The following is a 54815-nucleotide window of genomic DNA, read 5'->3' as shown; positions in this document are numbered from 1 at the left end:
GACCCGTCACGGGGCGGCCGCGCCGGGCGAACCGGGGCAGGGCTCCCGAGCCCACGGCCACCCCGGCGAAGACCAGGGCGCTGCCCGCGGCCTGCGCGGCACCGTAGGAACCGGTGCCGACGAGCGGAGCCGTGCAGGCGGCGGCGACCGGGATCAGGCCGGAGAACAGGGTGGCGCGCTCGGCCCCGATGCGCTGCATGCCCATGTACCAGCACACGAACCCGACGACGGTGACCACCGCCGCCTGCCACAGCAGCGCACCGGCCTCCACCGCGTCCGGCCGCCGCAGCCACCCGGCGCCGTCGAGCAGCACGCCGGCGACCGCGGACTCGGCGGCGGCGATCCCGCACACCACGGTGGACAGCAGTCGCGGGCCCAGGGGCCGCAGGACGGGCACGGCGAGCACCGCGAACCCGACCTCGCCGGCCAGGGCGCACACGGAGAAGGCGAGGCCCGCGCCGTCGGTGCGCCCCCAGCCCTGGACCGTGAACGCGCCGACGGCCACGAACGTCGCGCCGTACAGCACGATGCGCTGCGGCCGGCGCCCGTCCGGGAGGGGGACGAGCACGGCCACGACCACGGGCGCGCAGCCCACGAAGACACCGGGGACCGCCGGTTCGGCGGTGCGTTCGGCGGCGAGGACGGCCAGGTTGAAGCCGACCATGCCGACGGCCGCCAGCAGTGCCAGCCGCAGCCACCGGCCGGCCCCCAGCGCGCGCAGCCGGGCCACGGCCCCCGGGCCGGCGAGCGGGACGAGCAGCAGGAAGGCCAGGGCGTAGCGCAGGAACTGGCCGCCCGCGTACGGGTAGTCGCCGAGCAGGCTGTTGGCGGTGAAGGAGCCTCCGACGAGGACACAGGCGAGCGCGGCGAGCAGGGCCCCGCGCGTGGTGGTGGCGTTCATGGCCACGACGTTAGGAAGCGGGGCGGCCCGCCATGAGGTCCACTTCCCGGGCGCCATCGGGGACCAATCCGGGGAGGGCGGCCCGCACGGGGCCGGGAACACGCCCCGCCGGTCCTACGCGTCCCCCGCCGTCCCCTCCGCCGGCTCGCGGTCCGAGGCCGGCCACACGTAGGGCAGGTCGTCCGGGACCCCGGGGAACAGTCCGGCGTAGGCGTCCGGGTCCTTGCGCACCAGCGCCGAACGGTGGCTGCGGTGGAAGGCGTCGTCGCCGAGCCAGGGCGGCAGTTCCCCGGCGGCCGCCAGCTCCGGCTGCTCGCGCACCGCGGTGCCGGGGCGGGCGGCGGCGAGCCCGGCGACGAGCTGGGCGGCGCAGCCGTCCTGATGTCCCCGCTCCCGCCAGACCCGGCAGATCTCCAGGCCGTACCGGACGAGGGCCTCCTCGTAGCCGGTCCACATCCGCACCGCCGGGTGCCGGCGCCAGCCGTAGCCGGGCACGGTGAGGGCGCGCAGCACCTGGAGCGCCTCGACCCGCTGCTTGCCCAGCCGGCGGCGGTCCAGGGCGAGCGCCGACTCCCGGAACCCGGGATGGGGCAGGAAGGTCTGCACGAGGCTCCCCTCCCGTCAGCCGGGGAACAGGCCGCGGCGGCGCAGGTCCCGGCGGCGTTCGGCGTAGGCGAGGTCGTCGCGCCACAGGCGGCCGGCGGCGGCGCGCATCAGCGGGCGCAGGGCCGGTGCCAGGCGGCGGACCATGGGAAAGCCGGGCCGGTCCGAGGTGGCCAGCACCGCTTCGACGACCTCGGTCCGCGGTCTGCCGCGGTCGTCGGGGCCCAGCGGCGTGGCGTGGCTCTCCACGACGGACCCGGTGCCCTCGCCGTCGGTGATGCGCATGACCACGGTGCGCGGCCCGGGCGCGGTGAACTCGGCGCGTACGGGGACGACGAGCCGGCCGGTGAGCCGGAAGGAGACGTCCACCACGAAGCGGTCGTCGTCGCCGGTGTCGTCCGGGGCCCGTACGACGGTGAGGTCCACGAAGGAGTACGGGTGGAACCAGGCGCCGTGCCACGGGTCGAGCCGGTTGGCGACGACGTCCTCCGGCTCGCAGACGCCGGTGCCGCGCCAGACGGACGTCAGCGAGGCCGTCGGGGCCGGTCTGGCGGGCACGAGCGGGACCGGGGCCGGCGGCTCCTCCCCCACGGTGTCCAGCCGCACCCACACCAGGACGCCGTCGTCGTGGACCGGCAGGGGTTCCCAGCCCGCGGACGGGGTGCCGTCCAGGGCGAGCCCGTGCCAGTGGCACACCAGCGTGCCGCACCTGACCGGGCTGTCGGCCAGCGGGGCACCGAGGTGCGGGCAGGCGCCGGGGCCGCCGACCAGGCGCCCGCGCGCGTCCCGCCAGACGACGACCTCCACCCCGGCGACCGTCGCGGCCAGCGGGCGGGCGGGGCGTACGTCGGTGGCGGCGCCGACGACGTACCAGTTGCCCGAGGGACGCGCCAGCGCGCGCTCGAGGGCGCCGGCGATGACGGCCGGCCGTGCCTCGCGCCAGGTGGGGGTCTGCCGCTGCCAGGGAACGGGGTGGCGGCGCAGCCGCAGGGGGTACCGGCCCCGGCGAGGCGGGGGGTGCTGGGTCATCGGGCCTCCTCGGCCTCGTGGGGCACCGTCGGGGGGCGCGGCGCGGACGTGCGGCGGGCGCCGAGCCGGGCGGCCAGGACCCGGACGAGCCCGTCGGCGGCGACGGCCGCGCGCCGCCCGCGGGAGACCACGGCACGCCGGTGCAGTACCGCGTACCCGCCGTCCGCGACGGCGTCGAGGATGGCGCGGTAGAGCACGTACGCGGTGCGGATGCAGGGCCGGGCGACGGGGTCCAGCATCGCGAGCCCGGGCGCGGCGTCGCGGTAGACGGCCCGGGTGAGGTCCTCGGCGGCCCGCAGGGCGGCGGTGATGCGCCGGTCGTGGCGGCCGGTGCGCCGGCTCCAGCGCAGCAGGTCCCGGTCCACGCCGTGGGCGGCGAGCAGATCGGCGGGGAGGTAGATCCGGCCGCGGTCGAGGTCCTCGCCGACGTCCCGCAGGAAGTTGGTCAGCTGGAAGGCGACGCCCAGCGCGGCGGCGTGCGGGGCGGCCTCGGCGCGGGGGGTGACGGTGCCGAGCACCGGCAGCATCTGCAGGCCGATCACCGCGGCCGAGCCGTGCATGTAGGCGCGCAGGTCGTCGTAGGTGGCGTAGTCGGTGACGGTGAGGTCGCTGCGCATGGAGGCCAGGAAGTCGGTGAAGTGCGCCGGGTCGATGGCGTGGCGGGCGGCGGTGTCGGCGACGGCGAGGGCGACGGGCTCCTCGACGGGCCGGCCGCCGGCCAGGGCGTGCCGCAGCCGTTCCTCGAGGCGGGTCAGCGCGGCGGCGCGCTCGGCGGGTGCCGCCCCGGCCCCCATGTCGTCGACGATGTCGTCGGCCCACCGCGCGAAGCCGTACAGGGCGTGCACGGCGGGTCTGCGGTCGGCGGGCAGGAGGCGGGTCGCCAGGAAGTAGGTGCGTCCGTGGCGGGCGTTGAGCTCGCGGCAGCGGGCGTAGGCGGCGCGCAGCACGGGGTCGGTGATGCCGGCGGCGTCCAGTTCGCGGCGGGTCATCGGCGCCCGCCCCTCGGGGGCGTGCCGGTGATGCGGGCGGCGGCGAGCTTGCCCGAGATCAGGACCGTCGGCACGCCGACGCCCGGGGTGGTGCCGCAGCCGGCGAGGACCGCGTTGTCCGTGCCGCGCACGAGATTGCGGGGGCGGAAGGGCCCGGTCTGGGCGAAGGTGTGGGCGACGGAGAAGGGGGTGCCCGCGGCATGGCCCTGGGCGGACCAGTCGGCGGGCGTCACCAGGCACTCGGCCTCGACGGCGGCGGCGATCCCGGTCAGTCCCCGGTGCTCCAGGGTGGCGAGCAGCTGGTCGCGGTAGCGGGGCGCGAGGTCGCTCCAGGCCTCGGCGCCCGGTCCGATGTCGGTGTTGGGGCAGGGGGCGAGGACGTAGTGCAGGTGACGGCCGGCGGGGGCGAGGCCGGGGTCGCCGGCGGTGGGCCGGGTGATCAGCAGGGACGGGTCGGTCATCAGGGTGCCGGTGCGGGTCAGTTCGTCGAAGGTCCGCCCCCAGGCCGCGCCGAAGGACAGCGTGTGGTGGGCGAGGTGCGGCCAGGTGCGGGTGGTGCCGGCGTGCAGGACGACGGCGGACGGGGCGTGGCGCAGCCGCAGCGGGCGGCGCGGGCGATGGCCCAGCAGCCGGTGGACCACGGGCAGGTCGGGGGTGAGGACGACGGCGTCGCAGGGGATGCGCTCGTGGGCGGTGACGACCGCGGTGACGCGGCTGCCGGACCGTTCCAGGCGGGTGACGTCCCGTCCGAGGCGCAGGTCGGCCCCGGCGTCGGCGGCGGCCGCGGCCATGGCGCGGGGCAGGGCGTGCATGCCGCCGCGCGGGAAGTACACGCCGGCCACGGTGTCCATGTAGGCGATGACGGCGTAGGCGGCCAGGGCGCGGGCCGGTGCGACACCGGCGTACAGGGCCTGGAAGGAGAAGACCCGCTTGAGGCGTTCGTCGGTGAGGAAGCGGCCGATGCGCGCGTCCAGCCGGCCGAACCCGCCGAGGGCGGCGAGCCGGGCCAGGTCGGGGGTGAGCAGGCCGAGCGGCGAGTCGAAGTTGGTGTCGATGAACCGGCGCATCTGCACGGCGTACAGCCGCTGGAGCCAGGTGCGCAGCCGCCGGTACCCGGCCGCCTCGCGGGGGCCGGCGAAGCGTTCCACCTCCGCCTCCATCGCGCCGGCGTCGGTGTGGACGTCCAGCGTGCCGCCGTCGGCGAAGCACGCCCGGTAGGCGGGGTGCAGGGGCAGGAGGTCCACGCGGTCGCGCAGGCGCTCGCCGACGGCCGCGAACGCCTCGTCGGCCAGGTGGGGCATGGTGAGGACGGTCGGTCCGGTGTCGAGGTGGTAGCCGTCGAGCTCACGTCGTCCGGCACGGCCGCCGGGCAGCGGGTCGCGTTCCACGACGGTCACCCGCCGTCCGGCACCCAGCAGGTGCAGGGCGGCGGACAGGCCCGCGAGTCCGGCCCCGACGACCACCACGTGGTCGGTACGTCCGGGGACGGTGCGCGTCATGGGCGTCCCTCTCCCGTGGCCGGCGGGCTCCAGGGCCCTCGTCCGCCGTCGTCGGCCGTGCTGACGCGCATCCGGGTCCTCTCCTCGTCGGTGCGGCCGGCGAGCCCCGCCGGCGGCTCGGTGGCTCCCGGCGGGCGCGCGCCTCGGGCCGGGGCGTGACACGGCGTCATGCCTTCCCCCGCCGGGTCCGGCACGATGCCGCGTTGGTCCGTTCATGTACGGCGCTCACCCGCCCGGCGGACACCCGCACCGGGGCGCCCCGCGCGCCGCGCGTCCCCGGGCGGCGCACCGGCGCGATACTCCGCCGAAGCCGCGCCGTCGCGCCCGCCGCCGTCCCGCGCGCAGGACACGCGTGCGGCGAGCGGGCGACGGGCGGGCAGGCAGGCGGGCGGAGGAGGTGCCGTGGTCGACGCGGACATCGTCGTGGTCGGCGCCGGGGCCGCGGGCCTGTCCCTGGCGCACCGGCTCCCGGCGGGCACGCCCCGTCGTCCTGCCCTCTCCGTCGTCCTGATCGAGCCGCCCGCCGGTGCGCTGCGACCGCCGCGGCGCACCTGGTGCTTCTGGGAGACGGGCCCCGGCCGCTTCGAACCGGCGGTGACGGCGTCGTGGGAGTGGCTGCGGGTGCACGGCCGGGACGGGGCGGCCGTACGGCGGCACATCGCGCCCGCGCGCTACAAGATGATCCGCTCGGACGACTTCGAGGCGCTGGTGGACCGGGACCTGGGGGACCGGCCGGGGCTGCGGCGTCTGGAGGCCACCGTCGGCACGGTGACCGCCCTGCCGGACGGCACCGCGCGCGTGTCCGCCACGGACGCCGCCGGCCGGCGTGTCTCGCTGTGCTCCCGCTGCGTCTTCGACTCCCGCCCGCCCGGCCGCCCGGGCGCCGCCCGCACCCGTCTCCTCCAGCACTTCCGCGGCTGGTTCGTCCGCACCGAACGGCCGGTCTTCGACCCGTCGGTGGTCGACCTGATGGACTTCCGCACCCGTCAGCCGGCGCGCGGCCTGTCCTTCGGTTACGTCCTGCCGACCGGCCTGCACACCGCGCTGGTCGAGTACACGGAGTTCGGCCCCGAGCCGCTGACCCGGGAGCAGTACGACGGCGCCCTGGAGGACTACACGCGCCGCGTGCTGCGCATCGGCGCCGCGGAGGTCCTGTCGACGGAGCAGGGGGTGATCCCGATGACCGACGCGCTGTTCGAGCGGCGGGCCGGGGACTCCGGCGCCGTCTTCCGGATCGGGACGGCGGGCGGGGCGACGCGCGCCTCCACCGGCTACACGTTCGCCGCCGTGCAGCGCCAGGCGGAGGCCGTCGCCCGCGCCGTCCGCACGGGCCGCAGCCCGGTTCCGCCGGCCCCGTACCCGGCCCGGGCACGGCTGATGGACGCGGTGCTGCTGCGCGCGCTGGACACCGGCCGGGTCGACGGCCCCGACCTCTTCTTCCGGCTGTTCGACCGCGTCCCCGCCCGGCGGCTGCTGCGCTTCCTCGACGGGCGGACCCGATTCCACGAGGACCTCGCGGTCGGTGTGCGCACCCCCGTCCTGCCGATGCTGCGCACGGCGGCCGAACTGCCGTGGCTGCCCCGCCGCCACACCTTTGTCCGCTGACCCCTCGGGAGCCCTCCATGTCCCTGCTGCGCGATGCCGCGCTGGCCGCCGCCTTCGACCGGGGCGCCGGGCGCTACGACCGGCTGGTCGCGCTCAATCCCGGCTACCACGCCCAGCTGCGCCGCTCCGCCCGCCGGCTGGCCCTCGCGGACGGCGGTGCCCCGCGCCGGGTGCTCGACCTGGGCTGCGGCACGGGCGCGTCGACGGCGGCGCTGGCCGCGGTGTTCCCCGCCGCCGAGATCACCGGGGCCGACGCCTCGTCTGGCATGCTGCGCGCGGCGCGGGCCAAGCCGTGGCCGTCGCGGGTGCGCTTCGTCCACGCCCCGGCCGAGGAGCTCGGCTCCGCCGGGGTGAGCGGTCCGTTCGACGCGGTCTTCGCCGCCTACCTGTTCCGCAACCTGGCCGACCCCGACGCCGTCCTGCGGTCGGTGCGCCGGCTGCTCGTGCCGGGCGGCGCCCTGGCGGTGCACGAGTACGCGCTCGGCGGGCGCCGCGCCGACCGCCTGGTGTGGTCCGCGGTGTGCCGGGGCGTCATCGTGCCGCTGGGCACGGTCACCGGCGACCGCGCCCTGTACCGGCATCTGCGGCGCAGCGTCGCCGAGTTCGACACCGCGCCGGACTTCGCCGCCCGGCTGGCCCGGACCGGCTTCGAACGGGTCCGCGTGCTGCCGCTGCCCGGGTGGCAGACGGGCATCGCCCACACCTTCCTCGGCCGGCGTGCCGCCGAGGAGACGGGCGCCGCCCGGTGAGCCGGCGCGACGGGACGCGGATCCCGGGGCGGGACCGGCACGCCCGGCTCCTCGCGCCCCGGCCGGGGCGGGACCGGATCGCCGGTGACCCGCCGTGCGTGGCGGTGATCGGCGGCGGGATCGCGGGGCTGGCGGCGGCGGCCGTGCTCGCCGAACGGGGCGTGCGCGTGGTGCTCCACGAACGCGAACCGGTGCTCGGCGGCCGGGTCTCCGGATGGCCCGTCGCCCTGCCCGACGGCACGCCCGCGACGATGAGCCGGGGCTTCCACGCGTTCTTCCGCCAGTACTACAACCTGCGGGCCCTGCTGCGCCGGACCGATCCCGCGCTGGGCATGCTGACCGGGCTGCCCGACTATCCCCTGCTGCACAGCAGCGGTCTGCGCGACGGCTTCCGCCGCGTGCCGCGCACTCCCCCGTTCAGCGCCCTCGGCTTCGCCCTCCTCAGCCCGAGCTTCCGGCCGCGCGACCTGCTCGCCCTGCGGCCGGCCGCCGCCCTGCCCCTGCTCGACGTGCGCACCGGCCGCGTCCACGAGCGGCTGGACCACGTCAGTGCCCACGACTTCCTGGACACCCTGCGCTTCCCCGCGGCCGCGCGGCATCTGGCCTTCGAGGTGTTCTCCCGCAGCTTCTTCGCGGACCCGCGGCAGCTGTCGGCCGCCGAGATGGCCCTGATGTTCCACATCTACTTCCTCGGTTCCAGCGAGGGCCTGCTGTTCGACGTGCCCCGTGAGCCCTTCCCGCAGGCGCTGTGGGACCCGCTCGCCCGGCACCTGTCCCGGCACGGCGTCGAGGTGCGCACCGCCGCGCCCGTCGACGCCGTCCGCCCGGGCCCGTCCGGCGGGCACCTGGTCGTCGACGGCACCGGTGCCCGGGCGTACGACGCCGTGGTGCTGGCGCTGGACACCGACGGCCTGCGGGCGGTGGTGGGACGGTCGCCCGGGCTGGGGGACGCCGCCTGGCGGGCGGGGGTGGCCCGGCTGCGGACGGCACCGCCGTTCCTGGTGTCCCGGCTGTGGCTGGACCGCCCCGTCGCGGCAGGCCGGCCCGGTTTCCTCGGCACCAGCGGCTTCGGCTCGCTGGACAACGTCAGCGTGCTGTCCCGCTGGGAGGGCGAGGCGGCGCGCTGGGCGGCCCGCACGGGCGGGTCGGTGGTCGAACTCCACGCCTACGCCCTGCCGCCGACGGCGGTCCGGGACGTCGAGGAGAAACGCCTCGTGGACCAGTTGCACCGGGTCTACCCGGAGACCCGGGACGCCCGCGTCGTCGCCGCGCGCCACGAGTGGCGGGCGGACTGCCCCCTGTTCACGGTCGGGGGCCACGCGGACCGTCCGACGGTGCGCACGCCCGACCCGGCGCTCGTCGTCGCCGGGGACCTGGTCCGTACGGGCCTGCCCGTGGCCCTGATGGAGCGCGCCGCCACCTCCGGTTTCCTCGCGGCCAACGCCCTGCTGGAGCGGTGGGGGGTGCGCGGCGAGCCGCTGTGGACGGTTCCCGACCGGGGGCGGTCCGCCCTGCTGCGCGCCCTGGCACGGCGGTGCGGGCCGCGCTGACCCGTCCGGTGAGCGGTGCCGTGTACGGGCGCTACGCCCCGGGTTCCCGCGCCGTACGGTCGGCCCGTCCGCCCGCGCCGAGCGGGCCGGTGGCGTCCATGCCGCCCGTGGCCTCCAGCCCGGGCAGTTCGCGGCGGGTCACCCGCATGACCGCGGCCGGCAGGGTGGTGCGCGCCAGCTGCGCCAGGCGCAGCCATCCGGGCACGTACACGGCCGTGCGGCGGCGTTCCACGGCGCGCACCAGGCGGGCGGCGGCGACGTCGGCCGGGTGGGTGCGGCGGGCCGGGCCGGGCATGTGGGCGCGCAGCTCGCGCAGGACGGCGTACCGGTCGGCGTCGCGGATCATGTCGGTGTCGAGCCAGTTGAGGTAGGCGATACCGACGGCGATCCCGTGGTGCGCCACCTCGGCGCGCAGGGCGTGGGTGAAGGCCTCCACGCCCGCCTTGGAGGCGCAGTAGGCGCTCATCATGGGAGCGGCGCCGAACGACGCGGTCGAGGCGATCTGGAGGCTGTAGCCGGACGTCCGGAACAGATCCGGCAGGAAGGCGCGCACGGTCTGCGCACTGCCCGTCAGGTTCACGTCGATCACGCGGCGCCACTCGGCCGGGTCGGACCCGGCGAACGGCCCGCCCGCCGCGATGCCGGCGTTCGCCACCACGACCGAGGGCGGTCCGAGACGCCGGCGCACCTCGTGCGCCGCGGCGTCCAGCGCGGCGGCGTCGGTGACGTCGGCCTCCAGGGCGAGGGCCGGGCCCGGCAGGGCCGCCGCCACGGCGTCCAGCCGGGGCTTCTCGTGGCCGAGCAGCGCGAGCCGGGCGCCCCGGCGGGCGCACTCCGCGGCCAGTGCGGCGCCCAGTCCGCGCGCGGCACCGGTCACCACGACGGTGCGGTCGCGCAGCGGACTGCCGGCCACCGGTGGCCCCTCGCGCGGCCCGGGGCCGGTCATCGCCTGTCCCCGGTGCGGTCGCGGCCGGTCAGGACGCGCTGGGCCCGGGAGAGGCCGGCGAGCCGGTGCTGCCGCAGGGCGGCCCGCGCGGCGTTGGCGCCGGGCGCACCGTGCACGCCGCCTCCCGGGTGGGCTCCCGCGGAGGCGAGGTAGAGGCCGGCGACCGGTGTCTCCGGCCGCCCGGTGCCGGGCACGGGCCGGAAGAAGAGCTGCTGGTGCATGGCGGTGGTGCCGCCGTTGATGGCGCCGCCGTGGAGATTGGCGTCCATCGCCTGCAGGGTCGGCGGGGCCAGGATGCGGCGGGCCCGGATCAGGGAGCGGAAGCCGGGGGCGAAGCGCTCCACCTGGCGCTCGACCCGGTCGGCCATGAGCTCCTGCTCCTTGGTGTCCCAGCAGCCGCCGATCCCCTCGTCGCCCGCGTCGCCCCGGACGTCCTGCGGGACGTGGGTGTAGGCCCAGGCGGACTCGGTGCCGTCCGGTGAGCGGGACGGGTCGGTGGTCGTCATCTGGCCGAACAGGGCGAAGGGGCGGTCGGGGACCTGCCGCATGGCGATCTGGGCGGCGAACCGGGTCAGTTCGTCGAGGCCGTCGGCCAGATGCACGGTCCCGGCCCCCGCCGCCCGGGCGCACCGCCAGGGCACGGGGCCGTCCAGCGCCCAGTCCACCTTGAAGGTGGCGAAGTCCCACTGGAAGCGCTCGAGGTCGGAGAGGACCTGGGCGGGCAGGTCCGCCGGGTCGACGAGCGTCCCGTACAGGGCGGGCACGGACACGTCCGCGAGGACGGCGCGCCGGGCGGCGACCGTCTCCCCGCCGGCCGTGCGCACGCCCACCGCACGCCGGTCGCGGACGACGACGTGGTCGACGCGCTGCCCGCAGCGCAGGGTGGCGCCGCGCGTGCGCAGCCGGCGGACGAGGGCCTCGGTGAGGGCGCCGGAGCCGCCGGCGGGCACGGGGAAGCCGTAGGTCTGGCCGAGCATCGACATCAGCCAGCCGAAGCCGCCGCTCCCGGCGGCCTCCGGGGCCAGGTCCGCGTGCAGGGCGTTGCCCGCCAGGAGCAGCCGGCCGCCCTCACCGCGGAACTCCTCCTCGCCCAGCCGGCGCACCGGCAGCACCAGGGTGCGGGCCAGCCGCAGCCCGCCCGCGCCGCGCAGGCGCAGGGCCAGCCGGGCGGCAGCCCGCACCGGCGGGAAGGGCGTGAACACGGCGTCCAGGATGTCGGCCCGGTAGCGGTCCCAGACGTCGTGCAGGCGGTGCCAGGCGGCGCCGTCCCCGGGCGCGAAGACGTCGAGGGAGGCGGCGGTGGTGCCGACGTCGCGGTCGAGGACCGCGCACGTGCCGTCGGTCAGGGGGTGGGCGAGCACATGGGGCGCGTGGGCCCAGCGCAACCCGTGCTCCTCCAGGTGCAGGCCGGCCAGTACCGGGGAGGCCGCGGCGAGCGGGTAGAAGGAGCTGAACAGGTCGTTGACGAAGCCGGGGGCGACCTCGCCGTCGTGGCGCACGGCCCCGCCCGGCTCGGGCTGCTCCTCCAGAACCTCCACGCTCCAGCCGGCGTCCGCGAGGAGGTTCGCCGCGACCAGTCCGTTGGGTCCGGCGCCGATCACGACGGCGTCAGGCACGGCCGGCTCCCGCTCCGGGCGCCGGATCCGGGTCCGGGTCCGGCCGGCGCTGCTCGCCGGCTCCGTCCTCGCACAGCCTGGCCAGCCGGGCGAGCATGGCCCGGTGCCGCAGCTGGATCAGCGCTTCGACGCTCATGTTGTGCAGCACTCCGCCGGCGCCGCTCAGCGGGTGCTCGTCCACGATCACCAGGCACTGCTCGCCCCAGGGACGGACCTCGATGGCGATCCGCGCCGTGCCGAGCGGGCCGGCGATCGCCTCGAGTTCCAGCACGGAGCCCTCCTCGCAGCGTCTGACGACCGTCTCGTTGCGCAGGCGAAGGGGCCCGAGGCGCACCTCGTAGGTGATCGCCGCGCCGACCTGCGGCCACTGCCCCCGCTTGGGGGTGGAGGACGACGTGCCCACGACCCAGTCCGCGTACAGCCCGCCGTCCGCGAGCACGTCCCACACCGCCTGCGGAGTCGTCTTGATCAACCGATGCCGAACCGCCACGCACGCCTCCAGGTCAGAGAGCTTGGCCAGGACTCAGCACTGAGTGCCCCGTCCGCGGGGGGCCAACCAGGGCGGACGGGGCTCTCCGGAAAAAGCGGCGCATTGGCATGGACCTGATAAACCGGCGTGGCTAAGCTTGGGTCAACCCCGATGAGAGCGCTCTCAGACCGCGGTTGTTCCACCCCCACCTCGCTGGAACGACGAAGGGCACCCCCGTGAGACGCAGCAGACTCAGGAACTGCGGCCTGGCCACCCTCCTCATCCTCGGCACCTGGACGGCGGCGGGTACGCTTCCCGCCTCGGCGACCGGCTCGCCCGCCGGCTCACCCGCCGGCTCCCCCGGTCTCCTCCAGGCGATGCAGCGCGACTTCGGCCTCACCCGGGCCCAGGCCGAGGACCGGCTCGCGGCCGAGCGCCGGGCCACCGACCTCGCCCCCGCCGCGCACCGGGCCGCCGGGGACGCCTTCGGCGGCTCGTGGTTCGACGCCGACCGCGGCCGGCTGACCGTGGCCGTCACCTCGGACGCCTCCCCCGCGACGGTCCGGGCCGTCCGCTCCACCGGTGCCGACGTCCGCACCGTCACACACAGCGCGCGGCAGCTCGACGCCGCCAAGCAGCGTGTCGACCGTCTGGACGCGCCCGCGGGCGTCAGCGGCTGGCACGTCGACCCGGCCGCCAACACGGTGGTCGTCGAGGTCGTCGACACCGAACGCGCCGACAACGATGTCCGGCGCTTCGTGGCCCGGGCCCGCGCGGCAGGCCCGGTGACCGTGCGGACGGTGCCGTCCGCCCCGCGCACCTTCGCGGCGGGCACGGTCGGCGGCGACCCGTACTACACCGGCAACGTCCGCTGCTCCATCGGCTTCTCGGTGCACGGCGGATTCGTCACCGCCGGGCACTGCGGACGCGCCGGCGCCGGCGTCAGCGGCTGGGACGGGTCGTACGTCGGCACGTTCCAGGGCTCCTCGTTCCCGGACAACGACTACGCCTGGGTCGGCGTGGGCAGCGGCTGGTGGACGGTGCCGGTCGTCCTCGGCTGGGGCACCGTGCCCGACCGGCTGGTGCGCGGCTCGGCCGAGGCACCGGTGGGCGCTTCCGTGTGCCGCTCCGGTTCCACCACCCACTGGCACTGCGGCACCGTGCTGGCCAAGAACGAGACGGTCAACTACAGCCAGGGCGCCGTGCACCAGATGACGAAGACCAGCGTCTGCGCCGAGCCCGGCGACTCGGGCGGCTCCTTCATCAGCGGCGACCAGGCGCAGGGCGTCACCTCCGGTGGCTGGGGCAACTGCTCCGGCGGTGGGGAGACCTGGTTCCAGCCGGTCAACGAGATCCTGAACCGCTACGGGCTGACCCTGCACACGGCCTGAGCGAACGCAGCGGCACACCAGGGTCTCGCCGGGCGCCCGGCGAGACCCTTCCCCGCCGGGGCGAGCGCGCGTGCCGGAGACGCCGGGCTTCACGGCGCCGGACGCGCCCGCAGATCGGCAGACGTCGCGCCGTCGCCGTGGACGTACGGAATCCGCCTCCGCCGGGAGACGCCCTCCCGGCCGCCGTGCGCATCTCCGAGACGCGTCGACGCTCCGGGGACCGGCTCCCCGCGAGCCGTCGTGTCACAGGTCGCCCGGCGCCGTCGTCCCGGGCCCGGGTTCCGTCGTCAGCCGGCGGTAGGCGGCGCGGGCGTGGGCCAGCCGGGCCAGTGCCGTGCCGACGAGGGCCGCGCCGAGCAGGCACGCCAGCCAGGCCGCGTCCCGCCGTCCGGCCCAGGTGAGGGTGCCGGCGGGCGGGACGGCGAAGCCGTTGAGGGAGAGCCAGCACAGAAGGGCCGTTCCCGGCGCGGCGGTGAACCGGGCGCACAGCCCGAGCAGCGCCGCCAGGACGGAGAGCACGGCCAGCGCGAGTCCCGGACGGCCGGAACCCACGGTGCCGTTGAGGACCGCCACCAGGACGAGCGCCCCGGCGAAGGCTCCCGCCCACACCAGCGGGGCCGCGACGGGCCGGGGAACGGGTCTGGCACCGTGCCCCAGGGGCACCCACTCGATCATGCGCACGGCTCCTTCCGCTCCCGGACGGCCACGACCACGACGCCGCCCCTGCGGGCAGATTGTCCCACTGGGGTACGGGGCGGGCCGGGGGCGGGCCGGTCCTGCGGCGGAGTGGGTGCGCCGCGGCCGACTCGGGGATCCCGGCCGCGGCACACCCGCCGCGCCGGACGCGGGAGGACTGCGCGACCGGCGTGACCCGCGACTTCCCCGGCCGAACGCCGTGACACCGCCCCATGCGAGTGATCATCGGAACGCGCCCGCACCGGCAGCGCGCGCACCGTTCCGCGCCCACGCCGACCGCACCGCAGGGGCGCCCCGGCCGCGGAACGCCGTCCGCCCCGCCGCGGGATGCGGCGGGGCGGACGGCGTCGCGGACGGACCGTCAGCACGGCGTTGCTGTCATCAGCCTCTCGAACGAAGCCATGCAGTCAGGGCAGTGTCGTGCCCTTTCGCCGTCGGATGCCTCGATACGCTCGCGGAGCTTCTGTCCGCACAGGGTGGCCGCGGCCTGCTTGGCCATCACGTGCCACACCAACGCTCCGCCCGTCTTTTCCGGGCCCACGCACATTTCGTACATGACCGGCCTCCCAGCCTGGACGCCGCTGACACACTCCAGGAGACACCGGATCGGCCGTCCCCAATAGCGTGCGGGGGCCATTCGGGTGACGGCCCGTACGCTTCCGCGGACCCGTGAGGCACCCGGACGGATAGAAACGATCAGCCAATCGGCCGTACATCGGTGGGTGCCTGACGTGGCATCGACGCAGCCGGGAAGGCGTGCGGTGCCCTGGTCCGATGGCCACTCAGACCGAACCGACCGCTCCGGCCCCGGCGGCACGGCGCCGCCGCAGAGGCCGGGTGATCGTCTCCTGGCTGACCACGACCGACCACAAGCGCATCGGGCACCTGTACCTCATCACGTCGTTCGGGTTCTTCCTCGCCGCCGGCGTGATGGCGATGCTCGTCCGGGCCGAACTGGCCCGGCCCGGCCTGCAGTTGCTCTCCCACGAGCAGTACAACCAGGCCTTCACGATGCACGGCACGATCATGCTGCTGCTCTTCGCCACCCCGACCTTCGCCGGCTTCGCCAACGCCGTCATGCCGTTGCAGATCGGCTCCCCCGACGTCGCCTTCCCGCGGCTGAACATGCTCTCGTACTGGCTGTTCCTCTTCGGCGGGCTCATCGTGCTCAGCAGCTTCCTCACACCGCAGGGCGCCGCCGACTTCGGCTGGACCGCCTACGCCCCGCTCAGCGGCGGCGAGCGCGCCCCCTACCTCGGCGGTGACCTGTGGATCATGGGGCTGGCACTGTCCGGCTTCGGCACCATCCTCGGGGCGGTCAACTTCATCACGACGATCATCTGCATGCGCGCCCCCGGCATGACGATCTTCCGTCTGCCGATCTTCGTGTGGAACGTGCTGCTGACCTCGGTCCTGGTGCTGCTGGCCTTCCCGGTGCTGGCGGCGTCCCTGCTGGTGCTGGAGGCGGACCGGCACTTCGGTGCGCACGTCTTCGACGCCCAGTACGGCGGAGCGCTCCTGTGGCAGCACCTGTTCTGGTTCTTCGGCCACCCCGAGGTGTACATCCTCGCCCTGCCGTTCTTCGGCGTGGTCACGGAGATCATCCCCGTCTTCGCGCGCAAGCCCGTCTTCGGCTACGTGGGTCTGGTCGGCGCCACCATCGCCATCGCCGGGCTGTCGGCCACCGTGTGGGCGCACCACATGTTCGCCACCGGCGCCGTCCTGCTGCCGTTCTTCTCGTTCCTGACGTATCTCATCGCCGTGCCCACCGGGGTGAAGTTCTTCAACTGGGTCGGCACGATGTGGAGGGCGTCGCTGTCCTTCGAGCCGCCGATGCTGTGGGCGGCCGGCTTCCTGGTCACCTTCCTCTTCGGCGGCCTGACCGGGGTGATCCTCGGCTCGCCGCCGCTGGACTGGCACGTCACCGACTCGTACTTCGTCGTCGCCCACTTCCACTACGTGCTGTTCGGCACGATCGTGTTCGCGATGTTCGGTGGTTTCAGCTTCTGGTGGCCGAAGATGACGGGCCGCATGCTCGACCACCGGCTGGAGAAGGTGCACTTCTGGACGCTGTTCGCCGGCTTCCACACCACGTTCCTGGTGCAGCACTGGCTCGGCGTCGAGGGCATGCCGCGGCGGTACGCCGACTACCTGGCCGCCGACGGCTTCACGGCCCTCAACACGGTCTCCAGCATCGGCGCCTTCCTGCTGGGCCTGTCCACGCTGCCGTTCCTGTACAACGTGTGGAAGACCGCCAGGTACGGCACGCCGGTCGGGGTCGACGATCCCTGGGGCTACGGCCGTTCCCTGGAGTGGGCCACGTCCTGCCCCCCGCCGCGCCACAACTTCCACGCACTGCCGCGCGTGCGCTCGGAGTCGCCCGCCTTCGACCTCCACCACCCCGGAATCTCCCGGCACGACCACGCGGAGCACACCGGGCGGCGTGACGCCGTCGAGCCCGGTGGATGACAGGCCGTCAGGTGGCGCGTACGCCGGTGATGACGACGCCGTCGCGCGGCCGGGTGGGGATGCGGCGCAGGGAGATGGAGAGGTCCTGTTCCGGGACGGTGTACTCCAGGGCGGCCAGCCTCGTCGCCAGGGACTCCAGCAGGCCCACGGTGACGCGCTCCCCGGGGCAGCGGTGGTTGGCCGCCGGGTCGCCGCCGCCCTGCGGGATCAGTTCGTCGCGTGCGGGGGGCCGCTCCAGGAACCGCTCGGGCCGGAAGGCGTACGGGTCGCCCCACAGCTTCTCGTCGTGGTTCTGGCCGTAGACGTCGAGCAACAGGATGCCCCCGGCGGGGACGGTCTCGCCGTGCCAGGTGAGGTCCCTGACGGTCCGGCCGCCGAGGAACGGGGCGAACGGGTAGAAACGGCGGACCTCGTGCGCGAACGCCGTCGCGAACGCGCTGTCCCCCGCGCGCAGCCGCTCCCGGTTCGCCGGCCACCGGTGCAGGGCGTGGGCGCTGAAGGCGACGAACCAGCTCACGGCGGCCGTGGGGCGCAGGACGTTCAGCAGTTCCACCGCCGCCGTCCGCGCGTCCAGCGCCTCTCCCGACACGTCGCGGTGCCGGGACACCGCCTCGAGCACCGAGTCCGCGGGGGCGGTCACCGCTTCGGAGCGCACGTCCTCGATCAGGCCGGCCAGCCGGGTCTCCTGGCGGGTGCGGGCGCGCCGGGCCCGCAGGTGACGGGGCCCCGGGCCGCCGAACCCGTCGACCATGGCGATCAGGTCCCGGGACAGGGTCCGGGCGTCGACGCCGCCGGGCGGCAGTCCGGCCCAGCGGCACACGCCGCGGGTCAGCACCACGGCCGCCTCGTCGAACAGCACGACGCGGTCGCGTCCGGACCAGGCCCGGACGGCGTCGTCCCAGGCTTCGGTGACGTGTTCGGTGACGCCGGCGACCCGGTCGGGGTCGAGCAGCGGCAGGAAGAGTTCCTTGCGGGTGCGGTGGGCGGCGCCGTCGAGGGTGTGGACCGCGCCCTGTCCGAACAGGGTGTCCAGCACGGGCCCGGGGAGGGCGCCGTGCCGGCGGACGTGGCTCTCGTCGTAGAAGAAGCGCACGGCCTCCGGGCCGCGTACGGCGAGCGCGGGCCGGCCCATGAGCCGGGTGCGCACCACGGAGTCGGCGCTCTCGCGCATGCGGTTGGGGAGCCACGCGTACCCCTCGGTCAGCAGGGGCAGGGTGCGGTCGAGCAGCGGGCGGCGGTGTACGTCCATGGCGGGCGGGTGCCCCGGCCCGCGGCGCGGACACCTCCGGACCCGCCCGGGGGTGCCGGGTGAACGCCGGCGCGAGGGGTACTCCGTGCTTCCACGAGGATCCGGACGGGCCGGGTCCGGCGAGCGCTTCCGGACAGGAGCACGCTGATGTCCCCGTCCCCCGACGACAGTCTGCGGATCCACTTCATCGGCAACGCCACCGTGCTGCTCCGGTACCGCGGGCTGAGCCTGCTGACCGATCCGAACTTCCTCCACCGCGGGCAGCGCGCCTACCTCGGTCACGGCCTGACGAGCCGTCGCCTGACCGAACCCGCCCTCGACCCCCGCGATCTGCCGGACCTGGACGCCGTACTGCTGTCCCATCTGCACGGCGACCACTGGGACCGGGTGACCCGGCGGCGGCTGTCCCGGTCGGTGCCGATCGTCACCACCCCGCACGCCTCCCGCCGGCTGCAGGGCGTGCACGGATTCCACCGGGCTGTGGGACTGCGCACCTGGCAGCAGGAGACCGTGCGGCACGGGGACGCCCGGGCACGCGTCACGGCGCTGCCCGGACGCCACGCCGGCCACCCGGCGCTGCGACGTCTGCTGCCGCCGGTGATGGGCAGCCTGCTGGAGTTCGGGCCCGCCGACGGGCCGCCGCTGCACCGGCTGTACGTGTCCGGGGACACGTTGCTCTTCGACGGCCTCGACGAGATCGCCCGCCGCTTCCCCGACCTGGACCTGGCGGTGCTGCACCTGGGCGGCACCACGCTGCCGGGCGGCTTCGTGGTGACCATGGACGGGCGCCAGGGCGCGGAGCTCGCGCGGCGTCTGGCCCCCCGGCGGATCCTGCCGGTGCATTACGACGACTACACGGTCTTCCGCTCGCCGCTCGACGCCTTCCTCGCCGAGGCCGACCGCAAGGGGCTCGCGGACCGGATCGTGCACTGCCGGCACGGCCAACGGGCGACCTTCCGCCCGGGCGGGGGCCCGCCCGTCGTGACGTAGCGCGGGCGCCTCCCGATCCGGCGGTGCCCTGACACTTGTCAGGGACCCCCGCGCGCCCGGTCTCCCTACAGTGCCGAGTGCACGCCGGATGCCGTCCGACGGCACACCGCCTCAGGACGGCGCCTCGAAACAGGGGGAATCACCCGTGACCGTTCGCCCGTTCACCAGGGCCGCGCTCGTCGGGGCGGGTGCGCTCGCGCTGCTCGGCCCGCTCGACGACGTCCGGGTGGAGCTCGTCGAGGGCCGTGTGAGCGCCGTTCACCTCAAGGGCGACCGGTACGGGGCCTGCCGGCCTCCGCGACCCGCTGACCGGCACGGCCCGCCACCGGGCCGAGCCTCCACCACCGACGACCACGATCGCATGGGGGATCGACATCATGGAGGACACACACATGAAGCGGCTGCTGCGCCGCTCCGTCACCGTGCTGGCGGCGACGGCGTTCACCGCCGGGGCGGTCGTCGCCACGGCCGGGGCCGCCCCGACCACGGCGAGCGGCGGTGACCCGGCGCTCACCGACGTCTACATCTGGGCCACCGACGTCCGCCTGCGCCAGCGGCCGACCACCGACTCCGGCGTGCTGGCGGTCCGCTCGCGCTACTGGGTGGACGCCGTCTGCCAGAAGCAGAGTCAGTACGTCCACGACCCGGCCGTCGGCGGCAACAGCTGGTGGACGGCGGTGCAGGAGCTCTCGGGCAGTGACATCGCCTGGGTGAACAACCTGTATCTGCGGGGCGGCGAGAAGATCGCCGGCGTGCCGGACTGCTGACCGGGCTCCGGAGCACACCGTGGGGGCCGGCCGACCGGCCCACCCCCACGCGGGTCGGTACAGCTTGTCCACGGCCGTGACGGTGGTGGACTCGAAGCCGGCCACCTGCGCGTGCTCGAAGCCCCTCATGCGTCCCCACCGCACGACGGCCACGGTGGTGCCGTCCCGGCCCACCGGGAAGAGGCCCGGACGCCGCCGCCGGGAAACAGTGGCCGCGGCGCCGGTTCAGCCGGCCGCGTTGTCGGTGCGCAGCCGCACCTGTTCCTCCAGGCGCCGCAGGCTGGTGTCGAGGGCGTCGGCCACCGCCTGCCCGCCCGGGTCGTGGCTGTCGTCGAAGAACGACAGGTGCACGGTGACCTCGCTGGCCCCGGCGTCGAGGCCGGCGACCTGGAGCCAGCCGGCGTAACTGCCCTGGTCGCGCGTGCCCCATTCGAGCCGCATCTGCTCGGGCCGGGCGCTCAGCAGCGCGGAGGTGTCCTGGTCGCCGCGGTCCTCGTGGACGGTTACGGCGGGCGGGTCCCCGACCTCCACGTGCAGCTCCCGCGGGAGCCACGTGTCCATCTGACCGACGTTCGCGGCCTGGTCGAAGACCTGCTCGGGCTGTGCGGGCATGGTGCGGGAACGCTCGTACTCGGTCATGGGGCACCACTCCTCGGCGCTCGGGTTCGTCCGACGGACCGCGTGCCCGGCCTGCGGCGGCCGAAGCGTCCCGGGGACGATCCGCTCGGCGCGCGCACCCGGGGGCGTGGTGCCAGACTGCTGCGCAGTGCGCCCGACCCGGCGGTCATGCGACGAGGGGAGACGAGGTGTCGACGTCAGAGGCGAGCGACGCGCTGCTGGACTTCCTCGCCGACCCGGAGCACCTGACGCTGGACCTGGCCACCGCCGCGGCCCGCTGTTCCAGGACACTCGGGCTGCAGCGCGCCGTGGTCTACCTCGTCGACCTCCAGCAGCGGCTCCTCGTCCCGCAGACCGACGTGGCCTCGGCGCTGCCCGTCGACGGATCGCTGGCGGGCTGGGCGTACCGCACGCAGTCGCTGCGGGTGGAGGAGTCGGACTCGGGCGACGTCATCGCCTGGTACCCGCTGCTGGACGGTGCGGAGCGGCTCGGTGTACTGGCCGTGAGCCAGACGGCGCTCACGTCGGTCTCCCTGACCCGCGGCAGGGCGCTCGCCTCGCTGCTGGCCATGATGATCACCTCGAAGCGGGCCTACGAGGACTCGTACGTGCGGCGCACCCGCACCGAGCGGATGCGTCTGCCCTCCGAGATGGTGCGCGCCTTCCTGCCGCCCCGCACCATCGGTGACGGACAGGTGGTGTCGACGGCCGTCCTGGAGCCCGCCTACGAGCTCGGGGGCGACGCCTTCGACCATTCGCTCACCGAGACGACGCTGCACGTCACGGTCCTGGACGCGATGGGGCACGACCTCGCCTCCGGGCTCACCAGCGCGGTCACGCTGGCGGCCTGCCGCAACGCCCGGCGCAACGGTGCTGACCTGGCCGAGCTGGTGGCGTCCGTGGACGACGTGCTCGCCCGCTGGCTGCCGGACAAGTTCTGCACGGCGTTCATCGCCCAGCTGGATCTGGCCACCGGCGTGCTGCGGTGGTGCAACTGCGGTCACCCGGCGCCCATCCTCATCCGCGCCCACCGGCTGATCACCGACGCCATGGAGCGGGACGCCGATCCGCCCCTGGGCATGCCGGCCCTGCTCGCCACCGGGCCGCGCCGGGCGCACGAGCTCCGTCTGGAGCCCGGGGACCGGGTGCTCGTCTACACGGACGGGGTCACCGAGGCCCGCACCCGGGAAAAGAAGCTGCTGGGTCTCGAACGGTTCGCCGACTACGTCATCCGGGCCACGGCGGGCGGGGAGCTGGCGCCGGAGTCGATGCGCCATCTGATCCACTCGATCCTGGACTCGCAGGAGGGCCGGCTGCAGGACGACGCGACGCTCCTGATGTTCGAGTGGCAGCCCCAGAACAGATGACGCCCGGTCCGGCTCCCGCCGGGCGCGTCACACCGCGTGCCCGTGGGCCCGCAGCCAGCCGTGCACGGCGTCCTTGTCCGACGGGCTGATGCGCACGGGCCCTTCGACGTACGGCCCCTCGTCCTCGGTGAAGCCGGTGTCCGTGATCCGCGCGGTGACCCAGGTGGCCAGGTCCTGCGCGGCCCCCTCCGGCAGGGCTCCCCGTTCCCAGCCGGCGCGGGCCCGCCGGGCCGCGGCGGGGTCGTGCCGCCCGGTCTCCTCCAGCCACGCCGCCACCAGCCGCTCGACGGTCCGGCGGGCCGCGTCGTCCTGCTGCCGCTCGTGCTTGTCGTTCATGCCGTCCGGGTGCCCGGAACCGGCCGGGAACGCACCGGGCGACCGAGCGGTACGGGCCTCGTGTCGGCGGTGCCCCGCCGGGTACCCGAACCGGGGCGACGACCGGTCCGGTCCGCAAAGGACCACGACCAGGAGACCAGGAGAGGGGACAACGATGACGCAGCCCGCCGACGATCAGGCTCTCGACCGACGCGCCGGCGTGTCCGAGCTTCGTCCGGCGGCGGGGGACGCCCGGCCCGCCGCCTATGACGACGTACTCCGTGAGGAACTCCCGGTCGACCGCAACCAGGCCATCCTCCAGGCCGCCAAGCAGGTGGGCGCGATCCTGAAGAAGGAGGGGCACCCGTTCGCCCTCGCGGGCAGTGTCGCCGTGTACGCGCACGGTGGTACTCAGAACCTCCAGCACGACGTCGACTTCTGCATCCGGCCCGACGACGCGGAGGCCGTCGCCCGTACGCTGCGCGAAGCGGGCATCGAGGTCTACACGCCGCCCGAGGACTGGCTGCTGAAGGCCAGCTGCATGGGACAGCAGGTCGACCTCATCTTCGAGCTGGCGCACCGGCCGGTCACCGCGGACCTGCTGGACCGGGCGCAGGAACTCTCCGTCGACTCGGTGCTGATGCCGGTCCTGTCGCCGACCGACCTGCTGCGCGGTCTGCTGGCCGCCTTCTCGGAGCACCACTGCGACTTCGGGGCGGTGCTGCCCATCGCCCGCACGCTGCGGGAGAAGATCGACTGGGACGGGCTGCGCCGCGACTGCGGCGACGCCCCGATGCCCGCCGCGTTCTTCTTCATCCTCGAACGGCTGGAGATCATCTCCCCGGCCTCCCCCGCGAAGGAGGGGCACCGATGAGCGACCCCGTCGGACATCAGGGACCGGCCGCGAGCGGCCCCGTGCCGGCCGCCGAGAACGTCGAGTACCGCGTGGCCCACCTGCAGGACCGGCTCGCCGCGGAGGAGCTCGCCGAGCTCGGGGTGCGGACCGAGATGCGGGCCGGGGCCGTCGTGGTCACCGGCACGGTGCCTTCCGCCCAGTGCCGCGAGATCCTGCTGCGGGTCGTGCGCGAGGAGCTGGCGGGGCTCACCGTGCACAGCGACATCGTGGTGGCCGACGCCACCCGTCCCGACCATGCGGAGGAGTTGTGATGATCCGCGTCGCCGCCGTGGGAGACATCCACATGGGCCTCGACAGCCAGGGGCTGCTGCGGCCCGCGTTCGAGACCCTGCCCGAGTGCGCGGACCTGCTGCTGCTCGCCGGGGACCTCACCCGGCACGGCACCCCGGAGGAGGCCCGGGTGGTGGCCCAGGAGGTGCGCGGTCTGGCGGTGCCGGTGGTGGCCGTCCTCGGCAACCACGACCACCACGACGAACAGCCCGAGAAGGTCACCGCCCTCCTGCAGGACGCCGGTGTGACGGTGCTGGAGGGCGAGGCGGCGGTCGTGGAGTGCGCCGGGACCCGCGTCGGGATCGCCGGGACCAAAGGGTTCGGCGGCGGCTTCGTGGGCCGCAGCGCCGGGGAGTTCGGCGAGCCGGTCATGAAGGAGTTCGTCCGTACGACCCGCCGCTCCGCCGACAGCCTGTACGCCGCGCTCAAGGAGCTGGACGACCGGGACTGCGCGGCGCGCGTCGCCCTGACGCACTACTCGCCCGTGGCCGACACCCTCGCCGGTGAGCCGCCGGAGATCCATCCGTTCCTCGGCAGCTATCTGCTGGCCGAGGCGATCGACACGGTCGGCGCGGACCTGGCGGTCCACGGCCACGCGCACCTGGGCACGGAGCACGGCATGACGGCGGGCGGGGTGCGGGTGCGCAACGTGGCCCAGCCGGTGATCCGCCGGGCCTTCGGCGTCTACCGGCTGGGCACGGCCTGAACGCCCGCCCCGGCGGGTCAGGGACGGTCGGCGTGGTCCTCGGTCGTGCGCCCCAGGCAGGTGACGTCCGCGGGGTCCAGGCCGACCGCCCGGATCTCGTGGAAGCCCAGCCGGTCGTAGAAGGCCCGGGCGGGGGTGTTGGCCGTCGCCATGACCAGGTGGACGGACGGCACCCCGCGCTCGCGCAGCGCCCGCCAGAACGCGCGCATGAGCTCCCGTCCGTGTCCGCGGCCCTGCCATTCGGGCAGCAGGTCGATGTGCAGATGGGCGGGGTAGGCGGCCAGCTCGGGCACGATCATGCGCTCGGGGTCGTGCAGCAGGGTGGCCATGAGCTCGTCCGGGGTGCCGGGCGGCCCGTCCGGCGCCGGGTAGCGGTCGGCGACCCGCGGCAGCCACTTGGCGCGGAACTCCTCGGCGAAGCGCGGGGTGTCCGCCGTCCCGAGGATGTAGCCGACGGCCCGGCCCCGCCCGTCGTCCAGCACGAAGCACAGATCCGGGTCCAGGTGGACGTAGGGGGCGGCGAAGATCGCGGGCAGGACGGTGGGATCGGCGTACACGGGCCGGCTGTCGCGGCCGTTGTGGGCCGTGCGGATGCAGATGTCGTCGAGGGCCGGGGCGTCGGCGGGGCGGTAGGGGCGTACGGCGGCGGTCGAGGTCACCGCAGCATCCTGCCGGACTGGGACCGCTCCCACAAGGTCCCGTGCGTCGGCCGGCGGCGAGTGGGTACCCGGCGCCCGCCAAGGGGACGGCGACGTGGCTGGAGGCCGGCATGGAGGAGTCCGCGGACCGGATCGCGCCCCCTGGGCGGCCGGACGCCCCCGGCCGGGCCGCGCAGCTCTCCGACGCCGCCCCGGACGGGGGGGTGGTGGTCTCCGTCCGGGACGCAGACCGGCTCGGCCCCGGCGGGGGAGACCTCGCCCAGGCGGCCCGGGCGCCGGGGAACGGCGGGCTGCCGGCCCTCGCCGCCCGCAGACGCTGCGCCAAATGCGCTGGACCAACACCATGATCACGAATCTGCCACCGCAGCTCCTCACCAGCCTGTGACCTGCGGAAAGCCCGTACGGCCGGGTGCCCGCGGCCACCGGGTCCGCGCCCGGCGCCGAATGGCGCCGCCCCGCCGGGGCACCTGATGATCCCGGTAGACACCACACCCTCGGCAACCCAGGAGAGAGCGTCATGAGTCTTTTGCGTCTGGCCGGCCGTCCGATGCTCGCCTCGATGTTCGTCGCAGGCGGCCTGCACTCCGTGCGCCGTCCCCAGGACGTGGCGCCGGTGGCCGAATCCGTCGTCCGGCCCGTGACAGACCGCGTGGCCGTGCTGCCGGACAGCACCGAACAACTCGTACGGCTCAACGGCGCCGTACAGGTGGTGGGCGGCGTCATGCTCGGACTCGGCCGGTTCCCCCGGCTGGCCGCCCTGGCCATCGCCGCGACCCTGGTGCCCACCACGCTGGCCGGACACCGCTTCTGGGAGGCCGAGGACCCGGCCGAGCGGGCCCAGCAGCGCATCCACTTCCTGAAGAACCTGTCCATGCTGGGCGGCCTGCTGATCGCCGCGGACGACACCGGGGGCGCGCCCTCGCTGATGTGGCGGGGCCGGCACGCCGCCAAGGGACTGCGGCACGAGGCCCACACGGTGCAGCGCTCGGTCCGGGCCGCGGCGCGCCCCGCGGCGGCGGCCGGCGGCATCCGGTCCAGGCTGGGCTGCTGAACCCGCGTCAGTACAGCACCCGCGGGGGGACCCGACGCCCGTGACGGCCGGTACCCCGGCCGTCACGATACGACTGGAGGTGGAACATGGGACACGGCGGAAACGTCATCGACGAGCTGACCACCGATCACCGCGAGGTCGAGGAGCTCTTCGGAAAGATCGAGGCACTGCCGGCCGGTCACAAGGACCGCAAGCTGTACGCCGACCAGGCCACGATCGAACTGGTCCGGCACTCGGTGGCGGAGGAGGCGTACCTGTACCCGGCCGTGCGCGAGCACGTGCCGAACGGGGGCGCTCTCGCCGACAAGGAGCTCGAGGACCACGCCGAGGCCGAGCAGATCATGAAGGACCTGGAGGGCTGCGGGGCGGACGACCCCGAGTTCGACCGGTTGATCGGCAGGCTGATGAGCGAGATCCGCGCGCATGTCGCCGACGAGGAGGGCAACCTCTTCCCCAGGCTCCGCGAGGCGTGCCCGCCCGAGGCCCTGGACCAGTTGGGCGACAAGGTCCGGCAGGCGAAGAAGACGGCGCCGACGCGGCCGCATCCGTCCGCCCCGGACAAGCCCCCGATGAACAAGCTCCTGGCACCGGGTGCGGGCATGGTCGACCGGGTGCGGGACGCGCTGACGGGCCGGGGCAAGCACAGCTGACGCACGCGAGTGGTGGGGGGGGCCGGGGGGGGGGGCCCCCCCCCCCGGCGGGGGGGGGGCGCCCGGCCCGCCCCCCCCCCCCCCCCCCCCCCCCCGGGCCCCCCCCCCCCCCCCCCCCCCCCCCCCCACTCCCCCGCCCGCTCCCTCGTCGCCGTCGGCACCCGCTCGGGCCGGTCCCGGAACGCGGCGACGGTGCGCTCCAGGCCGTCCTGCCAGCGCACACCCGGCAGCCAGCCGAAGATCTCGCGGGCGAAGCCGGTGACCGGGCGGGGCGGCACGGGCAGGTCGCCCGGCGGATCGACGAAGACGAGCGGCGCCTCGGAGCCGGTCAGCTCGATCACGCACCGGGCGATCTCCAGGGCCGTCGGCGCCTCGTCGCCGCCGATGTCCACGGGCCGTACCGAGCGGCCGGCCGCGACCAGCAGGACGCCGTCGACCATGTCGTCGACGTAGCACAGGGGGTACGTGAGGCTGCCGTTCCCGGCGACGGTGACCGGCTCCCCGGCGAGCGCCTGTTCGATGCAGGCGGCCGGTACCGCGCCGTCGTCGGTCCGCATGCCGGGCCCGTAGCCGGTGAACAGCCGCACGATCCCGGCGTCCGAGCCGTGGGCGCCCGCGTGCGCGGTGACCAGGGCCTCGGCGAACCGGACGGCCTCGGCCCAGGCGCTGTGCGGGCCGACCGGGTCGGTGCCGGGTCCGGGGTCCGCGTGACGCGGGCCCGACGCCGGGCCGGCCGGGAGGTACGGCGGTGAGGAGGCGAGCAGGAAGCGCGCGCCGTCCCGTGCCGCGACGCCCAGCGCGGCCCGGGTGCCGAGGCTGCCGGTGTCGAGCAGCTCGACGGGCCGGTCCGGCCAGGCGGCGGGCGACGCGGGGCCGGCCAGATGCAGGACCAGGTCGTACGGGCCGGTGAGGGCCTCCGTACAGCCGGGCTCGGAGATGTCCCGCTCCAGGAAGCGGAACCCGGGGCGGCCGGCCAGATGGGCCACCTTCTCGGCCCGTCCCGTGGAGAGGTTGTCCACACAGTCGACTTCGACACCCGAATCGAGCAGGCGGGTGCAGAGGCGGGAGCCCAGGAAGCCCGCGCCACCGGTCACCAGCGCCCGGGCCCACGGTGCGCGGGCCCTGTCGTACGGGGTGAACGCCGCCATCGGCATCATGAGGAGACCGTCCTTCCTCCGCGCTGCGCCGGCGGAACGCGTGACGAGCGTGCCCCCGGGTGCCCCACCGAGTCGCTTTCATGCTCTGACGCCTGCCGTGCTCCCGCGGTGCGCCGCCGTCGGACGCGCGGCGCCGGACGGCGGACGCGGTGGACGTGTCGGCCGTCACGCGGGCCGGGGCGGTCGCTCCGCACGGTCCGGCCCCTGTGATCAACCACACTCGCGGCCCCAAGTGGGCGATACCGTCGGGGGTTTGGCCTCCGGCGGGGCGGCGCCGCACGGTTGTCCGGAATCGACTCGCCCGTCCCTTCTGCCACGATGGTCGGCGCCGTCTCCCGGCTCATCGGAGTGGCCGCGCAGCGCAGCCGGCGTCCTCACTCCCGTGTTTCTGTCCTTCCGGGTCTCACGACTCGCCTTCGAGTGGCGCACTGTGTCTTCTTCTTCCGCCCCAGCTCCGCCGGCCCCCGCGCCGGCCCCGTCCGAGGCCGCGTCCCGCTCGCCGTGGCGTTCCCTGCGGTACCGCAGCATGCGCTGGTGGTCCGTCGCGAACTTCGTGTCGAACGCCGGTACGTGGATGCAGCTCACGGTGCAGAACCTGCTGGTCCTGCAGATCACCGGGTCCGCCGCCGCGACGGGCCTGTCCATGTCCGTGCAGGCCGCGCCCGCGCTGCTGATCAGTGTGTTCGGCGGCGCGGCCGTCGACCGCTGGCCGCGGAAACTGACCGCCGCGGTCAGTCAGGCGCTGCTCGGCGCGGTGGCGTTCACGACGGCGCTCCTGGTGGCGCTGGACCGCCTCGACATCACCTCCTTGATGGTGCTGGCCGCCGTCACGGGCGTCATCGCCACCGTCGACGGCCCGGCGTGCTCCCTGCTGGGCAACGACCTGGTCCCGCCCGAGGACGTCCCGTCCGCCATCGGGGTGGGGGCGCTGGTGCACCAGGCGGGCCGCCTGACGGGCGCCGCACTCGCCGGCGTGACGGTCGGCTTCCTCGGCACGGCCGCCGCCTACGCCGCGAACGGGCTGTCGTTCCTGTTCGTGGCGTCGGTCGTCCCCTTCCTCCGCCCCGCCCGCGGGGCGGTCCGGACGGCCGGTGCGCCGGTGCGCGCCGCACGCGGCCGGCGTGACGCGGACGACGGCATGAGCGTGCGGGAGGGCCTGGCCTTCTTCGCGCGCCGCCCCCGGCTGCTCGCGCTGGCCGGCGTGACCGCCGTCAGCGCCGTCTTCGGGCGCAACTACCAGCTCACGCTGGCCGTGCTCGTCACCGGACCGCTCGCGGGCGGTGCCGGTTCGTTCGGCACGGTCTCCACCGTCCTGGCGGTCGGCGGCATCATCGGCGCGGTCCTGGGCGCCCGGCTGCGCCGGCCCTCGGTGCGCGTCGTGGGCGCGCTGGCGGCGGCGGGCGGTCTGCTGCAGGTGGTGGCGGGGCTGTCGCCGTCGCTGGCCGTCCTGCTGGTGATGGTGCTGCCGATGGCGGTGGTGGAGTCCGTCTCCGACACCGCGGGCACGGCGGTCCTGCAGACCGACCCGCCCGCGCACCTGCGGGGCCGGGTGCTCGGCGTGTGGGGCAGCATCGGCACGGTGTGGAGCCTCGGCGGGCCGCCGGTGCTCGGCCTGCTGATGGAACTGGCCGGGGCGCGCGGCGCGCTGATGGCGGGCGGCCTGATCATCGCCGGCGCCATCGGCGCGGGCCACCTCCTGCACGGCCGCCGGACCACGGCACCCGTGGTGGTACGGACCGGCGACGGGGACGTACCGGAGCGAGCGGCCCTGGGAACGGCCGCCTGAGCCCCGCCGGGGAGCAGGGGGACAACGGGGCGGCCCCGGACACGCGAGCGTGTCCGGGGCCGCCCCGTTCGCCGTACGTCCGCCGCCCGGCGTCGCCCGTCGCTCAGGCGGCCAGGGCCCGGCCCGGGTTCAGCCGGTCGATGAGCTGGTCCTGGTGCAGTTCCACCACGGACGCGAGCAGGTCGGGGTGGCGCAGCAGGGCCGCCGCCCGGCGGTCGCGCTCGTCGGGTGCGAGCAGGCGGCGGAACTCGACCGGCGTCCCGGCGGCGGGGCCGGCCTCGGCGAGCGCCGCCACGGCCAGGCCGGCCAGTTCCGGGTCGGTCAGCAGACAGGCGGCCCAGCTCGTCAGCACCTCGTCCACCCAGGTCCGCCAGGCGTGCTCGTCCAGGTCGGCGGCCGGCGTGCCGTCCGCGCCGGTGATCCAGTCGAGGCGGGCGGAGCCGCCCGGGCCCGACATGGCCATCAGCGCGGCGTCCATCGGGGTGGGGTAGCGCAGCCGGGCCGCGACGGTCACGGCCTGCCGCGCCTGCGCCTCGCACAGGGCGGAGGCCAGCGCGCCGCCGGACGCCGGATAGGCGCAGGTGAGCCACTGGGTGGTCGCCGCGATCACGGGGGAGAGATCTGCTTGCACTGCCGGACCGTCCGAACTGCTCGTCGTGGGGACAGGGAGCCCGGCCGCCGTGAGGACACGGGGTCCTGGGACGGGCAACCCGCGGAAACGGTAGCCCGCGGCGCACCGCGCGGGACAGGGCCCGGGTCTCGTCCACGGCGTGGTCTCGGACACATCCGCCCCGGACCGTCCGGTCGGCGTGACCTGCCCTCGCCCGGGGGTGTCATCCTTGGATGCTGCCGGTCACCGGGTGTCCGCCCGGCCTGTGGTGTGGAGGAGAACCCCCTGAGTACCGCCCTCGTCCCCGAGGTCCTCTCGGTCGCCCTGCTGCTCGCCGTCCTGGCCTTCGCCGTGCTGCGCCCCCGGGGGCTGCCGGAGGCCGCGGCGGCCGTGCCCGCCGCCGTGCTGGCCGTGGTGCTGGGCACGGTCACGCCGCACGAGGCCTGGGACCGGACGCGTACGCTGCTGCCGGTCGTCGGCTTCCTCGCCCTGGTGCTGATGCTGGCGTACCTGTGCGCGAAGGAGGGCCTGTTCGAGGCCGTCGGCGCGGCGGTGGCCCGCCGGTGCGGTGACAGTCCGCGGCGGCTGCTGACGGGCGTGTTCGCGGTGGCCGCCGTGGTCACGGCCGTGCTCAGTCTGGACGCCACCGTCGTGCTGCTCACCCCCGTGGTCCTCGCCACCGCGGCCCGGTCGGGCGCCCGGGCCCGCCCGCACGTGTACGCCACGGCGCACCTGGCGAACTCGGCGTCCCTGCTGCTGCCGGTCTCGAACCTGACCAACCTGCTGGCGTTCACGGCCAGCGGGCTGAGCTTCACCCGGTTCGCCGCGTTGATGTCGCTGCCCTGGCTGGCCGCGATCGCCGTCGAGTACGTCGTGTTCCGTCGCTTCTTCCGCACCGACCTGGCCGTGCCCGCGGCCCTCCCCGTCCCGGTCCCCGCGCCCGCCGCCGGGCCGGGAACCGGGTCCGGTGCCGGCGACGGGCCGCACGCTCCGGCCCCGGAGCCCGCCGTCCCCCGGTTCACCCTCGTCGTCCTGGTCCTGACCCTGGCCGGGTTCGCCGTGGCCTCGCCGGCCGGGCTGGACCCCGCGTGGGCGGCGCTGGCCGGGGTCCTGGTGCTCGGTGTGCGGGCGCTGTCCCGGCGCCACGTCACGCCCCGGGAACTGGTGGGCGCCGCCGCCCCGTTGTTCTGCCTGTTCGTGCTGGCCCTCGGCGTCGTGGTGCAGGGCGTGGTGGCGGGCGGCCTGGCCACGGGGCTCGGGCACCTGCTGCCCCGGGGACACTCGCTGACGGCGCTGCTGGGCGTGGCGGCGGTGGCCGCGGTGCTGGCCAACCTCATCAACAACCTGCCGGCCGTCCTGGCGCTGCTCCCCCTGACCGCGCCCGCCGGTCCGGGGCCCGTCCTCGCCGTGCTGATCGGCGTGAACCTGGGCCCCAACCTGACCTACGTCGGCTCGCTCGCCACCCTGCTGTGGCGGCGCGTCCTGCACCGGCACGGCGTCGAGGCGGACCTCGGCCGGTTCACCCGCCTCGGCCTCCTCACCGTCCCGGCCACGCTGGCCGTCTCGACCGTGGCGCTGTGGGGGATGCTGCGCCTCGTCGGAGCGTGACGCCGGCCCGGAACGCCCACGCGCCGGATCGCGCCCGCTCTACCAGGCCCCGCCGGTGAGGGTGGGACGCCGTACGGCCTCGACGGCGTCCCGCAGGTGCAGGGCCACGGAGATCAGGGCGCGCAGGGCGGAGGGGCGCAGGCTCTGGGCGCTCTCGGCGGCCAGCACCAGCAGGCAGCCGGCGGCCTGCTCGACCACCGGGACGGAGAACGCGAAGTCGTCGCCGTCGGCACCGCGGAACGCGCGCCAGGGGGTCGCGGCGCCGTCGATGGCCTTCTGGACCGCGTGTTCGAGATGCCGTGCGGCCTGTTCGCACACGGGGGCCGGCAGGACGATGGTGCGGTGGAACGCTGAACTGGTCATAGTCCCACTGCTCCCCCGCCCCCGGGGGGTTCGATCGACGCGGTGGGCGTTTTTCACCGGGACGGCGGCACCCCGGACGTAGGCTGACCGCCATGTCATCCGCACCCTCGCCGTCGGCGGCCGCGGCCCGGCTCACCGGCCGGGCGGTCACCGGTGAGCGCCGGCTGTCCGGGACGCTCGCCGAAGTCGTCCTCGACGACGGACGCACGGTGGTGGTCAAGCGCGGGGAGGGCGCCGGGGCGGCGCGGGCCGAGGCCGCGGGGCTGCGCTGGCTGGCCGGCGCGGGCGGCGTCCGGGTCCCGGCGGTGCACGGCGACGACGCGCACTGGCTGGTCACCGATCGGGTCGCGCAGGGACCGCCGAGCGAGGAGGCGGCGGCCGGGTTCGGCCGGGAGCTGGCGGCCCTGCACGCCGCCGGGGCGCCCGCGTTCGGGTCCCCGCCGCCCGGCGGGCCCGTGGACGCGTACATCGGGCGCGCTCCGATGCGCAACGTGACGGGGGACGCCTGGCCGCGGTGGTACGCCGAGCACCGGGTGCTGCCGTATCTGCGCCGCGCGGTCGACGCGGGCGCCGTGCGGCCCGCCGAGGCGGCCGACGTGGAGCGGGTGTGCGAGCGGCTGCCCGAGCTGGCCGGGCCCGCCGAGCCGCCCGCGCGCCTGCACGGCGACCTGTGGAACGGCAACGTGCTGTGGGGCGCCGACGGGCACGTCCGGCTGATCGACCCGGCCGCGCACGGCGGGCACCGCGAGACCGATCTGGCGATGCTGCGCCTGTTCGGCTGCCCGCACCTGGAGCGGATCATGGACGCCTACCGGCAGGCGGCGCCGCTCGCCGACGGCTGGGCCGGCCGCGTCGGCGTGCACCAGCTCTTCCCGCTGCTGGTGCACGCCGTGCTGTTCGGACGCGGTTACGCCGAGCAGGCCGTGGCCGCGGCACGGGCCGCCCTGGCCGGGTGAGCGGCGGGGCGGCCCGTGCCGCGGCGGGCGTCGCCGTCAGCGGGTCACGACGTGCCGTTCGTTCGGGACGCAGTGGGTCATCGTCAGGCCCTCCACGTCGCGCGGCGGGTTCTTGCCGAGGTTGGCCAGACGCTCGCGGTCCTCGTCGGTGAGGTCCTGGCTCGCCAGCGGCTCCAGGTGCGAGACGTCCTGCGGGCTGATGCCGATGCCCTCGCCGACCCGCAGGCCGAGGTCGTTCTCGACCAGCAGGAGGTGCCACACCATGCGCTCCTGCACCGGCCGGTCGCACTGGGACAGCTGGTCGACGAAGTTCGCCACCAGGTCGTCGCGCTCCCACTGTTCCATGAGCAGATAGCGCTGCCCGGCCTGGAGGTAGTCGTTGGCGCGCGGGATGCGCTTGCGGGTGAGCCGGCCGCGGACCTCCGGCCCCTGCTCGTCGTGCGTGGGGTACTGGGCCTCGCGCAGGCCGCCGGTGATCGACGGCTCGTAGTTGACGATCGGGTTCTCGCCGCCGCCGTCCACGTGGTACGTCATCTGGCCGTCGCGCTGGTTGGTGCGGACCTGCGCGTTCTTGGCCTGGTTCACGGGCAGCTGAAGATAGTTGGGGCCGACCCGGTAGCGCTGGGTGTCGCTGTAGGAGAAGGTGCGGCCGACGAGCATCTTGTCGTCGGAGAAGTCCAGGCCGTCGACGAGGACGCCGGTGCCGAAGGAGATCTGCTCGTTCTCGGCGAAGAAGTTCTCCGGCATCCGGTCGAGCACCATCCGGCCGACGGGCTTCGGCGGGAACTCCTGCTCGGGCCAGACCTTGGTGTCGTCCAGCGGGTCGAAGTCGAGCTCCGGGTGGTCGTGGTCCTCCATCATCTGGACCCGCAGCTCCCACTCGGGAAAGTCCCCGCGCGTGACCGCGTCGTAGAGGTCCTTGGTGGCGTGGCCGAGGGACTGGGCCTGGACGTTGGCCGCGTCCTCCCCGGTCATGCTGCGGACGCCCGCCTTGGGGATCCAGTGGTACTTGACGAGGACGGTGTCGCCCTCGGCGTTGACCCACTTGTAGGTGTTGACGCCGAACCCCTGCATGTGGCGGTAGTCCGACGGGATGCCGCGCGGACTGAACACGTTGACCAGCATGTGCATCGACTCGGGGGTCTGCGACATGAAGTCGAAGATGCGCCGCGGCTGCTGTTCGAAGGTCACCGGGTCCGGCTTGAGGGCGTGGATGACGTCCGGGAACTTGATCGCGTCCCGGATGAAGAAGACGCCCAGGTTGTTGCCGACGAGGTCCCAGTTGCCGTCCTCGGTGTAGAACTTCACGGCGAAGCCGCGCGGGTCGCGGGCCGTCTCGGAGGAGTCGCGTCCGCCGATGACGGTGGAGAACCGGACGGCCACGTCGGTGCGCTTGCCGCGCTCCTGGAACAGCTTGGCCCGGGTGAAGCGGCCGATGGGCTCGTCGCCCCAGGCGCCGTACGCCTCGAAGTACCCGTACGCGGTCACGCCGCGGGCGTGCACGACGCGCTCGGGGATGCGCTCCCGGTCGAAGTGGCTGATCTTCTCCAGGAACTGGTAGTTCTCCAGCGTGGCGGGGCCGCGGGCACCGACCGTGCGCTGGTTCTGGTTGTCGTGGACGGGGTGTCCCTGTCGGTTGGTGAGCACCTTCCGGTCGTCGCCCGGGCCGGGTCCCTGGCTCGATACGTCCGTCATGGTCGTGGGCTCCTTCGACTCGTGGCCGCCGTCGGACGCGGCCCTGAGCTGCGAGGCGGCCGTGGGCCGCGCACATGGGCGGCCCGGGTACCCGGGCGCGCGGTGTCCGTCACACCCCAGTCTGCGCAGCTTCGGTGCCGGTGTCGTGCGGGCCGGTGCGACAGAGCGAGGCGCCACCACGTCCGCGGCACGCCGGGCCACGCGTCCGCGGCATGCCGAAGGCCCGGCCACCGAGTCGTGACGGTGCCGGGCCCGGGAGACGGCGGGGCGTCGTCAGCCGCCGTTCAGGCGGGCGCGCAGCAGCCCCTTGCCCAGTTCGGCTCCCTTGCGGCTGTCCGCCTGCGCCTTGCGGAACAGGTCCGCGACCTCGGTGTCCTTGTTGCGTTCGGCGTCCTGGATGTACGTCTCCAGGCGCAGCGCGTTGCTCAGGCACGACTCGACGTACCAGATGAGGTTGTAGTCCTTGTCCTGCGTGCCGGTCACGCCGCCGGTCTCCGTACCGCTGGTCATACGGTCCTCCTCTTCGAGATGTTCGTTCCGGGGACCGGGGCCGGGTACCCGGGCCGCGCCGGGACACACGACGTCGCCGGGCATCGTGCCGCCGCCTGGTGGACGGCGCCTACACCGCTGTCTGATCCCGATCCGCGCGCAGGGGGAACACGGGGGGACTAAGGAGTCCGGCCATGAAGGCACTGCAATACCGCACCATCGGGGCCCCGCCCGAGGTGGTCACCGTCCCCGACCCCGAGCCCGGCCCCGGCCAGGTGCTGCTGAAGGTCACCGCCGCCGGGGTGTGCCACTCCGACATCGCGGTGATGGGCCGGCCCGCCGAGGGCTTCCCGTACGAGCTTCCCCTCACCCTCGGTCACGAGGGCGTCGGCACGGTCGCCGCGCTGGGCGCCGGGGTGACGGGCCTCGTGGAGGGCGACGCGGTCGCCGTGTACGGCCCCTGGGGCTGCGGCACCTGCGCCAAGTGCGCGGAGGGCAAGGAGAACTACTGCCCGCGCGCCGGCGAACTGGGCATCCACCCGCCGGGACTGGGCCGGCCCGGCTCGATGGCCGAGTACCTGCTCGTCGACGACCCGCGGCACCTGATTCCGCTGAACGGGCTCGACCCGGTCGCGGCGGTCCCGCTGACGGACGCCGGGCTGACGCCGTACCACGCGATCAAGCGGTCGCTGCCCAAGCTGGTCCCCGGCTCGACGGCGGTGGTCATCGGCGCCGGCGGCCTCGGCCACGTCGCCGTCCAGTTGCTGCGCGCCCTGACGTCCGCCCGGGTCGTCGCCCTCGACGTCAGCGAGGACAAGCTGCGCCTCGCCCGTGAGGTCGGCGCGCACGAGGCGGTGCTGTCCGACGCGAAGGCGGTGGACGCGGTGCGCGAGATGACCGGCGGTCTCGGCGCCGAGGCCGTGTTCGACTTCGTCGGTGTGGCACCGACCGTGCGGACCGCCGGCGCGGTCGCGGCCGTGGAGGGCGATGTCACGCTGGTCGGCATCGGCGGCGGCTCGCTTCCCGTCGGATTCGGCCTGCTGCCCTTCGAGGTGTCGGTCAACGCCCCTTACTGGGGCAGCCGCAGCGAGCTGATCGAAGTGCTGAACCTGGCCCGTTCGGGTGCCGTGTCGGTGCACACCGAGACATACTCCCTGGACGACGCCCCGCTCGCCTACGAGCGGCTCCACTCGGGCCGGGTCGCCGGGCGCGCGGTGATCCTGCCGCACGGCTGACCGGGAACCCGTCGTCCGGATCACGCCGGCATCGGGGGCACGTGGCCGTGAGGGGGCGCGACCGGTCCCCCGTTCCGGTCGTGCCCCTCACGGCCCGTCGAACCTATGTGTACGGCCGGCCGGTTGTGAACCGTCTCGATGCCCGCTGCCGGGTCATCCGGACTCACCCGTGCACGGGTGAGTCCGGATGACCCGGTTTCGTCCCGGGCAGGCGCGGCTGATCGAGGTCGCCCACCGCGAGGTGGGCCAGCACCACCTCGTACAGGTCGCCGCCGCCGGCGAGCAGCCGGCGCTCCAGGGCGGGCTCCACGCTGCGGACGTGCTCCCGCACGGTCTGCGCGTGGACGCCGAGCCTTCGGGCGGCCCGCTCGGCGTTGCCGCCGGCGGCGATCCAGGCGCGCAGCGTGCGCCGCAGGTTCCGGGCGTCCGGCTCCAGCCGGCCCAGCAGGTGACCGGCCCAGGTGCGCAGCGCGGGCCCGGCCAGCAGGTCGGTGAGGCAGGCCCGGCCCGGTCCGGCCGCGTCGTCACCGGGGTGCGCCTGGAAGGCGGCCTGGGCGTTGAGGGCGAGGTGGACGGCGGCCCGGACGGTCAGGTCGGTGAAGTCGGTGCGCAGCAGGCCCTCGACGCGGTCCATGCGGGCGCGGACCGTGTTGCGGCTGACGCCGAGGACCTTGGCCGTGTTGACGGCGGTGAACTCCAGGCCGAGCCGGGTGGTGGCGAGCAGCTCGGCGCGGGTGTGGTGCGGCAGGCCGTCGAGCGGGCGCAGCAGGCGGGCCGTCCAGCCCCGCAGGACGGCCGGGTCCATCAGCCGCTCGGGGCGGGTCCGCTCGGCGTACACGGCCGCCTTCCCGGGCCGGAACCGGGCCACGGCCAGGGCGCTCACGGCCTGTCCGTACGCGGTGGCGGTACGGGCGAGGCTCTGCCGGGCGCTGCCGCCGAGGAAGACGCCGGGGGTGCGGCCGACGAGCGACCGCAGCGCCTCGCCGGCCGTGTCGCGGGGCGCCAGGACGATGACATGCTCGTCCATGGCCGGGCAGCGCACCACCAGGGCCCGGTCCGCCGTCACCGACAGGCACTCCTCGGCGAGGCGGTCGCGTTCCTCGGGGACGCTCTCCACGACGTAGACGCACGCCGTGTCGGTGTCGAGGAGTCCGGGCCACAGTCCCGCGGCCACGCGGCGCGCGGAGACGGTGTCCTCGACCATCAGCAGTTGCAGGATGGCCAGCCGCAGATCGGAGGTCGCCCGCCGCAGCCGCCGTCCGGCGGCGGTGGACTCGTGTTCCGCCAGCAGGAGTTCCACCACCTGGGCCGTGTGGGTCACGATGTCGGCGGCCCGCCGGTCGAACGGGGCGTCACGGACCACCGCGAGGACGGCGGACGGTGCCGGGTGGGCCCGCTCCACCCGGACCAGGCGCAGGTGGCGGCCCCCGTCCTCGAGGGCGGCGGAGGCGATCCGGCCGGCGGTGATGTCCGCGACCAGGTGTTCGTCCAGCGGTGTGCGGGTCCCGGCCAGGAGGCCGCCGGTGCCGTCCCGCAGCGTCACGGCCGCGTCCACGGCTCCCGCGAGCCAGGTCACGACCCTGCGTACGTCACGCCCGGCCGGCCGCAGGTGGTCGAGCAGTTCCTCCGCCCATCCCGCGTGCCCGCCGGCCCTCGCGTCCTGCTGCCGTGTCCCGTCCCCGCGGCCCGCCACGTCGGCCTTCTCCTCGCCCTCGCCTCACTTTCGGCCAGGTCGGGGACGTTACCGCATGCCCGCCCATGCCGCGGAGCACGCAGGCGGCGGCCCACGTGTGGGAGGGGCGGCCGAGCCCAGCAGGCCGGGCCGGTACGCGCGCCGGCGTCGTGGCGTCGACCGGGTCTGCCCGGTCCGGGCGCGCGGGCGGCATAAGCTCGGTGGATGGCGAAGTACTTCGACGTGCACCCCGACAACCCCCAGCCGCGCAGCATCGCCCAGGTCGCCGACAGCGTCCGCGCGGGCGCGCTGATCGCGTACCCGACGGACTCCTGTTACGCGCTGGGCTGTCGGCTGGGCAGCCGCGACGGGACCGACCGCATCCGGTCGATCCGGCACCTGGACAACCGGCACCACTTCACTCTGGTGTGCCAGGACTTCGCGCAGCTCGGCCGGTTCGTGCAGATCGACAACGACGTGTTCCGGGCGATCAAGGCGTCGACCCCGGGCAGTTACACGTTCATCCTGCCCGCGACGAGGGAGGTGCCGCGCATGCTCCAGCACCCGAAGAAGAAGACCGTCGGCGTACGCATCCCCGACCACGTCGTCACCCAGGCGCTGCTGGCCGAACTCGGTGAACCGCTGCTGTCCAGCACGCTCCTGCTGCCCGACGAGGAGGAGCCGATGACACAGGGCTGGGAGATCAAGGACCGGCTCGACCACGTGGTGGACGCGGTGATCGACTCCGGGGAGTGCGGCACCGAACCGACCACGGTCGTCGACTTCTCCGGCGGGGAGGCGGAGATCGTACGCCGGGGTGCCGGCGACACCACGCGGTTCGAGTAGCGGGCCGGCCGCCGGCCACGGGGGCGCGCACCGCACCCCATGGCCGGCGTGCCACGATGGCCGTGATCCGCCGGCCGCCGGGCTGACCGGACGCCGAGACCCGACCGAGAGAGGGCAGCCCCGCCATGACCGCCGTAGAGGGCAACGTCGTCGACATCCCCACCGACGACGGGACCGCAGACGCCTACCTCGCGCACCCCGGTGACGGGAACGCGTACCCGGGGGTCCTGTTCTACATGGACGCCTTCGGGCTGCGCCCGCAGCTGAGGGCGATGGCCGACCGGCTGGCCGGCGCCGGATACACCGTGCTGGTGCCGAACGTCTTCCACCGGCACGGTCGGGCACCGGTCGTCGAACTGCCCGGGTTCATCGACGCGCAGGCGCGTCCGGAGCTCTTCCGGCACCTCGGTCCGATCATGCGGTCCCTGACGCCGGAGCGGGCGATGCGGGACGCGGGCGCCTATCTGCGGTGGCTCGGAAACTGCGCCGCGGTCGCCGACGGTCCGGTCGGGGTGACCGGCTACTGCATGGGCGCCGCGCTCGCCCTGCGCACCGCGGGCGCGTACCCGGACCGGGTCGCCGCCGCGGCCGGCTTCCACGGCGGGAACCTGGCGACCGAGGAGCCGCAGAGCCCGCACCTGGTGGCCGGGCAGGTCACCGCCGAGGTGTACTTCGGCCACGCCGACCGGGACCCTGGCATGCCTCCCGAGCAGCAGGAGCGCCTGGCGGCGGCCCTGGCCGGGGCGGGCGTCCGCCACCGCTGCGAGGTCTACGCGGGGGCCCACCACGGTTACACGCAGGCCGACACCTCCGCGTACGACCCGGAGGCGACCGAGCGGCACTGGGAGGAGCTGCTCGGCCTGCTGAAGCGGACCCTCTGACCGTCCCCGGCCCGGCGGTCCCGGTACGCCGACGGCGCCCCGGACGCCACCGCGCGGGTCACCAGCGTCCCGGCTCGCTGCCCACGAGCGGCGTCGACGCGGTGCCGTCCACGCCGACGGGCACCTCGCCGGCGAGCATCACGCGGTGCATGGTCCTCGGGTGGCCGAGGTGGGCGTGGTCGCCGGGGGCGAGGTGGATGGTGGCCCGGTTGTCCCAGAAGGCGACGCTGCCCGGCTCCCAGCGGAAGCGGACCGTGTACTCGGGCCGCGTCGCCTGCTCCAGCAGCGTCTCCAGGACCGCCGCGCTCTCGGGGCGGGAGAGCCCGGCGATCTGCTCGACGTAGTAGCCGTTGACGAACAGCACGCGCTCCCCCGTCTCCGGATGGACGCGGACCAGCGGATGCACGGTCGCGGTCTGGTGGTCCACCAGATGACGGACGTAGGCGTCGTCGCCCGGCCGGGACTGGTAGCCGACGCCGAGGCGGTGTTCGGCCCGCAGTCCGTCGACGAACGCGCGCACCGGGGGGACAGTCCGGCGTAGGCGGCGGCCAGGTTCGACCAGGTGGTGTCGCCGCCGTACGGCGGGACGGTCTCGGCGCGCAGGATCGTGGCGGCGGGCGGGTCGACGCGGGCGCCGTGGTCGCAGTGCCAGCCGCGCAGCAGCGTGTGGCGCCGGCGGCGCAGCCACTCGTCGTGCTCCATGCCGAACCGTCCGCCCAGCTCCAGCCGGTCGGCGGTCGTCTCGATCTCCGGGTGGTCCGGGGGTGACGCCTTCCCGCGCCGGGGCAGGACGACCGGTTCGCCGAAGCGGCGCGCGAACGCGACGTGCCCGGCGTGGTCGAGGCGCTGGTTCCGGAAGAACACCACCTTCCACCGCAGCACCGCCGCGCGGACCGCGGCGACCTGCGCCTCGTCGAAGCCGCCGGCCAGATCGACGCCGCCGATCTCGGCGCCGATGTGCCCGGCGACCGGTTCCACCTCGATCCCCGCGGCCCGCGCCGCCGTACGTTCCGCCGTGGCCCTGTCCGTCGTCATGCGCACTCCGTCGGTCGGTCGTCCGATCAGTCGTCCGATCGGCTCCAGCAGAGATCGTGGCAGTCTTCGACCGGCGTGGCGACAGGGTCCCGGGGCGCTCTCGGACGGTGAACTCCCGTATCACCGTGTTCCGGAACACCGCCCTGCCGTCGACCGTGAACAGGGCGAGACCGCGGTCGATCAGGTAGGGGAAGACCGCCGTGGAGTGCGTGTACCGTCCGTCGTCCACGAACATCTCCACGGACGTGCGGTCCTCGAGAACGCGCGGCCGTACGGTCCGGGCGGACGGGTCGAAGGGTGTGCGGCTCTCCTGCCACCGCCCGGAGACGTCGGGGTTCACCGCGCCGCGGCGGTTGACGAAGGCGTAGTCCGCGTGGACGCCGGCGTCGATGTGCCGGCCGCCGGCGCCGGAGCGGCGCAGCTGCACGCCGGCGCCGGTCAGCCGGTCAGCCGGTCCCAGGTGATCTCGCGGCTCAGCTCGTAGGCGGTGCCCGTGCAGTCCGGCACGCGGGTGCCGTCGACGGCGAGGTCGCCCAGCCGAACGGTGCGTGGGACGTGGGCGTCGAGGGCGGTCACCGGCCGCGAGGCGAGGTAGCAGGTGCCGGCCGGGTCACGCTTCAGGCGGATCTCGCGGACGATCGAGTCGGTGCCGTTGAAGCCGCCGGTGTCGACCGTGGGGGTGGTGTTCGCGTAGTCCCCGTCCCCGTTGTTCAGCCGGCCGATGGCGTGGCGCACGCCCGACGCTCGCCCGGTTCGCCCCCGGAGGGGCGGGGGACGCAGGAGGCCGGAGGAGGGACGACTCACCCTTCGGGTTCCTCGGGCAGAGGCTGTTCGGCCCAGATCGTCTTGCCGTCGCCGGTCTGGCGGCTGCCCCAGCGCTGGGTGAGCTGGGCGACCAGCAGCAGCCCCCGGCCGCCCTCGTCGTACGCATGGGCCCGGCGCAGGTGCGGCGAGGTGGAGCTGCCGTCGGAGACCTCGCAGATCAGGGTGCGGTCGCGGATGAGACGGAGCTGGACGGGCGGCGCGCCGTACCGGATCGCGTTGGTGACGAGCTCGCTGACGACGAGTTCGGTGACGAACGCCATCTCGTCCAGGCCCCACTCCGTCAGCTGTTCGGTGGCGGACTGCCGGGTGGCGGCCACGTGCGCGGGGTCCGGCAGGACGTCCCAGGTGGCGACCTGGTCGCCGCCCAGCGCCCGGGTACGGGCCAGCAGCAGGGCCACGTCGTCACCGGGCTGCTCGGGCATCACCGCCTTGAGCACACAGTCGCACAGGGCGTCGAGCGAGTGCGCGGGGGTGGTCAGCGCGCGGCGCAGTTCGGCGGTGGCGGGGCCCGTGTCGCCGTCGCTGTCCCGGACCAGGCCGTCGGTGTACAGCGCGACGACCGAGCCCTCGGGCAGGACCGTCTCGGTCGCCTCGAACGGCAGTCCGCCGACACCGAGCGGCGGTCCGGCGCTGACGGGGACGAGGCGGGTGGTGCCGTCGGGGAGCACGACGGCGGGCGCGGGGTGGCCGGCGGAGGCGAGGGTGAGACGGCTGGTGACGGGGTCGTAGACCGCGTAGAGGCAGGTGGCGCCCAGTTCGCCCACTTCGTCGCCGCCGTCCGCCGTGAGGTGGACGACGAGGTCGTCGAGATGGGTGAGGAGTTCGTCGGGCGGCAGGTCGACGTCGGCGAGGGTGCGTACGGCCGTGCACAGGCGGCCCATGGTGGCGGAGGACGGGATGCCGTGGCCGACGACGTCGCCGACGACCAGGGCGACCCGGCTGCCGGAGAGCGGGATCACGTCGAACCAGTCGCCGCCGAGGCCGGCCGCCGACCCGGAGGGCAGATAGCGGTGGGCCACCTCGACGGCCGACTGGCCCGGCATGCCCCTGGGCAGCAGGCTGTGCTGGAGGGCGAGCGCGGTGGAGCGCTCGCGGGCGAAGCGGCGGGCGTTGTCGACACAGACCGCGGCCCGGCTGGCCAGTTCCTCGGCCAGGGCGATGTCGTCGGGGGCGAACGGTCCCCGGGGAGTGATGCGCATGGCCGTCGCGACGCCCAGGGTGGTGCCGCGGGCCCGCAGCGGAACCGCCAGGGTGGAGCTGACGCGGTCCCGGAACGGGCGGTCGGCGGGAACCTTCTCGTCGCTCAGCCTCATCCACCGGTCGAAGTCCGGGTCGCCCGGGCCGACCAGTACCGGCCGTCCCTCCCGGAGCGCCCGCGCGGGTGCCGAGAAGGGCGGGTACACGTCGGTGTCGCCCGGGCGCACGGACACCTTCGGAAGCCCTTCGGCGGCGGATTCGTGGGCGACCCGGCGCAGCATGATGTTCTCGGCCGGTCCCGCAAGCGGCTCGTTCGCGCCGAGGACCCAGTCGAGCAGGTCGACGCCGGCGAAGTCGGTGAACCGCGGCACGAGGATGCCGACCAGTTCCTCGGCGGTGCGCACCACGTCCAGACTGGTGCCGATCGCGGTCGCGGCCTCGTTCAGCAGGGCCAGCCGCTCCCGGGCCCGGTGCTGGTCCGTGCTCTCGAACCCCGCCACGGACACGGCGACCACGTCCCCGGACGGGTCGCGCACCGGCCACATCTCGATGGTCCAGGCGTACTCGCCGAGCCGGGAGGAGGCGGGCGTGAAGGTCTCGTAGCGCTGGGGCCGGCCGGTGTCGGTGACCTGCCGCAGAAGACGCAGGAATCCGGACGCGTCGGCGTCGATCTCCGCCATGACCTCCGGCAGCGGCCGTCCGATCAGCTCCTCCTCCGACATCCCCAGCATGCGCCGCGCCGTGTCGTTGATCCGCAGATAACGGTGCCGGGTGTCGTGGACGGACATGGACAGGGACGCCTGCTGGAAGCTCTCCCCGGTCAGCGTCAGCGCCGGCTCGTCCCGCGGACGGGCGGTCACCGCGTACCCGCACGGCCTGCCGTCCGCCCCGAGCAGGGGGCAGCCGCGCAGGGTCAGTTCCACGGCGGAACCGTCCCGGTGGCGGACCAGGGCCACGCCCGACAGCGCGGACACGGTCCCGGGCGGCGCCTCCTGGGCGAGCAGTTCCCGCGCGGCCCGGCCCACGGCCTCCTCGGCCGGGTAACCGGTCAGCCGCCGGGCGCCCTCGCTCCATCCCGTCACCGTGCCGTGGGCGTCGACGATCGCCGCAGCGGAGGCATGCTCCATGTCGTCCAGGATCAGCCCTTCACCGCCCGGTCTCAACCGGGACGGGCGAGGGGCCGGCTCAGCCGGAGGCGGTGGGTCCGGCAGCCGCGCGGACGTCACGCGCCGGTACGAACAGCGTCGGGGGAAGCCGCCGCACGGCCGTCCTGATCCCATGACCGCGCGTCCTCGACGAGGTCTTGACCCCGCCGCGACCCACCCAGCACTCTTGCCGTAGAGACCGGTTTCCATCCGAGCCCGGACGCTGCGACGAAGAGGCGACGAGACTCATGCACCAGCTGGTGAACGGCACGCAGTTCTCCGACACCGACGGCGATCCTCTCCACACCCACGGCGGCGGGATCCTCGAAGCCGACGGCTTCTTCTACTGGTTCGGCGAGGACCGGCATCCCGACGACACCTTCCGGGGCGTCGCCGCGTACCGCTCCACGGATCTCGTGAACTGGGAGTTCCGGGGGCACGTGCTCTCACAGGCGTCCCACCCCGAGCTGGCGTCGGCCAACATCGAGCGCCCCAAGGTGCTCCACAATCCCGCCGACGGCACGTTCGTGATGTGGATGCACAAAGAGGCTGCCGGCCATTACGAGGAGGCCCGGGCAGCCGTCGCCGTGTGTGACGCGCCGGACGGGGCGTACGAGTACCGCGGCAGCCTGCGTCCGCTCGGGCACATGTCCCGCGACCTGACCCTCTTCCGTGATGACGACGGCACCGGTTACCTCGTCTCCGCGGCCAACGAGAACGAGGATCTGCACGTCTACCGGCTGAGCGCGGATCACCTGGCGGCCGAGGAACTGGTCGCCAGGCTCTGGGTGGGCAGGTCCCGTGAGGCGCCCGCCGTGTTCAAGCGGGACGGCGTCTACTTCATGCTCACGTCGGGCTGCACCGGCTGGGCGCCCAACCAGCAGCAGTACGCCACCGCCGACGCCCTGACCGGTCCCTGGAGCGGACTGCGCGACGTGGGTGACGCCACGGCGTACGGCTCGCAGACCGCGTACGCCCTCGCGGTGCACGGCGCCCACGACTCCTCCTACCTCTACCTCGGCGACCGGTGGGCGGCCAACTGGGGTGCCCCGGTCAACGACTCCCGCCATGTCTGGCTGCCGCTGTCCTTCCCCGACCGGCGCACACTCGTCATGGAATGGTGCGACCGGCTGGCGGTGGACGCCGAGGCCGGCACGATCGTCGCCGTGAAGCACCGGAGCGCCGAGGAGCAGACGGCCCGGCTTCCCCGCGCCGCGGCTCCACTACAGTGAGCGTCACCGCAGGTGCCGGCGCACGCGGCGCGGGGGCGAGGGGAAGAGACAGTGAGCAGGAGCAGGGGAGCCGCCTCCGTCGGGGACGCCTCGACGGTCCGGGACGTCGCCCGGCTGGCCGGTGTCTCCCCGGCGACCGTCTCGCGCGTCATCGGCGGCACCTACCCCGTGGCCGAGGCGACCCGGGCCAAGGTCCTCGAGGCGATGCGGGAGCTGGACTTCGTCGTCAACGCCCATGCCCGGGCGCTCGGCGGGGCCACCAACAACACCGTGGCCTTCGTCGTCGACGACGTGACCGGCCCGTTCTACGCCCACATCGCGCGCGGCGTCGAGGAACAGGCCGCCGCGGAGGGCAGGCTGTGCATGCTGTGCACGACGCACGGTGACCCGCAGCGGGTGCTCGACGTCGTCGAGGCCATGCGGGAGCAGCGGGCGGACGCCGTGATCGTGGTGGGCGGCGCCTGGGACGAACGGTCCTACCAGGACCGGATGACCCACTTCGCGCACGCGCTGGACCGGGCCGGCTCGCGGCTCGTCCTGGTGGGCAGGCCGCCTCTGGGGCCGGGGGTGCCGGCGACGGTCGTGGAGTACGACAACGAGGGCGGCGCGTGCGCGATGACGATGCACCTGCTGAGTTCGGGGCACCGGCGCATCGCGTACGTCGGCGCCGTGCCGGGCCTGTCCACCAGCGCGGAGCGTCTGGCCGGTTTCCGGCGCGCGCACGAAGCCCTGGGGGTCGAGCCCGATCCGGACCTGGTCGTGCCGGGCGAGTTCACGCGGTCCTTCGGCTACCGTGCGGCCCAGAGCCTGCTCGCCTCGAAGAAGGACTTCACGGCTGTCTTCGCGGGGACGGACATGGTCGCCGCGGGGGTGGTCCAGGCGTTCCGCCAGGCGGGCGTGCGTGTGCCGGAGGACGTGTCCGTCGCCGGCTACGACGACATTCCTCTAGCCATCGACGTCCATCCGGCGCTGACGACGGTCGCGGTCCCGCTCGAGGAGATGGGACGCGACGCCGTGCGCCTGGCCCTGCGCCGGAAGGACATGGCCGAGCGCCAGCACAAGGTCTTCGGTACCCATGTGGTCATCCGCGACTCGGTGCGCGCTCCGGGCGCGGCCCGGGTCTGACCTCCCGCGGGCCCCGGCGGGCCGGGAAGACCCGTCGACGCTCTCCGTCGACACCCGATCGTGGGGACGGAGACCGATTTCTATGTGCTCGGTGCACACCCGACGCCGTGCGCGTCCGGTCTTTCTCCCCCGCCCCTCTTTCTGCACGAGGAGCCTGTGGGGGTCTTCAGCGCCGCAGAACGCCGTCGTGGCCTCCGCCGTCACCCTGCCCGCCTCGTCCTCGCCGGCTGCGGAGCCGGCGAGGACGAGGCGGGCAGGTCCTCCGGACCCGTCATCGTCGGGTGGCGGAGCCGGGACGCTCGTACATCCGCGACCAGGTCATGAAAGCGACCGGTTCCGGGCTCGGCCGCTCCCTGCTCGCCGCCGGTCTCGTGAGGCGCCCTCCGGCCCGGTGGTGACGGCGTTCGCGCCGGTCTCCGCGAAGGTGTCCAAGGCCAAGGGCCCGAGGGCGACCTTGATGATCGGCGCTCTGATCGTGACGGTCGGTCACGGGCCGGCTGTCGTGCCGATGTCCGAGATCCGGCACCTGGTGCCGGTCTCGTGCGTCCTCGCTGCGGGCATCGGCTTCACCTACTGCTCCGTGCCGGCCCTGATCATGGGCGCGGTACCGGCGAGCGGGGCGGCCGCGCTGCTACGGGCCGCCGCGACGGACGTGTGTGCGACAGGCCGAGTGCGTACGGCTCCGGCAGCGCCCACTGCGGCCTGGAGGGCGGCGGCCTCGTCTCCCGCCCGGCGGCGGCCGGGTCCTTCGGCCCCCGCCTCCGGCCGCGCGAGCGCCGGTCGGACGGATCGTGCGCCCTCCTCGCCCCCGAGGGCACTATCGTGTCCGCATGTCCGCCCCCGAACTGATCCGTATCGTCTCCCGCGACTCTCCCATGGCCCTCGCTCAGGTCGAGCGCGTGCGGGCCGAGTTGGCGGCCCTCCACCCCGGCGTGCGCACCGAGGTCGTGCCGGTGAGGACCACCGGTGACAAGTGGCTCGGCGACCTGTCGCAGGTGGAGGGCAAGGGCGCCTTCACCAAGGAGGTCGACGCCGCACTGCTGTCGGGTGAGGCCGACCTCGCGGTGCACTGCGTCAAGGACGTGCCCGCCGACCGGCCGCTTCCGGCGGGCACGGTGTTCGCCGCGTTCCTGAAGCGGGACGACATCCGGGACGCCCTCGTCCACCCGGGCGGGCTCACCCTGGACGAGCTTCCGGCCGGGACCCGCGTCGGCACCTCCTCGGTGCGCCGTGTCGCCCAGCTGGCCGCCACCCACCCGCATCTGACGTGCGTGCCGTTCCGCGGCAACGCCAACCGGCGGCTCGCGAAGCTGGCCGCCGGCGAGGCGGACGCCCTGCTGCTCGCGGTCTCCGGCCTGGAGCGCATCGGCCGCGGCGACGTGATCAGTGAGGTCCTGTCCACCGAGACGATGATGCCGCCGATCGGCGCGGGCGTCCTCGCCCTCCAGTGCCGCGAGGACGACGCCGAGCTGATCGACGCGGTCAGCGGCCTCGGCGACCCGGACACCCATCGGGAGGTCACGGCGGAACGCATGTTCCTGCACGTGCTCCAGGGGCACTGCAACAGCCCGATCGCCGGGTACGCCCGCGTGGACCGGAGTGGGGAACTCGCCCTGCGGGGCTGCGTGTTCACTCCCGACGGCAAGGTGCGGCTGAACGCCCACGAGTGGGCGGGCCGGCTCGACCCGGCCACCCTCGGCACGTCGGTCGCCGTGGCCCTGCTGCGTCAGGGCGCCCGGGAGATCATCGACGGCATCGCGCACTGAGGCGCCGTCCACCGGCGGATCAGGCGGTGCCCTCCTCCGCCTGGTCCCGCAGAAAGGCGCTCACCTGGTGCGCCAGGCCGTCGTCCCGCACCGTGCCCGGCAGGGCGCCGACGGCCGGCTCGTGCAGCCCGAGTCCGCCGGTCCACAGGCGGCGGCCGGCCCACTCCTCGTCCACCCGCAGCTGCACCTGGACGTCCACCTGGCCGAGGCTCGCCTCCGGGCCGGCCGCGTAGAGGACGGCGGTGGCCCGGCGCAGTGGGTGCACGTCGAAGCCCTCGATGAACTGAGAGTTGCGCCAGTCGAGGAACGCGCCCTCACCGTCGGGGCCGGTCCGCACGTCGATCTGCCCGTCCTCCAGGTGGATGCCGAAGGGCCGGCCGCCCCGGTTCTCGACGGTCACCCGGACACTGAAGTACGTCAGGCCCTCGGCGGCGTCGTCGCGGCCACGCGGCGGCTCGGCCGCCTCCAGACGGTGGACGCGGACCCGCAGACCGGCGTGTTCGTCGTACTCCTGCCAGTCCCCGACCACGTTCGGCTCGTACACAGCGCACCTCTCGACTTCCCGAAGCTGCTTCCTATCCGTGTGCTCAGTGCACTGTCAAATGAGCGGAATGCGCTGTGGCCAGGGGATTCGCCCCCTTTGATCGACGATCAAGCGTTGCGCAGGAACTATCCGCCGCACGCCCCCCGGACGATCACGGCGAGCGTGCCGCACATCACGTTGCGCACCGGCGCCCGCCCGGGACCGCCGGCGCGGCCGTTCGGACGAGCGCTCCGCACCCACAAGGCTTAATGTCCCTATATATGAAGACTTGTTTTGACATCGGAACGGCAGGGAAAACCCCTGTCAGCGCTTCGGACAGGAGGCACGTCCGCAGGAACCGGCACGTCCGGTACCCCGGTGTTCTGTCCATCCGGCACCCCTGCTGAGGGAGGTGCGCACCCATGCGTATCGCCAGCAGAACCAAGCCTCACCCGCACGACGACGCTCCCGACACGGCCGCCGCGTTCGAACGGCTCGCCCGGCTGTCCGACGGCCCGGAGCGCAAGGCACTGCGGGACGAACTGATCCAGGTCTGGCTCCCCATGGCCGAGCGCATCGCCGTCCGCTTCCGCGGGCGCGGCGAGAGCCTGGACGACCTCTATCAGGTGGCGGCCCTCGGACTGGTCAAGGCCGTCGACCACTACGACCCCGAACGCGGCCACGCCTTCGAGGCGTACGCCGTGCCGACCGTCACCGGCGAGATCAAGCGGCACTTCCGCGACCACATGTGGACGCTGCACGTGCCGCGCCGGATCCAGGACCTGCGCAACCGGGTGCGCCGCGCCACGAAGGAGCTGGCGCAGACCACGCCGGGACGCGCCCCCACGGTCGAGGAGATCGCCGAGCACGCTCATCTGACCACGGACGAGGTCCGCACCGGGATGGAGGCGCTGGAGTGCTTCTCCGCCCTCTCGCTGGAGGCGGAGATGCCGGGCACCGACGGGTACGCCCTCGGGGACGCGCTCGGCGGTCCGGATCCGGCCTTCGACACGGTCGTCGACCGGGTGGCCGTCCGACCCTGTCTGGAGGCCCTGCCCGAGCGCGAGCGCACCATCCTCTACCTGCGCTTCTTCGGCGGGATGACGCAGAGCCGCATCGCGCAGCAGCTCGGCATCTCCCAGATGCACGTCTCACGGCTGCTCAGCGGCTGCTTCGACCGGATCCGCGAGGAGATCCTCGCGGAGGCCCGCTGACCCGGCGCACGCCGCGGCGCGGTCTCACCGCCTCGGCCCCACCGCACTGCTCTCACCGCTGCGGCGGGGCGCCGGGGATCTGTGTCGGGCCGTGACGGTCCAGGGCCTCCTCCAGGGCGATCCGGATCTCCGCCGGCATCACTCCTGTGCGCCCCCAGATGAGTATCAGTTCCGCCACGTTGCGCAGTTTGATGTTCGTATGCTGGGAAACCTCCTTCAGAACGGCCCATCCCTCGTCCGGCGCCACCCGGCCGAGCACGACGATCATGCCGATGGCCTGGTCGACGACGGCGTGCGAGACGACCGCCTCCTTCAGCTGCCGGACCTGTTCCTGCAGCAGGAATATCTGGTCCGCGCCCCCGTCCGTGGGCATGGTCACCTCCGGATCCGGCGGGTCACCGCCGCTCGTGCCACGCGGTGCACCGCGCGGTACCGCTCCGACGCCTCCATCGTCGTCACATGCGCCACCCCGCGCCACCGGGCCGTGCGGGGCACGCCCGCCACCGTTTCGGCGGCGCCGCCGGGGTACTCGGCAGGCGCCCCCCGCCGTTCCGGCCGGACACTGGTGTGGAACCGGTGACTGCCGGTGGACGAGACCAGGACGCGACTGCCATGAACCACGACATGACCTCCCCCGCCGGTACGGACAGCCTCCTGACCACCCGCTCCGTGTACGGGGCCCCGTGCTGGGTGAGCCTGACCAGCCGCGATCTCAAGGCCACCGAGGAGTTCTACTCCGCCGTGCTCGGCTGGCAGTGGCGGCCCGCAAAGCTGGGCGAGCCCTTCCGGATCGCCCTGGCCGACGGGGTACCGGTCGCCGGTATCGCCGCGGTCGCCGGGATGTGGCAGATGGCGGTGGCGTGGACGCCGTACTTCGCCGTGCGCAGTGCGGACGAGGCCGTGTCGCGGGCGGCCGAACGCGGCGGCACGGCCGCGGTCGGGCCGATCTCCCTGCCGCCCGGCCGGGCGGCGCTGCTCGCCGACCGGGACGGCGCGACCTTCGGGATCTGGGAGGGTGAGCTGTTCTCGGACTGGGACACCTGGCGCACCTCGCGGCCCGCCTTCATCCGGCTGCACACACGCGACGCGTTCGACGCCGCCATCTTCTACGGCGAGGTCTTCGACTGGGCGTCGGGATCGAGCGGCTGCTGCGAGGTCGTGTACGAGGGCGACGAGGTGGTGCTGCGCCATCAGGGCGACGTCGTGGCGCGCATCGAGTCGGGTGCCCTGGGCGCGGCCCCCGACCCCGCCATCCGGCCGCACTGGCAGGTGCACTTCGTGGTCGACGACGTCGCGGCCTGCGCCCGCACCGCCGAGCGGCACGGCGGCAGTGTGCTGGCGCCGGGTGACGACGAGGCCGTGCTGCGCGATGCCGACGGCGCGCAGTTCACGGTGACCGCGCGCCCTCTCGGTCACTGATCCCACCGGCTCACCGACCGGTGCGGGACGGCCGCGAGAGCAGCACCAGGCTGCGTGACTCGACGGTCAGTCGAGTGCCCGCCTTGTGCTCCGCCTCGTCGGGGGTGCCCTCCGGTTCGGCGGTGTCGATCAGGGTCGTCCAGCGCTCGCCGTAGGTGGCGTCGGGCAGCCGGAAGCCGGTGGGCTCCCAGTGGCTGTTGAACAGCAGCAGGAAGGAGTCGTCGACGACGGGCCGGCCGCACGGGTCGGGTTCGGCGATGGCGTCGCCGTTGAGGAAGACGGCGACCGCGTGGGCGTCGGCGCGCTGCCAGTCGTCGTCGGACATCTCCCGCGCGTCCGGCCGCAGCCACACCAGGTCGGGCAACGGCTGGTCCGCGTTCGTCACCGTCTCGCCGCGGAAGTAGCGGCGCCGGCGCAGGACGGGATGGGCGGCGCGCAGGGCGATGAGGCGCCGGGTGAAGTCCAGCAGACCGCGCTGCTCCTCGTTCAACCGCCAGTCGATCCAGGAGATCTCGTTGTCCTGGCAGTAGGCGTTGTTGTTGCCCCGCTGGGTGCGGCCCAGCTCGTCGCCGTGGCAGAGCATGGGGATGCCCTGCGAGAGCAGGAGCGTGGCCAGGAGGTTGCGCTGCTGGCGGCCGCGCAGCTCCAGTACGGCCGGGTCCTTCGTCGGCCCCTCCGCTCCGCAGTTCCAGGACCGGTTGTGGCTCTCGCCGTCCTGGTTGTCCTCGCCGTTGGCCTCGTTGTGCTTGTCGTTGTACGAGACGAGGTCGCGCAGGGTGAACCCGTCGTGCGCGGTGACGAAGTTGACGCTGGCTCGGGGGCGGCGCCGGCTGTGCTGGTACAGGTCGGAGGAACCGGTCAGCCGGGACGCGAACTCACCGAGCGTGTGGTCCTCGCCGCGCCAGAAGTCCCGTACGGCGTCCCGGTACATGCCGTTCCACTCCGACCACAGCTGCGGGAAGTTGCCCACCTGGTAGCCGCCCTCGCCGAGGTCCCAGGGCTCGGCGATCAGTTTGACGCGGCTGATCACCGGGTCCTGCTGGATGAGGTCGAAGAACGCCGAGAGCCGGTCGACCTCGTGGAACTGCCGGGCGAGCGTGGCCGCGAGGTCGAAGCGGAAGCCGTCGACGTGCATCTCGGTGACCCAGTACCGCAGCGAGTCCATGATCAGCTGGAGTACGTAGGGGTGCCGCATCAGCAGGCTGTTGCCGGTGCCGGTGGTGTCGTAGTAGTGCTGCCAGTCGCCGTCCACCAACCGGTAGTACGAGGCGTTGTCGATGCCCCGGAAGGAGAGGGTGGGGCCCTTCTCGTTGCCCTCGGCGGTGTGGTTGTAGACCACGTCGAGGATCACTTCGAGGCCGGCCGCGTGCAAGGTCTTGACCATCGACTTGAACTCGGTGACCTGCTGGCCGCGGGTGCCGAGGGCGGCGTAGCCGTTGTGGGGCGCGAAGAAGCCGATGGTGTTGTAGCCCCAGTAGTTGGCGAGGCCCCGGTCCGTCAGGACGCCGTCGTGCACGAACTGGTGCACCGGCATGAGCTCGACGGCGGTCACGCCGAGGGAGGTCAGGTGGTCCACGACCGCCGGGTGCGCCAGCCCGGCGTAGGTGCCGCGCAGTTCGTCGGGCACGTCGGGGTGGGTGCGGCTGATGCCGCGCACGTGGGCCTCGTAGATCACGGTCTCCGAGTAGGGGTGCCGCGGCGGACGGTCGTCTCCCCAGTCGAAGAACGGGTCGGTGACCACGCCGAGCATGGTGTGCCCGGCGCTGTCGCCCGGGTCGGGTCTGCCCTGGGCGCGTTCGAAGAGGGAGGGGTGGTTGTCCGCCATCCCGTCCACGGCCCGCGTGTACGGGTCGATGAGCAGCTTCGCCGGGTTGCAGCGGTGGCCGACGGCCGGGGCCCACGGACCGTGGACGCGGTAGCCGTAGCGCTGCCCCGGGCCGACGCCGGGCAGGTAGCAGTGCCAGACGAAGCCGTCGACGTCGGGCAGCGGGACGGTGCTGTGGGTGCCGTCGTCGTCGACGAGGACGAGGTCGACGCGTTCGGCGACCTCGCTGAACAGCGCGAAGTTGGTGCCCTGTCCGTCGTACGCGGCCCCCAGCGGGTAGGGGTGCCCGCTCCACACGGGCGACCCCTTCCAGTTCGGCCTGGCGCGGGTCACCGGGCCTCCTCCAGCACTCCGTGGGTGGTGCTGCCCGGACCGGCCACCCGGCCCACCGGCGTGATCTCTCGCGGCACTTCCAGCCCCTCCTGGGTGATGGGCGCCGGCGCCGTCGGCACCAGCGGTACGCGTTCGCCGGCGCGGGCCCGCTGCGAGAACCAGATGACCTTGGCCCCGGTGTCGGTGGCGCAGCAGCCCCAGCCGTCGCTGTTGGCGGCGAGGTGTTGCAGACAGGTGCGCAGGTCCTGGTCGGGACGGAGCGCGTGGTCGTTGCCCCCTACCGCCGTGATGAGGTGGTGGCGGTTCCACCACATCTCGATCGACGTGTTCTTGTCGCTCGCGTGCTCGTCGATCGCCCGCAGCAGCATCTCGGCGCCCGAACAGACGGGTTCGACGAGGTTCTCCAGGTCCCAGAACCTGAGGTGAGCGGCCAGGATGCGCCTGACCTGTCCGACCCGTTCCGGGCTGACTTCCACGTCGAGGTGGTAGTAGCAGGGCACTGCGGTCTTCATCGTCGTGGCTCCTCACCGCGAAAGCTCTCGCTTCTCCGCGTCCCTCGAGGGACGGGCACCCCGTACACGAAGCGTGAGCACTGGTCGCTTCTGAGTGACTCCAGAGTGGGAGCGGTAGTCCATTCGTGCAACACGAGCGGCGGGCGCCCGGCACCGGCCGGAAAATCAGTTGAAGATCCAACAAGACGGCACGTCACCGTCCGTGCACCATGTGTGAAGAACTGGATCGTCCGTACCGGACCGTCACGGAAGGTGACCGGCCATGCTGCTTCCCGCGAAGACAGAAGTCGCCCGGCAGCTGCGGCGTTACCGCGCCTGGGAACGGATGATGCTCGCGTCTCCCGCGGACGTGCGCGTCCGGGCCACCTTCGAGGATTCCGGCTACACCCTCTGCGTGCTCATGGGGAAGCGGTGCGCGCGCGAGGCGGCCGACGCCGCCGAACGGTACCTGCGGACGAACCTGGTCACCTATTTGCAGGAGCAGAACGAGCGGCCCCGTACCGCGCGAGCGGCCCGGCGCGGTCCGCCGGCGGCGGACCGGCTCTCCTCGTCGGGGCGGAAGACCCCCTCCGGCGCGGCTTGACCCATTCGGCCGGGCCCCGGGCCCGGCCTCGAGCACGGCGGAGGTGAGAACGGATGAGCGCGACCGTGACGATCGGGCGTATCCCGGTGCGGGACGTCCACCCGGTGGTGGATCGCGGCAGGCGCCCGGCGAAGGCGGTGGCGGGAGAGACGTTCGAGGTCACCGCGACCGTGTTCCGCGAGGGACACGACGCGGTGGCCGCCAACGTCGTGCTGAAGGATCCCGAGGGCCGGTCCGGTCCGTGGACGCCGATGCGGGAACTGGCCCCGGGCAGCGACCGCTGGGGCGCAGAGGTCACTCCGGGCGCACCGGGCCGGTGGACCTACCGGGTGGAGGCCTGGAGCGACCCGGTCGCCACCTGGAAGCACCAGGCGCGGATCAAGGTCCCGGCGGGCATCGACACCGGTCTCGTCCTGGAGGAGGGGGCCGAGCTGTACCGGCGGGCCGCGGCCGGGGTCCCGAAGGAGTCCGGCCGGGACGTGGTGCTGGCGGCCGCGGCGGTGCTGGGCGACGACACGCTGCCGGTGGCCACGCGGCTGGCGGGGGCGTTGACGCCGGAGGTGGAGGCGGTGCTGGCCCGGCACCCGCTGCGGGAGCTGGTCACCTCCTCCGACCCGCTGCCCCTGCTGGTCGAGCGCGAACGCGCCCTGTACGGCTCCTGGTACGAGTTCTTCCCCCGCTCCGAGGGCACCCCCCAGCAGCCCCACGGCACC

At 74.4% G+C, this 54815-nt stretch carries 51 protein-coding genes and 5 pseudogenes (2 of these 56 only partly in view); 29 read left to right on the top strand and 27 right to left on the bottom strand.

What is annotated here, in order from left to right:
- Nucleotides 1–2, top strand: partial view of an MFS transporter gene (locus ACIRFH_RS30060; protein ID WP_403527580.1) — a 2-nt sliver only. 1486 nt of this gene lie to the left of the window's left edge; just 2 of its 1488 coding nucleotides fall inside the window; its start codon lies off the left edge, out of view; only part of the stop codon is in view: it crosses the left edge, with 2 bases visible at nt 1–2.
- On the opposite strand, the gene ACIRFH_RS30055 is transcribed toward ACIRFH_RS30060, so the two are convergent.
- The 5 genes from ACIRFH_RS30055 to crtI form a co-directional block, all read right to left on the bottom strand.
- A protein-coding gene (locus ACIRFH_RS30055; protein ID WP_403527550.1) for a DMT family transporter crosses the window boundary here: on the bottom strand, nt 1–901 show its 5' portion. The gene continues 35 nt to the left of window position 1, outside the view; 901 of the gene's 936 nt are visible here — the first part of the coding sequence; the start codon lies at nt 899–901; its stop codon lies off the left edge, out of view. The two genes, ACIRFH_RS30060 and ACIRFH_RS30055, sit on opposite strands and share 37 nt — an antisense overlap.
- A gap of 114 nt (nt 902–1015) precedes the next feature.
- Entirely contained in the window at nt 1016–1507 is a 492-nt protein-coding gene (locus ACIRFH_RS30050) for an MSMEG_6728 family protein (protein WP_403527547.1), read from the bottom strand.
- Between the two features lie 15 nt (nt 1508–1522).
- Entirely contained in the window at nt 1523–2533 is a 1011-nt protein-coding gene (locus tag ACIRFH_RS30045) for a DUF5914 domain-containing protein (protein WP_403527544.1), read from the bottom strand.
- Nucleotides 2530–3522 (bottom strand): phytoene/squalene synthase family protein, encoded by a 993-nt coding sequence (locus ACIRFH_RS30040; RefSeq protein WP_403527541.1) that lies wholly within the window; start codon nt 3520–3522, stop codon nt 2530–2532. Before ACIRFH_RS30040 ends, ACIRFH_RS30045 begins: the two co-directional genes overlap by 4 nt.
- Entirely contained in the window at nt 3519–5021 is a 1503-nt protein-coding gene (gene crtI, locus ACIRFH_RS30035; RefSeq protein ID WP_403527538.1) for a phytoene desaturase family protein, read from the bottom strand. Before crtI ends, ACIRFH_RS30040 begins: the two co-directional genes overlap by 4 nt.
- 402 nt (nt 5022–5423) lie before the next feature.
- Here crtI and ACIRFH_RS30030 point away from each other — a divergent pair, with 402 nt between their 5' ends.
- Genes ACIRFH_RS30030 through ACIRFH_RS30020 form a run of 3 tightly spaced genes read left to right on the top strand, consistent with a single transcriptional unit; the run spans nt 5424 to nt 8925 of the window.
- Nucleotides 5424–6626, top strand: coding sequence for a lycopene cyclase family protein (locus ACIRFH_RS30030; protein ID WP_403527535.1), 1203 nt, complete (start codon nt 5424–5426; stop codon nt 6624–6626).
- Between the two features lie 17 nt (nt 6627–6643).
- Nucleotides 6644–7375 carry a methyltransferase domain-containing protein gene (locus tag ACIRFH_RS30025; RefSeq protein ID WP_403527532.1) on the top strand — a complete coding sequence of 244 codons (732 nt, stop codon included), beginning with the start codon at nt 6644–6646 and terminating at the stop codon, nt 7373–7375.
- Complete coding sequence (locus tag ACIRFH_RS30020; protein ID WP_403527529.1) at nt 7372–8925, top strand: FAD-dependent oxidoreductase; 1554 nt, start codon at nt 7372–7374, stop codon at nt 8923–8925. Before ACIRFH_RS30025 ends, ACIRFH_RS30020 begins: the two co-directional genes overlap by 4 nt.
- 31 nt (nt 8926–8956) lie before the next feature.
- Here ACIRFH_RS30020 and ACIRFH_RS30015 read toward each other — a convergent pair whose 3' ends face one another.
- From ACIRFH_RS30015 to ACIRFH_RS30005, 3 genes are read right to left on the bottom strand one after another with little or no spacing between them, the layout of a single operon-like run.
- Nucleotides 8957–9838 carry an SDR family oxidoreductase gene (locus tag ACIRFH_RS30015; protein ID WP_403527526.1) on the bottom strand — a complete coding sequence of 294 codons (882 nt, stop codon included), beginning with the start codon at nt 9836–9838 and terminating at the stop codon, nt 8957–8959.
- A gap of 29 nt (nt 9839–9867) precedes the next feature.
- Nucleotides 9868–11487, bottom strand: a complete 1620-nt coding sequence (locus tag ACIRFH_RS30010) for a phytoene desaturase family protein (RefSeq protein ID WP_403527523.1) — start codon at nt 11485–11487, stop codon at nt 9868–9870.
- Nucleotides 11480–11977, bottom strand: coding sequence for an SRPBCC family protein (locus ACIRFH_RS30005; RefSeq protein WP_403527520.1), 498 nt, complete (start codon nt 11975–11977; stop codon nt 11480–11482). Before ACIRFH_RS30005 ends, ACIRFH_RS30010 begins: the two co-directional genes overlap by 8 nt.
- Nucleotides 11978–12192: 215 nt before the next feature.
- Here ACIRFH_RS30005 and ACIRFH_RS30000 point away from each other — a divergent pair, with 215 nt between their 5' ends.
- A complete protein-coding gene (locus ACIRFH_RS30000; protein WP_403527518.1) occupies nt 12193–13347 on the top strand; it encodes a S1 family peptidase in 1155 nt (384 codons plus the stop codon).
- Nucleotides 13348–13590: 243 nt separating this feature from the next.
- Here the strand turns inward: ACIRFH_RS30000 and ACIRFH_RS29995 are convergent, their stop codons facing one another.
- Entirely contained in the window at nt 13591–14022 is a 432-nt protein-coding gene (locus ACIRFH_RS29995) for a hypothetical protein (RefSeq protein WP_403527515.1), read from the bottom strand.
- 795 nt (nt 14023–14817) lie between these two features.
- On the opposite strand from ACIRFH_RS29995, the gene ctaD reads away from it, so the two are divergent.
- The gene (gene ctaD, locus ACIRFH_RS29990; RefSeq protein WP_403527513.1) at nt 14818–16512 is read left to right on the top strand and encodes a cytochrome c oxidase subunit I; all 1695 of its coding nucleotides are present in this window, start codon (nt 14818–14820) and stop codon (nt 16510–16512) included.
- A gap of 7 nt (nt 16513–16519) precedes the next feature.
- Here ctaD and ACIRFH_RS29985 read toward each other — a convergent pair whose 3' ends face one another.
- Nucleotides 16520–17761 (bottom strand): cytochrome P450, encoded by a 1242-nt coding sequence (locus ACIRFH_RS29985; protein ID WP_403527510.1) that lies wholly within the window; start codon nt 17759–17761, stop codon nt 16520–16522.
- Between the two features lie 147 nt (nt 17762–17908).
- Between ACIRFH_RS29985 and ACIRFH_RS29980 the strand changes: the two genes are divergently transcribed.
- The gene (locus tag ACIRFH_RS29980; protein WP_403527507.1) at nt 17909–18751 is read left to right on the top strand and encodes an MBL fold metallo-hydrolase; all 843 of its coding nucleotides are present in this window, start codon (nt 17909–17911) and stop codon (nt 18749–18751) included.
- 139 nt (nt 18752–18890) lie between these two features.
- On the opposite strand, the gene ACIRFH_RS29975 is transcribed toward ACIRFH_RS29980, so the two are convergent.
- A complete protein-coding gene (locus tag ACIRFH_RS29975; RefSeq protein WP_403527504.1) occupies nt 18891–19013 on the bottom strand; it encodes a hypothetical protein in 123 nt (40 codons plus the stop codon).
- 115 nt (nt 19014–19128) lie between these two features.
- Here ACIRFH_RS29975 and ACIRFH_RS29970 point away from each other — a divergent pair, with 115 nt between their 5' ends.
- Nucleotides 19129–19518, top strand: a complete 390-nt coding sequence (locus ACIRFH_RS29970; protein WP_403527500.1) for a peptidase M23 — start codon at nt 19129–19131, stop codon at nt 19516–19518.
- Between the two features lie 225 nt (nt 19519–19743).
- Here ACIRFH_RS29970 and ACIRFH_RS29965 read toward each other — a convergent pair whose 3' ends face one another.
- The gene (locus ACIRFH_RS29965) at nt 19744–20157 is read right to left on the bottom strand and encodes an SRPBCC family protein (protein WP_403527497.1); all 414 of its coding nucleotides are present in this window, start codon (nt 20155–20157) and stop codon (nt 19744–19746) included.
- A gap of 167 nt (nt 20158–20324) precedes the next feature.
- Between ACIRFH_RS29965 and ACIRFH_RS29960 the strand changes: the two genes are divergently transcribed.
- Nucleotides 20325–21503, top strand: a complete 1179-nt coding sequence (locus ACIRFH_RS29960; protein WP_403527494.1) for a PP2C family protein-serine/threonine phosphatase — start codon at nt 20325–20327, stop codon at nt 21501–21503.
- A gap of 27 nt (nt 21504–21530) precedes the next feature.
- On the opposite strand, the gene ACIRFH_RS29955 is transcribed toward ACIRFH_RS29960, so the two are convergent.
- On the bottom strand, nt 21531–21839 hold the full coding sequence (locus ACIRFH_RS29955; protein ID WP_403527491.1) for a hypothetical protein: 309 nt from the start codon (nt 21837–21839) through the stop codon (nt 21531–21533).
- Between the two features lie 154 nt (nt 21840–21993).
- Here ACIRFH_RS29955 and ACIRFH_RS29950 point away from each other — a divergent pair, with 154 nt between their 5' ends.
- From ACIRFH_RS29950 to ACIRFH_RS29940, 3 genes are read left to right on the top strand one after another with little or no spacing between them, the layout of a single operon-like run.
- A complete protein-coding gene (locus ACIRFH_RS29950) occupies nt 21994–22692 on the top strand; it encodes a nucleotidyltransferase family protein (RefSeq protein WP_403527488.1) in 699 nt (232 codons plus the stop codon).
- Nucleotides 22689–22985 (top strand): BON domain-containing protein, encoded by a 297-nt coding sequence (locus ACIRFH_RS29945; protein ID WP_403527485.1) that lies wholly within the window; start codon nt 22689–22691, stop codon nt 22983–22985. The genes ACIRFH_RS29950 and ACIRFH_RS29945 overlap by 4 nt, the downstream gene beginning before the upstream one ends.
- Nucleotides 22985–23710 carry a metallophosphoesterase gene (locus ACIRFH_RS29940; protein WP_403527480.1) on the top strand — a complete coding sequence of 242 codons (726 nt, stop codon included), beginning with the start codon at nt 22985–22987 and terminating at the stop codon, nt 23708–23710. The genes ACIRFH_RS29945 and ACIRFH_RS29940 overlap by 1 nt, the downstream gene beginning before the upstream one ends.
- Before the next feature lie 17 nt (nt 23711–23727).
- Here ACIRFH_RS29940 and ACIRFH_RS29935 read toward each other — a convergent pair whose 3' ends face one another.
- Nucleotides 23728–24369, bottom strand: a complete 642-nt coding sequence (locus ACIRFH_RS29935) for a GNAT family N-acetyltransferase (protein WP_403527477.1) — start codon at nt 24367–24369, stop codon at nt 23728–23730.
- A gap of 110 nt (nt 24370–24479) precedes the next feature.
- Here ACIRFH_RS29935 and ACIRFH_RS29930 point away from each other — a divergent pair, with 110 nt between their 5' ends.
- From ACIRFH_RS29930 to ACIRFH_RS29920, 3 genes are all read left to right on the top strand, one after another.
- Entirely contained in the window at nt 24480–24716 is a 237-nt protein-coding gene (locus ACIRFH_RS29930) for a hypothetical protein (protein WP_403527583.1), read from the top strand.
- 170 nt (nt 24717–24886) lie between these two features.
- Entirely contained in the window at nt 24887–25420 is a 534-nt protein-coding gene (locus ACIRFH_RS29925; protein WP_403527474.1) for a DoxX family protein, read from the top strand.
- 86 nt (nt 25421–25506) lie between these two features.
- The gene (locus ACIRFH_RS29920; protein WP_403527471.1) at nt 25507–26070 is read left to right on the top strand and encodes a hemerythrin domain-containing protein; all 564 of its coding nucleotides are present in this window, start codon (nt 25507–25509) and stop codon (nt 26068–26070) included.
- A gap of 113 nt (nt 26071–26183) precedes the next feature.
- On the opposite strand, the pseudogene ACIRFH_RS29915 reads toward ACIRFH_RS29920, so the two are convergent.
- A pseudogene (locus ACIRFH_RS29915) lies at nt 26184–27227 on the bottom strand (NAD-dependent epimerase/dehydratase family protein); the annotation flags it as partial.
- Between the two features lie 526 nt (nt 27228–27753).
- On the opposite strand from ACIRFH_RS29915, the gene ACIRFH_RS29910 reads away from it, so the two are divergent.
- Nucleotides 27754–29013 (top strand): MFS transporter, encoded by a 1260-nt coding sequence (locus ACIRFH_RS29910; RefSeq protein ID WP_403527467.1) that lies wholly within the window; start codon nt 27754–27756, stop codon nt 29011–29013.
- 103 nt (nt 29014–29116) lie between these two features.
- Here the strand turns inward: ACIRFH_RS29910 and ACIRFH_RS29905 are convergent, their stop codons facing one another.
- Nucleotides 29117–29644 carry a hypothetical protein gene (locus tag ACIRFH_RS29905; RefSeq protein WP_403527464.1) on the bottom strand — a complete coding sequence of 176 codons (528 nt, stop codon included), beginning with the start codon at nt 29642–29644 and terminating at the stop codon, nt 29117–29119.
- Between the two features lie 249 nt (nt 29645–29893).
- Here ACIRFH_RS29905 and ACIRFH_RS29900 point away from each other — a divergent pair, with 249 nt between their 5' ends.
- The gene (locus tag ACIRFH_RS29900; protein WP_403527461.1) at nt 29894–31231 is read left to right on the top strand and encodes an SLC13 family permease; all 1338 of its coding nucleotides are present in this window, start codon (nt 29894–29896) and stop codon (nt 31229–31231) included.
- Between the two features lie 39 nt (nt 31232–31270).
- On the opposite strand, the gene ACIRFH_RS29895 is transcribed toward ACIRFH_RS29900, so the two are convergent.
- Entirely contained in the window at nt 31271–31594 is a 324-nt protein-coding gene (locus ACIRFH_RS29895; RefSeq protein WP_403527458.1) for a hypothetical protein, read from the bottom strand.
- A 92-nt stretch (nt 31595–31686) separates the two neighbouring features.
- Between ACIRFH_RS29895 and ACIRFH_RS29890 the strand changes: the two genes are divergently transcribed.
- Nucleotides 31687–32550, top strand: coding sequence for a fructosamine kinase family protein (locus tag ACIRFH_RS29890; RefSeq protein WP_403527456.1), 864 nt, complete (start codon nt 31687–31689; stop codon nt 32548–32550).
- 36 nt (nt 32551–32586) lie between these two features.
- Here ACIRFH_RS29890 and ACIRFH_RS29885 read toward each other — a convergent pair whose 3' ends face one another.
- On the bottom strand, nt 32587–34245 hold the full coding sequence (locus ACIRFH_RS29885) for a catalase (protein WP_403527453.1): 1659 nt from the start codon (nt 34243–34245) through the stop codon (nt 32587–32589).
- A 273-nt stretch (nt 34246–34518) separates the two neighbouring features.
- Nucleotides 34519–34755 (bottom strand): hypothetical protein, encoded by a 237-nt coding sequence (locus ACIRFH_RS29880; protein WP_403527450.1) that lies wholly within the window; start codon nt 34753–34755, stop codon nt 34519–34521.
- 173 nt (nt 34756–34928) lie between these two features.
- On the opposite strand from ACIRFH_RS29880, the gene ACIRFH_RS29875 reads away from it, so the two are divergent.
- Nucleotides 34929–35969 carry an NAD(P)-dependent alcohol dehydrogenase gene (locus ACIRFH_RS29875; RefSeq protein WP_403527447.1) on the top strand — a complete coding sequence of 347 codons (1041 nt, stop codon included), beginning with the start codon at nt 34929–34931 and terminating at the stop codon, nt 35967–35969.
- A 163-nt stretch (nt 35970–36132) separates the two neighbouring features.
- Here ACIRFH_RS29875 and ACIRFH_RS29870 read toward each other — a convergent pair whose 3' ends face one another.
- On the bottom strand, nt 36133–37662 hold the full coding sequence (locus ACIRFH_RS29870) for a helix-turn-helix domain-containing protein (RefSeq protein WP_403527444.1): 1530 nt from the start codon (nt 37660–37662) through the stop codon (nt 36133–36135).
- Nucleotides 37663–37866: 204 nt separating this feature from the next.
- On the opposite strand from ACIRFH_RS29870, the gene ACIRFH_RS29865 reads away from it, so the two are divergent.
- Entirely contained in the window at nt 37867–38487 is a 621-nt protein-coding gene (locus tag ACIRFH_RS29865) for an L-threonylcarbamoyladenylate synthase (RefSeq protein WP_403527441.1), read from the top strand.
- A gap of 125 nt (nt 38488–38612) precedes the next feature.
- A complete protein-coding gene (locus tag ACIRFH_RS29860) occupies nt 38613–39368 on the top strand; it encodes a dienelactone hydrolase family protein (RefSeq protein WP_403527438.1) in 756 nt (251 codons plus the stop codon).
- A gap of 58 nt (nt 39369–39426) precedes the next feature.
- Here ACIRFH_RS29860 and ACIRFH_RS29855 read toward each other — a convergent pair.
- The 3 genes and pseudogenes from ACIRFH_RS29855 to ACIRFH_RS29845 all read right to left on the bottom strand — a co-directional run bounded on the left by ACIRFH_RS29855 (nt 39427) and on the right by ACIRFH_RS29845 (nt 43552).
- Nucleotides 39427–40403 (bottom strand): annotated as a pseudogene (locus tag ACIRFH_RS29855) (TauD/TfdA dioxygenase family protein).
- A gap of 103 nt (nt 40404–40506) precedes the next feature.
- Nucleotides 40507–41138, bottom strand: a pseudogene (locus ACIRFH_RS29850) (GH32 C-terminal domain-containing protein); the annotation flags it as partial.
- Nucleotides 41139–41203: 65 nt separating this feature from the next.
- Nucleotides 41204–43552, bottom strand: coding sequence for a SpoIIE family protein phosphatase (locus ACIRFH_RS29845; RefSeq protein ID WP_403527435.1), 2349 nt, complete (start codon nt 43550–43552; stop codon nt 41204–41206).
- 281 nt (nt 43553–43833) lie between these two features.
- On the opposite strand from ACIRFH_RS29845, the pseudogene ACIRFH_RS29840 reads away from it, so the two are divergent.
- From ACIRFH_RS29840 to hemC, 4 genes and pseudogenes are all read left to right on the top strand, one after another.
- Nucleotides 43834–44730: pseudogene (locus ACIRFH_RS29840) on the top strand (family 43 glycosylhydrolase); the annotation flags it as partial.
- A 123-nt stretch (nt 44731–44853) separates the two neighbouring features.
- Nucleotides 44854–45927, top strand: coding sequence for a LacI family DNA-binding transcriptional regulator (locus ACIRFH_RS29835; protein WP_403527432.1), 1074 nt, complete (start codon nt 44854–44856; stop codon nt 45925–45927).
- 314 nt (nt 45928–46241) lie between these two features.
- Nucleotides 46242–46588: pseudogene (locus ACIRFH_RS29830) on the top strand (MFS transporter); the annotation flags it as partial.
- 169 nt (nt 46589–46757) lie between these two features.
- On the top strand, nt 46758–47693 hold the full coding sequence (hemC, locus tag ACIRFH_RS29825; protein WP_403527429.1) for a hydroxymethylbilane synthase: 936 nt from the start codon (nt 46758–46760) through the stop codon (nt 47691–47693).
- A 19-nt stretch (nt 47694–47712) separates the two neighbouring features.
- On the opposite strand, the gene ACIRFH_RS29820 is transcribed toward hemC, so the two are convergent.
- Complete coding sequence (locus ACIRFH_RS29820) at nt 47713–48237, bottom strand: hypothetical protein (protein ID WP_403527427.1); 525 nt, start codon at nt 48235–48237, stop codon at nt 47713–47715.
- A gap of 401 nt (nt 48238–48638) precedes the next feature.
- Between ACIRFH_RS29820 and ACIRFH_RS29815 the strand changes: the two genes are divergently transcribed.
- Entirely contained in the window at nt 48639–49430 is a 792-nt protein-coding gene (locus ACIRFH_RS29815) for an RNA polymerase sigma factor SigF (protein WP_403527424.1), read from the top strand.
- 52 nt (nt 49431–49482) lie between these two features.
- On the opposite strand, the gene ACIRFH_RS29810 is transcribed toward ACIRFH_RS29815, so the two are convergent.
- Entirely contained in the window at nt 49483–49803 is a 321-nt protein-coding gene (locus ACIRFH_RS29810) for an ANTAR domain-containing protein (protein ID WP_403527421.1), read from the bottom strand.
- Nucleotides 49804–50042: 239 nt separating this feature from the next.
- Here ACIRFH_RS29810 and ACIRFH_RS29805 point away from each other — a divergent pair, with 239 nt between their 5' ends.
- Nucleotides 50043–50849 (top strand): VOC family protein, encoded by an 807-nt coding sequence (locus tag ACIRFH_RS29805; RefSeq protein WP_403527418.1) that lies wholly within the window; start codon nt 50043–50045, stop codon nt 50847–50849.
- 10 nt (nt 50850–50859) lie between these two features.
- Here the strand turns inward: ACIRFH_RS29805 and glgX are convergent, their stop codons facing one another.
- On the bottom strand, nt 50860–53007 hold the full coding sequence (glgX, locus tag ACIRFH_RS29800) for a glycogen debranching protein GlgX (RefSeq protein ID WP_403527415.1): 2148 nt from the start codon (nt 53005–53007) through the stop codon (nt 50860–50862).
- Nucleotides 53004–53519, bottom strand: a complete 516-nt coding sequence (locus tag ACIRFH_RS29795; RefSeq protein ID WP_403527412.1) for a pep a2 — start codon at nt 53517–53519, stop codon at nt 53004–53006. The genes glgX and ACIRFH_RS29795 overlap by 4 nt, the downstream gene beginning before the upstream one ends.
- A gap of 262 nt (nt 53520–53781) precedes the next feature.
- Between ACIRFH_RS29795 and ACIRFH_RS29790 the strand changes: the two genes are divergently transcribed.
- Nucleotides 53782–54102, top strand: coding sequence for a DUF5133 domain-containing protein (locus ACIRFH_RS29790; RefSeq protein WP_403527408.1), 321 nt, complete (start codon nt 53782–53784; stop codon nt 54100–54102).
- Between the two features lie 53 nt (nt 54103–54155).
- Nucleotides 54156–54815: maltotransferase domain-containing protein (locus tag ACIRFH_RS29785; protein ID WP_403527405.1), on the top strand; the 660-nt coding region annotated here is incomplete at its 3' end.

Source organism: Streptomyces sp. NPDC093586 (assembly GCF_044764905.1).
Classification (GTDB): Bacteria; Actinomycetota; Actinomycetes; order Streptomycetales; family Streptomycetaceae; genus Streptomyces.
Note: the sequence above shows the minus strand (reverse complement) of the source record. Positions and strands in the feature narration are given on the sequence as shown.

Excerpts from the sequence above, each read along its gene's own strand:
- ACIRFH_RS29875 (WP_403527447.1), top strand. The coding sequence starts at position 34,929 with ATGAAGGCACTGCAATACCGCACCATCGGGGCCCCGCCCGAGGTGGTC.
- ACIRFH_RS29910 (WP_403527467.1), top strand. The coding sequence starts at position 27,754 with ATGCGCTGGTGGTCCGTCGCGAACTTCGTGTCGAACGCCGGTACGTGG.
- ACIRFH_RS29965 (WP_403527497.1), bottom strand. The coding sequence starts at position 20,157 with ATGACCGAGTACGAGCGTTCCCGCACCATGCCCGCACAGCCCGAGCAG.
- ACIRFH_RS29930 (WP_403527583.1), top strand. The coding sequence starts at position 24,480 with ATGGAGGAGTCCGCGGACCGGATCGCGCCCCCTGGGCGGCCGGACGCC.
- ACIRFH_RS29895 (WP_403527458.1), bottom strand. The coding sequence starts at position 31,594 with ATGACCAGTTCAGCGTTCCACCGCACCATCGTCCTGCCGGCCCCCGTG.
- ACIRFH_RS29805 (WP_403527418.1), top strand. The coding sequence starts at position 50,043 with ATGAACCACGACATGACCTCCCCCGCCGGTACGGACAGCCTCCTGACC.
- ACIRFH_RS29945 (WP_403527485.1), top strand. The coding sequence starts at position 22,689 with ATGAGCGACCCCGTCGGACATCAGGGACCGGCCGCGAGCGGCCCCGTG.
- ACIRFH_RS29955 (WP_403527491.1), bottom strand. The coding sequence starts at position 21,839 with ATGAACGACAAGCACGAGCGGCAGCAGGACGACGCGGCCCGCCGGACC.
- ctaD (WP_403527513.1), top strand. The coding sequence starts at position 14,818 with ATGGCCACTCAGACCGAACCGACCGCTCCGGCCCCGGCGGCACGGCGC.
- ACIRFH_RS29795 (WP_403527412.1), bottom strand. The coding sequence starts at position 53,519 with ATGAAGACCGCAGTGCCCTGCTACTACCACCTCGACGTGGAAGTCAGC.
- ACIRFH_RS30045 (WP_403527544.1), bottom strand. The coding sequence starts at position 2,533 with ATGACCCAGCACCCCCCGCCTCGCCGGGGCCGGTACCCCCTGCGGCTG.
- ACIRFH_RS29790 (WP_403527408.1), top strand. The coding sequence starts at position 53,782 with ATGCTGCTTCCCGCGAAGACAGAAGTCGCCCGGCAGCTGCGGCGTTAC.
- ACIRFH_RS29970 (WP_403527500.1), top strand. The coding sequence starts at position 19,129 with ATGGAGGACACACACATGAAGCGGCTGCTGCGCCGCTCCGTCACCGTG.
- hemC (WP_403527429.1), top strand. The coding sequence starts at position 46,758 with ATGTCCGCCCCCGAACTGATCCGTATCGTCTCCCGCGACTCTCCCATG.
- ACIRFH_RS29885 (WP_403527453.1), bottom strand. The coding sequence starts at position 34,245 with ATGACGGACGTATCGAGCCAGGGACCCGGCCCGGGCGACGACCGGAAG.
- ACIRFH_RS29865 (WP_403527441.1), top strand. The coding sequence starts at position 37,867 with ATGGCGAAGTACTTCGACGTGCACCCCGACAACCCCCAGCCGCGCAGC.
- crtI (WP_403527538.1), bottom strand. The coding sequence starts at position 5,021 with ATGACGCGCACCGTCCCCGGACGTACCGACCACGTGGTGGTCGTCGGG.
- ACIRFH_RS29980 (WP_403527507.1), top strand. The coding sequence starts at position 17,909 with ATGTCCCCGTCCCCCGACGACAGTCTGCGGATCCACTTCATCGGCAAC.
- ACIRFH_RS29985 (WP_403527510.1), bottom strand. The coding sequence starts at position 17,761 with ATGGACGTACACCGCCGCCCGCTGCTCGACCGCACCCTGCCCCTGCTG.
- ACIRFH_RS29890 (WP_403527456.1), top strand. The coding sequence starts at position 31,687 with ATGTCATCCGCACCCTCGCCGTCGGCGGCCGCGGCCCGGCTCACCGGC.
- ACIRFH_RS29995 (WP_403527515.1), bottom strand. The coding sequence starts at position 14,022 with ATGATCGAGTGGGTGCCCCTGGGGCACGGTGCCAGACCCGTTCCCCGG.
- ACIRFH_RS30040 (WP_403527541.1), bottom strand. The coding sequence starts at position 3,522 with ATGACCCGCCGCGAACTGGACGCCGCCGGCATCACCGACCCCGTGCTG.
- ACIRFH_RS29940 (WP_403527480.1), top strand. The coding sequence starts at position 22,985 with ATGATCCGCGTCGCCGCCGTGGGAGACATCCACATGGGCCTCGACAGC.
- ACIRFH_RS29950 (WP_403527488.1), top strand. The coding sequence starts at position 21,994 with ATGACGCAGCCCGCCGACGATCAGGCTCTCGACCGACGCGCCGGCGTG.
- ACIRFH_RS29845 (WP_403527435.1), bottom strand. The coding sequence starts at position 43,552 with ATGGAGCATGCCTCCGCTGCGGCGATCGTCGACGCCCACGGCACGGTG.
- ACIRFH_RS29880 (WP_403527450.1), bottom strand. The coding sequence starts at position 34,755 with ATGACCAGCGGTACGGAGACCGGCGGCGTGACCGGCACGCAGGACAAG.
- ACIRFH_RS29860 (WP_403527438.1), top strand. The coding sequence starts at position 38,613 with ATGACCGCCGTAGAGGGCAACGTCGTCGACATCCCCACCGACGACGGG.
- ACIRFH_RS30025 (WP_403527532.1), top strand. The coding sequence starts at position 6,644 with ATGTCCCTGCTGCGCGATGCCGCGCTGGCCGCCGCCTTCGACCGGGGC.
- ACIRFH_RS29815 (WP_403527424.1), top strand. The coding sequence starts at position 48,639 with ATGCGTATCGCCAGCAGAACCAAGCCTCACCCGCACGACGACGCTCCC.
- ACIRFH_RS29810 (WP_403527421.1), bottom strand. The coding sequence starts at position 49,803 with ATGCCCACGGACGGGGGCGCGGACCAGATATTCCTGCTGCAGGAACAG.
- ACIRFH_RS29925 (WP_403527474.1), top strand. The coding sequence starts at position 24,887 with ATGAGTCTTTTGCGTCTGGCCGGCCGTCCGATGCTCGCCTCGATGTTC.
- ACIRFH_RS29920 (WP_403527471.1), top strand. The coding sequence starts at position 25,507 with ATGGGACACGGCGGAAACGTCATCGACGAGCTGACCACCGATCACCGC.